Source organism: Citrobacter sp. NCU1 (assembly GCF_010231475.1).
Classification (GTDB): Bacteria; Pseudomonadota; Gammaproteobacteria; order Enterobacterales; family Enterobacteriaceae; genus Citrobacter_D.
This window is the reverse complement of record NZ_NRDO01000017.1, coordinates 57672-115342: the sequence shown is the minus strand read 5'-3', so window position 1 is coordinate 115342 and position 57671 is coordinate 57672. Positions and strand designations below refer to the sequence as shown.

The 57671-nt window shown below is 53.1% G+C and carries 52 protein-coding genes, 1 tRNA gene and 2 pseudogenes (2 of these 55 cut by a window edge); 34 read left to right on the top strand and 21 right to left on the bottom strand.

Features of this window, described 5'->3' with window-relative positions; translation table 11 throughout:
- The 23 genes and pseudogenes from tssB to CJP72_RS07345 all read left to right on the top strand — a co-directional run.
- Positions 1 to 168: pseudogene (gene tssB, locus CJP72_RS07455) on the top strand (type VI secretion system contractile sheath small subunit) (it extends 326 nt beyond the left edge of the window).
- An 18-nt stretch (positions 169 to 186) separates the two neighbouring features.
- A complete protein-coding gene (tssC, locus tag CJP72_RS07450; protein ID WP_162380243.1) occupies positions 187 to 1737 on the top strand; it encodes a type VI secretion system contractile sheath large subunit in 1551 nt (516 codons plus the stop codon).
- A gap of 13 nt (positions 1738 to 1750) precedes the next feature.
- Positions 1751 to 3094: a type VI secretion system baseplate subunit TssK gene (gene tssK, locus CJP72_RS07445; RefSeq protein ID WP_162380242.1), complete on the top strand. Its 1344-nt coding sequence runs from the start codon at positions 1751 to 1753 to the stop codon at positions 3092 to 3094.
- Positions 3091 to 3744, top strand: a complete 654-nt coding sequence (gene tssL / locus CJP72_RS07440; RefSeq protein WP_162380241.1) for a type VI secretion system protein TssL, short form — start codon at positions 3091 to 3093, stop codon at positions 3742 to 3744. Before tssK ends, tssL begins: the two co-directional genes overlap by 4 nt.
- Positions 3745 to 3747: 3 nt before the next feature.
- Complete coding sequence (locus CJP72_RS07435) at positions 3748 to 5472, top strand: OmpA family protein (RefSeq protein ID WP_162380240.1); 1725 nt, start codon at positions 3748 to 3750, stop codon at positions 5470 to 5472.
- A 1-nt stretch (position 5473) separates the two neighbouring features.
- Positions 5474 to 5965: an Hcp family type VI secretion system effector gene (locus CJP72_RS07430; protein WP_162380239.1), complete on the top strand. Its 492-nt coding sequence runs from the start codon at positions 5474 to 5476 to the stop codon at positions 5963 to 5965.
- Positions 5966 to 6021: 56 nt separating this feature from the next.
- Positions 6022 to 6429 carry a hypothetical protein gene (locus CJP72_RS07425; protein ID WP_162380238.1) on the top strand — a complete coding sequence of 136 codons (408 nt, stop codon included), beginning with the start codon at positions 6022 to 6024 and terminating at the stop codon, positions 6427 to 6429.
- A gap of 177 nt (positions 6430 to 6606) precedes the next feature.
- Positions 6607 to 9246, top strand: coding sequence for a type VI secretion system ATPase TssH (tssH, locus tag CJP72_RS07420; protein ID WP_162380237.1), 2640 nt, complete (start codon positions 6607 to 6609; stop codon positions 9244 to 9246).
- The gene (locus CJP72_RS07415) at positions 9239 to 9793 is read left to right on the top strand and encodes a type IV secretion protein Rhs (RefSeq protein ID WP_162380236.1); all 555 of its coding nucleotides are present in this window, start codon (positions 9239 to 9241) and stop codon (positions 9791 to 9793) included. The genes tssH and CJP72_RS07415 overlap by 8 nt, the downstream gene beginning before the upstream one ends.
- A complete protein-coding gene (locus tag CJP72_RS07410) occupies positions 9787 to 10275 on the top strand; it encodes a putative T6SS immunity periplasmic lipoprotein (protein ID WP_238340013.1) in 489 nt (162 codons plus the stop codon). Before CJP72_RS07415 ends, CJP72_RS07410 begins: the two co-directional genes overlap by 7 nt.
- 38 nt (positions 10276 to 10313) lie before the next feature.
- Positions 10314 to 12830 carry a type VI secretion system Vgr family protein gene (locus CJP72_RS07405; RefSeq protein ID WP_162380235.1) on the top strand — a complete coding sequence of 839 codons (2517 nt, stop codon included), beginning with the start codon at positions 10314 to 10316 and terminating at the stop codon, positions 12828 to 12830.
- Positions 12831 to 12844: 14 nt separating this feature from the next.
- The gene (locus CJP72_RS07400) at positions 12845 to 15235 is read left to right on the top strand and encodes a hypothetical protein (RefSeq protein ID WP_162380234.1); all 2391 of its coding nucleotides are present in this window, start codon (positions 12845 to 12847) and stop codon (positions 15233 to 15235) included.
- Between the two features lie 11 nt (positions 15236 to 15246).
- Positions 15247 to 16215, top strand: coding sequence for an SUMF1/EgtB/PvdO family nonheme iron enzyme (locus CJP72_RS07395; protein ID WP_162380233.1), 969 nt, complete (start codon positions 15247 to 15249; stop codon positions 16213 to 16215).
- A 116-nt stretch (positions 16216 to 16331) separates the two neighbouring features.
- Entirely contained in the window at positions 16332 to 16589 is a 258-nt protein-coding gene (locus tag CJP72_RS07390; protein ID WP_162380232.1) for a PAAR domain-containing protein, read from the top strand.
- Positions 16590 to 16592: 3 nt separating this feature from the next.
- Positions 16593 to 17774, top strand: a complete 1182-nt coding sequence (locus CJP72_RS07385) for a hypothetical protein (protein WP_162380231.1) — start codon at positions 16593 to 16595, stop codon at positions 17772 to 17774.
- A 21-nt stretch (positions 17775 to 17795) separates the two neighbouring features.
- A complete protein-coding gene (locus CJP72_RS07380) occupies positions 17796 to 21227 on the top strand; it encodes an ImcF-related family protein (RefSeq protein WP_162380230.1) in 3432 nt (1143 codons plus the stop codon).
- Positions 21227 to 22795: pseudogene (gene tssA / locus CJP72_RS07375) on the top strand (type VI secretion system protein TssA). The gene CJP72_RS07380 and the pseudogene tssA overlap by 1 nt, the downstream one beginning before the upstream one ends.
- Positions 22796 to 23430: 635 nt before the next feature.
- A complete protein-coding gene (gene tssF / locus CJP72_RS07370; RefSeq protein ID WP_162380229.1) occupies positions 23431 to 25194 on the top strand; it encodes a type VI secretion system baseplate subunit TssF in 1764 nt (587 codons plus the stop codon).
- Positions 25194 to 26243 (top strand): type VI secretion system baseplate subunit TssG, encoded by a 1050-nt coding sequence (tssG, locus tag CJP72_RS07365; RefSeq protein ID WP_193568634.1) that lies wholly within the window; start codon positions 25194 to 25196, stop codon positions 26241 to 26243. The genes tssF and tssG overlap by 1 nt, the downstream gene beginning before the upstream one ends.
- Positions 26224 to 26763, top strand: a complete 540-nt coding sequence (gene tssJ, locus CJP72_RS07360) for a type VI secretion system lipoprotein TssJ (RefSeq protein WP_193568627.1) — start codon at positions 26224 to 26226, stop codon at positions 26761 to 26763. The genes tssG and tssJ overlap by 20 nt, the downstream gene beginning before the upstream one ends.
- Position 26764: 1 nt before the next feature.
- Positions 26765 to 27220 (top strand): type VI secretion system baseplate subunit TssE, encoded by a 456-nt coding sequence (gene tssE, locus CJP72_RS07355; RefSeq protein WP_162380226.1) that lies wholly within the window; start codon positions 26765 to 26767, stop codon positions 27218 to 27220.
- Positions 27221 to 27543: 323 nt separating this feature from the next.
- Positions 27544 to 27948 carry a DUF2541 family protein gene (locus CJP72_RS07350; protein WP_162380225.1) on the top strand — a complete coding sequence of 135 codons (405 nt, stop codon included), beginning with the start codon at positions 27544 to 27546 and terminating at the stop codon, positions 27946 to 27948.
- Positions 27949 to 27965: 17 nt separating this feature from the next.
- Positions 27966 to 29369, top strand: a complete 1404-nt coding sequence (locus CJP72_RS07345; protein ID WP_162380224.1) for a VasL domain-containing protein — start codon at positions 27966 to 27968, stop codon at positions 29367 to 29369.
- A 41-nt stretch (positions 29370 to 29410) separates the two neighbouring features.
- On the opposite strand, the gene CJP72_RS07340 is transcribed toward CJP72_RS07345, so the two are convergent.
- From CJP72_RS07340 to CJP72_RS07330, 3 genes are all read right to left on the bottom strand, one after another.
- Positions 29411 to 29653 (bottom strand): Arm DNA-binding domain-containing protein, encoded by a 243-nt coding sequence (locus CJP72_RS07340; protein ID WP_162380223.1) that lies wholly within the window; start codon positions 29651 to 29653, stop codon positions 29411 to 29413.
- A gap of 211 nt (positions 29654 to 29864) precedes the next feature.
- Positions 29865 to 29940, bottom strand: a tRNA-Phe gene (locus CJP72_RS07335).
- 105 nt (positions 29941 to 30045) lie between these two features.
- Positions 30046 to 30753 carry a DUF554 domain-containing protein gene (locus CJP72_RS07330; RefSeq protein WP_162380222.1) on the bottom strand — a complete coding sequence of 236 codons (708 nt, stop codon included), beginning with the start codon at positions 30751 to 30753 and terminating at the stop codon, positions 30046 to 30048.
- Positions 30754 to 31178: 425 nt separating this feature from the next.
- On the opposite strand from CJP72_RS07330, the gene CJP72_RS07325 reads away from it, so the two are divergent.
- On the top strand, positions 31179 to 33314 hold the full coding sequence (locus tag CJP72_RS07325; protein ID WP_162380221.1) for an ornithine decarboxylase: 2136 nt from the start codon (positions 31179 to 31181) through the stop codon (positions 33312 to 33314).
- A 52-nt stretch (positions 33315 to 33366) separates the two neighbouring features.
- On the opposite strand, the gene CJP72_RS07320 is transcribed toward CJP72_RS07325, so the two are convergent.
- The 4 genes from CJP72_RS07320 to mutY form a co-directional block, all read right to left on the bottom strand.
- Positions 33367 to 34623, bottom strand: a complete 1257-nt coding sequence (locus tag CJP72_RS07320) for a nucleoside permease (protein WP_162380220.1) — start codon at positions 34621 to 34623, stop codon at positions 33367 to 33369.
- 216 nt (positions 34624 to 34839) lie between these two features.
- The gene (mltC, locus tag CJP72_RS07315) at positions 34840 to 35925 is read right to left on the bottom strand and encodes a membrane-bound lytic murein transglycosylase MltC (RefSeq protein WP_162380219.1); all 1086 of its coding nucleotides are present in this window, start codon (positions 35923 to 35925) and stop codon (positions 34840 to 34842) included.
- Positions 35926 to 35978: 53 nt separating this feature from the next.
- The gene (locus CJP72_RS07310) at positions 35979 to 36254 is read right to left on the bottom strand and encodes an oxidative damage protection protein (protein ID WP_162380218.1); all 276 of its coding nucleotides are present in this window, start codon (positions 36252 to 36254) and stop codon (positions 35979 to 35981) included.
- 27 nt (positions 36255 to 36281) lie between these two features.
- The gene (gene mutY / locus CJP72_RS07305; protein ID WP_162380217.1) at positions 36282 to 37334 is read right to left on the bottom strand and encodes an A/G-specific adenine glycosylase; all 1053 of its coding nucleotides are present in this window, start codon (positions 37332 to 37334) and stop codon (positions 36282 to 36284) included.
- A 165-nt stretch (positions 37335 to 37499) separates the two neighbouring features.
- Here mutY and trmB point away from each other — a divergent pair, with 165 nt between their 5' ends.
- The 4 genes from trmB (at position 37500) to ansB (ending at position 40553) form a co-directional block, all read left to right on the top strand.
- A complete protein-coding gene (gene trmB, locus CJP72_RS07300; protein ID WP_162380216.1) occupies positions 37500 to 38219 on the top strand; it encodes a tRNA (guanosine(46)-N7)-methyltransferase TrmB in 720 nt (239 codons plus the stop codon).
- On the top strand, positions 38219 to 38545 hold the full coding sequence (locus CJP72_RS07295; protein ID WP_061076322.1) for a YggL family protein: 327 nt from the start codon (positions 38219 to 38221) through the stop codon (positions 38543 to 38545). Before trmB ends, CJP72_RS07295 begins: the two co-directional genes overlap by 1 nt.
- Positions 38546 to 38597: 52 nt before the next feature.
- The gene (locus CJP72_RS07290; RefSeq protein WP_162380215.1) at positions 38598 to 39317 is read left to right on the top strand and encodes a DUF2884 domain-containing protein; all 720 of its coding nucleotides are present in this window, start codon (positions 38598 to 38600) and stop codon (positions 39315 to 39317) included.
- Positions 39318 to 39506: 189 nt separating this feature from the next.
- Complete coding sequence (ansB, locus tag CJP72_RS07285) at positions 39507 to 40553, top strand: L-asparaginase 2 (RefSeq protein WP_162380214.1); 1047 nt, start codon at positions 39507 to 39509, stop codon at positions 40551 to 40553.
- Positions 40554 to 40669: 116 nt separating this feature from the next.
- On the opposite strand, the gene hemW is transcribed toward ansB, so the two are convergent.
- Genes hemW through CJP72_RS07260 form a run of 5 tightly spaced genes read right to left on the bottom strand, consistent with a single transcriptional unit; the run spans position 40670 to position 43977 of the window.
- Positions 40670 to 41806: a radical SAM family heme chaperone HemW gene (gene hemW / locus CJP72_RS07280; protein WP_162380213.1), complete on the bottom strand. Its 1137-nt coding sequence runs from the start codon at positions 41804 to 41806 to the stop codon at positions 40670 to 40672.
- Positions 41799 to 42392 (bottom strand): XTP/dITP diphosphatase, encoded by a 594-nt coding sequence (locus tag CJP72_RS07275; RefSeq protein WP_162380212.1) that lies wholly within the window; start codon positions 42390 to 42392, stop codon positions 41799 to 41801. The genes hemW and CJP72_RS07275 overlap by 8 nt, the downstream gene beginning before the upstream one ends.
- Positions 42393 to 42400: 8 nt before the next feature.
- Positions 42401 to 42691: a DUF167 family protein YggU gene (yggU, locus tag CJP72_RS07270; protein WP_162380211.1), complete on the bottom strand. Its 291-nt coding sequence runs from the start codon at positions 42689 to 42691 to the stop codon at positions 42401 to 42403.
- Positions 42688 to 43254, bottom strand: a complete 567-nt coding sequence (locus CJP72_RS07265) for a YggT family protein (RefSeq protein ID WP_162380210.1) — start codon at positions 43252 to 43254, stop codon at positions 42688 to 42690. The genes yggU and CJP72_RS07265 overlap by 4 nt, the downstream gene beginning before the upstream one ends.
- An 18-nt stretch (positions 43255 to 43272) precedes the next feature.
- On the bottom strand, positions 43273 to 43977 hold the full coding sequence (locus tag CJP72_RS07260) for a YggS family pyridoxal phosphate-dependent enzyme (RefSeq protein ID WP_162380209.1): 705 nt from the start codon (positions 43975 to 43977) through the stop codon (positions 43273 to 43275).
- A 17-nt stretch (positions 43978 to 43994) separates the two neighbouring features.
- Here CJP72_RS07260 and CJP72_RS07255 point away from each other — a divergent pair, with 17 nt between their 5' ends.
- Positions 43995 to 44975: a type IV pilus twitching motility protein PilT gene (locus CJP72_RS07255; protein ID WP_162380208.1), complete on the top strand. Its 981-nt coding sequence runs from the start codon at positions 43995 to 43997 to the stop codon at positions 44973 to 44975.
- A 47-nt stretch (positions 44976 to 45022) separates the two neighbouring features.
- On the opposite strand, the gene ruvX is transcribed toward CJP72_RS07255, so the two are convergent.
- The 8 genes from ruvX to metK all read right to left on the bottom strand — a co-directional run bounded on the left by ruvX (position 45023) and on the right by metK (position 52279).
- Positions 45023 to 45439: a Holliday junction resolvase RuvX gene (ruvX, locus tag CJP72_RS07250; protein ID WP_162380207.1), complete on the bottom strand. Its 417-nt coding sequence runs from the start codon at positions 45437 to 45439 to the stop codon at positions 45023 to 45025.
- Entirely contained in the window at positions 45439 to 46002 is a 564-nt protein-coding gene (locus CJP72_RS07245; RefSeq protein WP_193568626.1) for a YqgE/AlgH family protein, read from the bottom strand. The genes ruvX and CJP72_RS07245 overlap by 1 nt, the downstream gene beginning before the upstream one ends.
- Positions 46003 to 46190: 188 nt before the next feature.
- Entirely contained in the window at positions 46191 to 47138 is a 948-nt protein-coding gene (gene gshB, locus CJP72_RS07240; protein WP_162380206.1) for a glutathione synthase, read from the bottom strand.
- A gap of 12 nt (positions 47139 to 47150) precedes the next feature.
- On the bottom strand, positions 47151 to 47882 hold the full coding sequence (rsmE, locus tag CJP72_RS07235; RefSeq protein ID WP_162380205.1) for a 16S rRNA (uracil(1498)-N(3))-methyltransferase: 732 nt from the start codon (positions 47880 to 47882) through the stop codon (positions 47151 to 47153).
- Between the two features lie 76 nt (positions 47883 to 47958).
- Complete coding sequence (gene endA / locus CJP72_RS07230; RefSeq protein WP_162380204.1) at positions 47959 to 48666, bottom strand: deoxyribonuclease I; 708 nt, start codon at positions 48664 to 48666, stop codon at positions 47959 to 47961.
- 94 nt (positions 48667 to 48760) lie between these two features.
- On the bottom strand, positions 48761 to 49258 hold the full coding sequence (locus tag CJP72_RS07225) for a SprT family zinc-dependent metalloprotease (protein ID WP_162380203.1): 498 nt from the start codon (positions 49256 to 49258) through the stop codon (positions 48761 to 48763).
- Between the two features lie 79 nt (positions 49259 to 49337).
- On the bottom strand, positions 49338 to 50732 hold the full coding sequence (galP, locus tag CJP72_RS07220) for a galactose/proton symporter (RefSeq protein ID WP_162380202.1): 1395 nt from the start codon (positions 50730 to 50732) through the stop codon (positions 49338 to 49340).
- Between the two features lie 392 nt (positions 50733 to 51124).
- On the bottom strand, positions 51125 to 52279 hold the full coding sequence (metK, locus tag CJP72_RS07215; RefSeq protein WP_162380201.1) for a methionine adenosyltransferase: 1155 nt from the start codon (positions 52277 to 52279) through the stop codon (positions 51125 to 51127).
- Positions 52280 to 52757: 478 nt separating this feature from the next.
- Between metK and CJP72_RS25990 the strand changes: the two genes are divergently transcribed.
- From CJP72_RS25990 to speB, 4 genes are all read left to right on the top strand, one after another.
- On the top strand, positions 52758 to 52901 hold the full coding sequence (locus CJP72_RS25990) for a hypothetical protein (protein ID WP_271443933.1): 144 nt from the start codon (positions 52758 to 52760) through the stop codon (positions 52899 to 52901).
- Between the two features lie 93 nt (positions 52902 to 52994).
- Positions 52995 to 53126 carry an acid stress response protein YqgB gene (gene yqgB, locus CJP72_RS07205; protein ID WP_162380248.1) on the top strand — a complete coding sequence of 44 codons (132 nt, stop codon included), beginning with the start codon at positions 52995 to 52997 and terminating at the stop codon, positions 53124 to 53126.
- Between the two features lie 8 nt (positions 53127 to 53134).
- On the top strand, positions 53135 to 55111 hold the full coding sequence (gene speA, locus CJP72_RS07200; protein ID WP_162380199.1) for a biosynthetic arginine decarboxylase: 1977 nt from the start codon (positions 53135 to 53137) through the stop codon (positions 55109 to 55111).
- Positions 55112 to 55255: 144 nt separating this feature from the next.
- Complete coding sequence (gene speB / locus CJP72_RS07195) at positions 55256 to 56176, top strand: agmatinase (RefSeq protein ID WP_162380198.1); 921 nt, start codon at positions 55256 to 55258, stop codon at positions 56174 to 56176.
- Between the two features lie 105 nt (positions 56177 to 56281).
- On the opposite strand, the gene loiP is transcribed toward speB, so the two are convergent.
- Positions 56282 to 57040 carry a metalloprotease LoiP gene (loiP, locus tag CJP72_RS07190; protein WP_162380197.1) on the bottom strand — a complete coding sequence of 253 codons (759 nt, stop codon included), beginning with the start codon at positions 57038 to 57040 and terminating at the stop codon, positions 56282 to 56284.
- A gap of 281 nt (positions 57041 to 57321) precedes the next feature.
- Between loiP and tkt the strand changes: the two genes are divergently transcribed.
- On the top strand, positions 57322 to 57671 hold the beginning of the coding sequence (gene tkt, locus CJP72_RS07185) for a transketolase (protein ID WP_162380196.1). The gene runs 1642 nt beyond the window's last position; 350 of the gene's 1992 nt are visible here — the first part of the coding sequence; the start codon lies at positions 57322 to 57324; its stop codon lies beyond the right edge, outside the window.

Below are 57671 nucleotides of genomic sequence, written 5' to 3'. Positions count from 1 at the left end.
ATCCCGCAACTGAAGGCGATGCTCGCCATGAGAAGCCTTCTGCGCGACCTAAAATCCAACCTTCTGGATAACGCCACGTTCCGTAAGGAGCTGGAGGTCATTCTGTGTGACCCGGCGCTCAGTAATGAACTGCGCACTGAACTTAATGCCCTTGTCCCGAAAGCCTGACGGAAAAAATTAAGGAAAATGCTGATGTCTGTACAGAATGAAACTACTGTATCTGCGGGTGAGATGCTTGTCCGGGAACGTTCCGCAACTGACGGTGTATACGCCTCGCTGTTTGAAAAAATCAACCTTAAACCGGCTTCCCGCTTGAGTGACTTGTCAGTCTGGCAGGACGAAGCCGCCATGGCAGAAGCTGGCGCTAACGAACGTATTACTGCTGGTGTGCAGGTATTCCTGGAGCGTCTGCGTCAGTCCGGTCAGAAAGTAGAAAAACTCGACAAAACCCTGATTGACCACCATATCGCGGAGCTGGACCACCAGATTAGCCGCCAACTGGATGTGGTCATGCACCACGTTGAGTTTCAAAAGGTTGAGTCACTGTGGCGCGGGCTGAAGCATCTGGTTGATAACACCGATTATCGTCAGAATGTGAAGACTGAAATTCTGGATGTGTCCAAAGATGCCCTGCGTCAGGATTTTGAGGACGCGCCGGAAGTTATCCAGACCGGTCTTTACTGGCACACATATGTGAGTGAGTACGATCAGCCTGGTGGCGAGCCGATTGCTGCCATCATTTCAGCGTTCGAGTTCGATGCCTCTGCGCAGGACGTGGCGTTGATGCGCAATATCTCAAAAGTGTCCGCCGCCGCCCATATGCCGTTTATTGGCTCTGCGGGTCCGAAGTTCTTTTTAAAAGAAAATATGGAGCAGGTCGCCGCCATCAAGGACATCGGCAACTACTTCGACCGTGCCGAATACATCAAATGGAAATCTTTCCGCGACACCGATGATTCTCGCTATCTCGGTCTGGTGATGCCTCGCGTGCTGGGGCGTCTACCGTATGGCCCGGATACCGTGCCGGTGCGTAGCTTTAACTACATCGAAGAAGTGAAGGGCCCGGATCACGACAAATATCTGTGGACTAACGCCTCTTTCGCCTTTGCCGCCAACATGGTGAAGAGCTTCATCAACAATGGCTGGTGCGTGCAGATCCGTGGTCCGCAGGCCGGTGGTGCGGTACAGGATCTGCCCATTCACCTGTATGACCTCGGCACCGGTAATCAGGTGAAAATCCCGTCGGAAGTGATGATCCCCGAAACCCGCGAATTTGAATTCGCCAACCTCGGATTCATCCCGCTGTCGTACTACAAAAACCGCGACTATGCGTGCTTCTTCTCGGCGAACTCCACTCAAAAACCGGCGCTGTACGATACCGCCGATGCGACGGCCAACAGCCGTATCAACGCCCGTCTGCCGTACATCTTCCTGCTGTCACGTATTGCCCATTACCTGAAGCTGATTCAGCGTGAAAACATAGGGACTACCAAAGACCGCCGTCTGCTGGAACTGGAACTCAACACCTGGGTTCGCGGCCTGGTCACCGAAATGACCGATCCGGGCGATGAGCTGCAGGCCTCCCACCCGCTGCGTGATGCGAAAGTGGTGGTTCAGGACATTGAGGACAACCCAGGCTTCTTCCGCGTGCAGTTGTTTGCCGTGCCGCACTTCCAGGTCGAAGGGATGGACGTCAACCTGTCTTTGGTGAGCCAGATGCCGAAAGCGAAAGCCTGAGGCCGGGGGCACGATGAAGATATATCGTCCGTTATGGGATGACGGGGCTTTTCTGTTCCCTCAGCAGTTCCAGCAGCAGTCTCGCTGGGATGCGCATGTGGCCGACACCGTAGTCCGGATGGCACTGGCACACCCCTGGGGTGTGTTGTGTGCGGAGTTTGATGAGGGGGCGCTGGCTCTCTCCCGACTGAACGCGACCCGCCTTGTGGTGCGCTTTCCTGATGGGACGCTGACGGATTCGGAGCTGGCCGATAATCTGCCGCCAGCCTGTGAATTACCGACAACCCGTGGGCAGGATCGCCTGGACGTCGTACTGGCTCTGCCGTTGCTCAGCGCAAACGGAGGTAACCTGGATGACGGACACGACAGCACTCGTCCGCGCCGCTGGCTGGCGGAAAGAGTAACAGTTCAGGAACTGGCAGGTCATGAGCGCAGTGAACTGGCAGTATTGCGTCATGCCCTGACGCTTCGCCTGTCTTCACAGGAAAATAGCGCATATCTGACCTGTCCGGTCGCGCGTCTGGTGCGTAACGCTCAGGGGGCGTGGAGTCTGGACCCGGGCTTTATCCCACCACTGTTATCGCTGTCAGCCAGTCCTTTACTGCTGAGTGAACTAAAAGATCTGTTGCACCGTTTGCAGGCGCGTCGCACGCGTCTGATGGCGATGCGCCGTGAAAGCAATGAGCGGATGGCGGATTTCGCGGTTGCGGATGTGTCGTTGTTCTGGCTGCTCAATGCGCTGAACAGTGCAGAACCAGTACTGGCAGAACTGTATCAGTCGCCATGTCGCCATCCGGAACTGCTGTACCGTGAACTGGCACGGCTGGCGGGCAGCCTGCTGACTTTTTCGCTGGAGTGTAAAAGCGAAGACATTCCCCTGTATCAGCACGAGACACCGGAAAGCGTGTTTCCGCCGCTATTCACTCTGCTGGACACCCTGCTGGAAGCCAGTCTGCCATCCCGCGTTATTGCCATTGAACTGAAACAGGGCGATGACCGGGAAATCTGGCGCGGGAAACTGCACGATGCACGCCTGCGAGAGGGGGCTGATTTTTATCTCTCAGTGCGTTCCACCATGCCGAACCATGAACTACAGACCCGTTTCCCGCAACTGTGTAAAGCCGGCAGTTTCGATGAGGTTTCCGATGTGGTCAACGTCGCCCTGAGCGGTATGGCCCTCAAGCCCCTGTCCCATGTTCCGGCAGCCATTCCGCTGCGGCTGGAGAACCAGTATTTTGCGCTGGATTTATCCTCAGAGGCGGCCCGCGCCATGCTGGAGGCCGGGAACTGCACCTTCTACACACCGCAATCTCTTGGCGATGTGAAACTGGAACTGTTTGCGGTGCTGCGCTCATGAACACAATCAATTGCAAGCTGATTAACAAAACGTTTTACCCGGGTTGGCTGATGGTCAGCCAGTTACATATCGGGCAGGAGATAAAGGACGGCGATGCCCTTTACCGCAGGGCCTGTCAGTGGGTGAACGGTGCCCGCAGCGCGCTGGAGGACGCCGGATTCAGTACCGCGTCCTGCGACGCCATGCTGTATGCCTACTGCGCGCTGCTCGACGAGAGCGTGATGAACCGAAACAAACAGGATGATGGTTACCGGAAATGGCGTCAGGACCCGCTGCAAGCTCGTTTTTTCAGCACCCTGAATGCTGGTGAAGAGTTGTGGGAGCGTATCCGTACGCTACTGCGCGAGCCTGCGCCGGATATCGCTGTCCTGACTTGTTTGTACCGCACCCTGCAACTGGGCTTCGTCGGCCAGTATCGGGCGCAGGATGATGAACGGCGTGAGGATGTGGTGAAGGCGCTCAGTGAGCGGGTGCCACCGTTTTCCCTGACCCAGGATGCACCGGTGGTGGTCCGCGCCGCCCGCTTGCGTTCAGGGCGGCGGGCATACTGGTTTTCCTGGATTGTGGGCGTCGTAATACTGGCTGCGCTGTGGTTTACGCTGTCATCCACTCTGGCACACCAGATTTCGCAGATTGCCGGGAAGGGGTAAGGGATGCGTGACTCTTCCCGCACCATACTCACTGCCCTTGCGACTTTTCTTACCCTGTGGCTGATGCTGGGGTTCTGGCCGCTGGCACGGGGAAGCCAACTGGTGCTCAGCCTGGGCGTTGTACTCCTTAGCAGTTCGATATTCTGGTTTCAGTGGCGGCAATATCGCCAGCGCAGGGCGGTCAGCCAACAGATAACCGACCATATCCTTCCTCCGGAAGATTTTCAGGGGGCGGTGGTACTGGTCTGTGGTGACACGGCTCCGTTATTTTCAGACTTTGTGCATTTTCGTGAAACCCGCTCAGGCTGGTATCTGCAGGTGCAAAACGCAGAGCAATTGCCGCTACTGGCACAGCGCCTGGCGACCGTGCGTCCTGCACTGGTATCGCAGGTCTCCGTGCTGCTGGCGTTTATCCCGGAACAGCACGCCGCAGAGGAGGATCTTATCCAGTCTCAGCGGGGCTGGCACCGGAGCCTCGTGCAGTGCCGGACCTGGCTTGCCGGTATCCCGCCAGTGTGGAGTGTTGTCTGGGCATCGCCACCGGGGAGCAGTGCAACAGAAGATAACGATGCACAGTGGTTTACCGTCACGCCAGATTTACCCGGGGTGCGGGTACGACAGCACGGTCACGTTGCGCTGCCTGTGACAGACTGGCAGTGGGAAACAGACACGCCTTCACGTTTCAGACTCGCCCTGTGGCTGGACAGTATTCTGGTCCTGAATGAACGTTACCTATCCCGGCCGCTAAGTCTGAGGCAGGGGGAGCTTCCTTCGCTGAAATTCTGTGCCGCTGGCATTTGTCTTACTCCCGTCAGTGCGCTGACCGGTAATCTCTTGCAGCAGCAGATCAGTGGTATCACCACGCTCAGACCGCAGAGCGAAGCCTCATCCGGAATGCTGCCGTTGCCCGACATGTTGTTGCCGCACCTGCCGCGTCGTCATGGCATCAGTCGCCGGATGCAGGATGTCCGTCTGGCCGGGGCCCTGTGTTTCACCTTTCTGGCACTGGCGTGCCTGGCTTCATTCGTCAATAACCAGCGACTGGTGCGCAGTGTGAGCGACCATCTGGCGCAGTATCACCAACTTAGCGGTACCCCTCCGGCCCCGAAAGAACAGGCGCAACGGCGGCTGCGGGCAGACAGTCGTCTACTGGATACGTGGCTGCGACAGAGTGAGCCGCTGCGTTACGGGCTGGGTTTGTACCAGGGGCTGCGGCTGATACCCCCGGTGGAAGCCGCTATCAGCAACTGGACGCCACCTCCACCGCCTCGCCCGGTGATTAAGAAAATCATCACGGGCCCGCGGACAATTCGCCTCGACAGCATGTCGTTGTTCGACGTGGGCAAATGGCAGCTTAAATCCGGTTCGACAAAAGTCCTGATTAACGCCCTTGTCGGTATTAAGGCGAAACCGGGCTGGCTGATCGTGGTCGCAGGGCACACGGACAATACCGGTGATGATGCATCCAATCAGGTGCTTTCACTGAAGCGCGCGGAGTCTGTGCGCGACTGGATGCGTGACACCGGAGATGTGCCGGAACGCTGTTTTGCGGTCCAGGGTTATGGCGAATCACGTCCTCTGAAAATTAACGATACGGACGTTGGCCGTGCGGCTAATCGCCGTGTCGAAATCAGTCTGGTACCTCAGGTCAATGCCTGTATGGCTTCCGGCACACACAGCGTCGTCACAACGGCGACGATACAAGTACAAAGCAATAAGGAGTATTGAAATGGCAATTCCGGCGTATTTATGGCTGAAAGACGATGGTGGCGCGGATATCAAAGGATCTGTTGATGTTAAAAACCGTGAGGGCAGCATCGAAGTCATTGAATTTGTACATTCTCTGACCATTCCAACCGACAGCAACAGCGGCAAGCTGACAGGAACCCGCATTCACACCCCAGTGGTACTGGTGAAGGAATTCGATTCCTCCTCTCCGTATCTGTATAAGGCCGTGACATCCGGGCAGACGCTGAAATCCGCTGAATTCAAGTGGTATCGCATTAATGATGCCGGACAGGAAGAGGAATATTTCAACACAAAACTGGAAAACGTAAAGGTGGTGTCTGTCGCGCCGGTGATGCACAACGTCAAAAACCCTGCGACGGAGAAATTCAATCACATGGAAAGTATTCAGTTGCGTTACGAAAAAATCACCTGGACCTACAAAGACGGCAACATCATTCATTCCGACTCCTGGAATGAACGTGCTACAGCCTGACAGGGTGTCTGGCCGGAAATGTCCGGCCAGACCACACATTAATCAAGGAGTGGATTATGCCTGTATCTGATAACCCAGGGCTTGCCCGCCGGGATGAACTGGCGTCAGTGGTGAGCCATCATTACACCCCCGGCTCAGTCTATATCCCAGCGGTTGGCTGCATCAATCAGACGCTGAAACAGTTCGGTGTCGGCCTCAGCTCACGCGCTCTGAGCAGTATTTCTGACAATGTCCGCCAGGTTCATGCCGGTACACGAACCGAAACAGCCTCATCTCTGCGCGAAAGTGCCGTGTTTACCCGCGATACGCTGGATGCCCTGAAAGCAGGGCGTTTTGGAGAGACGCTGGCTAACGCAACGGGCGTACTGATGAATGCGACCGGTAGCGCACTTTACTTTGCAAATTATGACCGGGAGCGTCTGTCGCCACAGCAACGGGCGTTATATGACGCCATGCATCCCTGAACTATCACCTCCACGGACAGAATTTTCTGTCCGTGTTTTTTGCTGAGTGTCTGCCCTGCGGGCGCTGTGCAAAGAATCACACAATTTGCCTGCCTGACCTGATGCGCTTTGGCTCCTTATCGAAGGAAACAGCGAAGGGCGGTAGCGTGCCGAAAACCGAACAGAGAGAATTGAGAAATGGACAATCCAGCCATCCTGTTACGTCGCCTGAATCCTTACTGTGCCCGCGCCCTGGAAGGGGCCGCGTCGCTGTGCCAGACCCGCGCGCATGCGGAAATTTTGCCGGAGCACTGGCTGCTGAAACTGCTGGAGCAGGGCGAGGGCGATTTCACTGTGCTGGCGCGCCGCTACGAGTGGAATATGGACAGCATCTGGCAGAGATTGCTCGACTGTCTGGACAAACAACCGCGTTCAGTGCGCAGCCGCCCGGAACTGTCGGATGCGCTGGAGTCGCTGCTGAAACAGGCCTGGATGTTTGCCTCGCTCGAAGGCAGCGAGCATATTCGCGGCGTACACTTGCTGGCGGCGATAATCGAGATGCCCAAATTACTCCGCTGCGACGGCCTGTGGCCGCTGCTGACCCTCGGCCAGAGTCAACTGGAGCGCCTGCGCCCGCTGCTGGACGCCCAGTCTGACGAACGTGCCGAAGTACAGCAGGAAGTGGAGCTGGCGCAAAGCCACGGCGGCGATGTTGAGTTCGTAGGCCGTCCGATGGGCGCCGACGTTAAACCGGGTGAACTCTCCCCGGCACTCCAGAACGCACTGGATAAGTTCACCCTCGACGTCACCGCCAAAGCGAAGGAAGGCAAAATCGACCCGGTGTTCGGGCGCGATACTGAAATCCGCCAGATGGTGGACATTCTCTCCCGTCGTCGAAAGAACAACCCGATTCTGGTGGGTGAGCCGGGTGTCGGCAAAACTGCGCTAGTGGAAGGGTTGGCGCTGAGGATCGCTGAAGGTAACGTGCCGGAAAGCCTGAAACCGGTAGTTCTGCGAACCCTTGACCTTGGCCTGTTACAGGCGGGGGCTGGCGTGAAGGGGGAATTCGAACAGCGCCTGAAAAACGTCATTGATGCGGTGCAGCAGTCGCCGAATCCGGTTCTTCTCTTTATTGACGAAGCCCACACCATTATTGGTGCAGGCAACCAGGCGGGCGGCGCGGATGCGGCCAATCTGCTGAAACCGGCATTAGCCCGCGGCGAACTGCGCACCATTGCCGCCACCACCTGGTCTGAATACAAACAGTATTTTGAGCGTGACGCCGCCCTGGAACGCCGCTTCCAGATGGTCAAAGTCGACGAGCCGGATGACGATACCGCCTGCCTGATGCTCCGTGGCCTGAAGTCCCGCTACGCCGAACACCACAATGTGCACATCACTGACGACGCGGTCAAAGCAGCGGTCACACTTTCGCGCCGGTACCTGACGGGCCGCCAGCTACCGGATAAAGCGGTGGATCTGCTCGATACCGCCAGCGCTCGCGTGCGCATGAGCCTTGATATCGTACCGGAGCAGCTCAGCCGTTACCGCGCGCAAATTACCGCGCTGGAAATGGAAAAACAGGCTCTGCTCGAAGACATTGCGCTGGGTAGCCGCACCTACGGTGATCGGCTGGCCGCGATTGAGCAGGAAGAGAGTCGTCTGCTTGTCAAACTCGACGAACGGGAAACGCAGTACGGCGAAGAACTTAAACTGACCGGGCTGTTGCTGGAATGTAGAAAAGACATCTCCCGCCAGAGTGAAACTCAGGCACTGCAACAGCAACTGAATGCTATGCAGAACAGCGGTTCGTTGCTTTCCGTGGACGTGGACGTGCGCACAGTGGCCAACGTGATAGCCGACTGGACCGGCGTGCCGCTCTCTTCGTTAATGAAGGACGAACAGACCGACCTGCTGACTCTGGAAACGCAGATGGAAAAACGCGTGGTTGGCCAGGACGTGTCGCTTATCGCCATCGCCCAGCGCCTGCGGGCGGTGAAAACTGGATTGACTTCTGAAAATGGTCCGCAGGGCGTATTTCTGCTGGTCGGCCCAAGCGGGGTTGGTAAAACCGAAACCGCACTGGCGATGGCGGATGCACTGTACGGCGGTGAGAAATCGCTCATCACCATCAATTTGTCTGAATACCAGGAGCCGCACACCGTTTCCCAACTGAAAGGCTCCCCTCCAGGCTACGTTGGTTACGGTCAGGGCGGCATTCTAACTGAAGCGGTACGCAAGCGACCGTACAGCATTGTGTTACTCGATGAAGTGGAAAAAGCACATCGCGACGTAATGAATCTGTTTTATCAGGTCTTTGACCGCGGCTTTATGCGCGACGGTGAAGGGCGTGAAATCGACTTCCGCAACACGGTTATCCTGATGACGTCGAACCTCGGCAGCGACCATTTAATGCAGTTACTGGCTGAACAACCGGAAGCCACTGAAGCTGAGCTGCATGAACTGCTGCGCCCGATTCTGCGCGACCACTTCCAGCCTGCGCTGCTCGCCCGCTTCCAGACGGTGATTTACCGTCCGCTGAGTGAGCCCGCCATGCGCACCATCGTGGAGATGAAACTGGCGCAGGTCAGCAAGCGTTTACATCGTCACTACGGCCTGACCACCCATATCGACGAGAGCCTGTATGACGCGCTGACCAGCGCCTGCCTACTGCCTGACACTGGTGCGCGCAACGTCGACAGTCTGCTCAACCAACAGATTTTGCCGGTGCTGAGCCAGCAGCTTTTAACGCATATGGCGACGAAGCGGAAGCCACGGTCCTTGATGCTGGGCTGGAGTGAGGAAGAGGGAATCGCGATTGAGTTTACCCATGGCTAATGCAAAGCAGAATAAGGGGACATTAAAGGAAAGCGGCCTCAGGCTACTCACTGCGGGTGAAATACTGCTGGCACGCTCTGTTTTTGCTTCCACCATTGAATACCCGAAGGTCTGGCTCCACAGAGAGAGCTTTCTGCCTTTTAATTTACAGGGGGAAGATACGGCAATGACACCGAATGGCGATATCTACTTCCGTAACCAATATCTGGATGATTTCTCACAGACGACAGATGATTTTCAGCATCTGTTCATTCATGAAATGAGTCACGTCTGGCAACGGTTTAGGGGGATGAATGTTGTGGGACGAGGGCTGGTTAGCTGGTTGGTGAGCTATCGTTACACGCTTGATGGTCGCCTGTTAAGTGAATATTCCATGGAGCAGCAGGCGCAAATTATTGCAGATAATTTTGTTCTCCAGACATTCGGATATTCGGCATGGAAACATCTCGAGATCAAAAAACATCCCGACATTACTCTTGATGGTGACACTTCTAAGCCGGTACTACGAGTCGGATATAAAAATGCATTGCCGGGTTTTCCATGGTGAAAACGGCTGATTTTCACGTTTGGTGGTCTGTTCTTTTACCTGGTGTGTGTTTATTAATGCTGACGGGATGTCCGGGACCCGGTGACAGGATGCGTTTTGATGAAACTGCGCAGGTTAGCCAGCAGGGAGACAGTGTGTGTTTTAACGTCATTGATGCTCAGGATTATCAACCTGTGGATATAGGAATTAATCCCCGTGGAACACCTCCTAAAGATAAGCAATTTAATTTTTCTCCGGGCCTTAAGGTCGCTGATGGAAAATTATGTATTCCACCCTCTTATTACCTCTTTCCGGATAAAGGGCAATTTATTGTTGAGTATATATTAATTTCAAAAAAAGATAAGAATGAATCAAGAAGTGTGGTCGTTACCTTCGAAATTAATCAGGGGCGTATTTATAACGTAACGCCAACACAAAAGGAAATATCTCTGCCATATTGCCGCTATATGGTAGGTACCTCAGTCGGAGACTGCCAACTGTAGATCTTACAGGTGCTGAATATTTGCATGGAGTAAAAATCATGAGTCTGACTGATACACTGAACAGTATCAATAAAACTACCCTGAATCGTTATCAACTGAATATTCCTTCCTGTACTTCTCCACTGGATGTTGAAGAGTTCAGTGGTAAGGAAAAACTAAGCGAGCTTTATTATTACAATATTAATTTCACCAGTACCGGGAAAGATATTGATGCCACACAGGTAATCAGCAAGCCTGCCACACTGACAATGAGTGGCGGCATATTGCAGAGTCTGACCGAGTGCAAACGGGTGCATGGTGTGGTGACGGCCTTCCGGCGTATCAGCAGCTCGGAAGATCAGTCAACGTACCAGATAACCCTCGAACCTTTCCTCTCCTTACTGGATAAGCAGTTTCGTTCGCACCGTTTTTTCGTCAATAAATCCGTGCCGGAAGTGGTGACGCAGGTATTGCAGGATCACGCGCTGCAAGGCTGGGAATATGAATTTAATCTCAAGCAGAGCTACCCGAAACGCGAGCAGATAAATCAATACCAGGAAAGCGACCTGGCGTTTATTCAGCGTCTGCTGGCGGAAGTAGGGATCTTTTATTTCTTCACCTTACAGAAAGATGCGCAGACCGAGGTCGTGCATTTTATTGATGCCCGGCGCGGATTAATGTTTGATAAAAAACTGGCGATAAACAGCCCGTCGGGGATGAGCGACAACGGCGCAGAGTCGGTGTGGGGGCTGAACGTTTCCCACCACGTCGTGGAAGCGAACGTCACCACCCGGGACTACAATCACCGTGAGGCTCAAAGCGTACTGCAATCTGTTCCGGCGGACATGACCCGGGGTGATGGTGAAGGGAATACTTACGGTGAGGTATATCACTACAGGCTGCGTCACCTTGAACGTGGCGACAAAATTGCCCCCAGTGCTGAAACCGCCAACTTTTACGCCCGTCTCGACCATGAGCGCTTTCTGGCAAATCAGACCCGGATAACCGGCACCAGTACTGATGCGTCACTGGCACCCGCTCAGGTCGTCACCATTACCGACAGTTTGCCGCCAACCTTACCGGCTGTACTACAAAACCCGGTTCTTATTACGGGAACAGGGTTTACCGGCAGCCGAAAAAATGCGCTACAGGTGGCCCTGCTGGCCGTTCCCTACAGCGAAACAATCTGCTGGCGGCCTCCATTGCTGCCACGGCCGACGGTCAGTGGGACGCTGACCGCACGCGTCACCAGCGCGAAGGCGAACGACATTTACGCCTGGCAGGATGCGTCCGGACTGTACCGGGTGAAATTTGATGCTGACCGCGATGATAAGCAGCAGGGTAAAGAGAGTATGCCGGTCCGTCTCGCCAAACCCTACGGCGGTGACGTATACGGCTTTCATTTCCCGTTGATTCAGGGGACCGAAGTCGCTATCGCCTTCCACGAAGGTGACCCGGACAGGCCGTATATTGCTCACGCGCTACACGACTCCCGCCACGTTGATCACGTTACCGAGAAGAACAGCACCCGCAACATCATTCGCACTGCTGGCCTGAACAAACTGAGGATGGAGGATAAGCGTGGCGAAGAGCATATCAAGCTCAGCACCGAGTATGGTGGTAAGACGCAACTGAACCTGGGGCACAATGTGGATGCGTCCAGGGCGTTGCGGGGCGAAGGGGCAGAACTGCGTACGGATGACTGGGTAAGCATCCGGGGAGGCAAGGGGATTTTCATTAGCGCCGATAACCAGTCGAAAGCACAGGGACAAATGCTGGACATGAATGCCGCTATTGCACAGCTACAGGGGGCGCTGCAATTGGTGACGACCCTCGCACAAAGTGCCAGTGTATCCGGAGCGTCAGAAGCCGACACAGGGTCCCAGCAACAGCTTGGCAGCATTCTTGCGCAGTTAAAAGGGGCAGGATTGTTGGCTTCTGCACCTGAGGGTATTGGTCTGGTGACACCGCAAAATATCCAGCTCTCTGCCGGCCATACTCTGACCGCCACTGCGGGAGAGAATGTGGATATGGGCATCATGAAGAAACTCACGGTCGCAGCGGGTGAAGCCATCAGCCTGTTTGCTCAGAAGATGGGAGTGAAGCTATTTGCAGCCAGAGGCATGGTGGATATTCAGGCACAAACTGATGCCATGCGCCTCCAGTCAGATAAAGCCATCAACATCAACAGCATCAGTGGTGAGATAGTACTGAATGCGGCTCAGGGGATCACGCTCACCAGTAAAGGCGGCGCGTATATCAAAATCAAAGACGGTGCCGTGGAAATTGGTGCTCCCGGAAAAATAGACATGAAAAGTGCCAGTATTCTCTGGGGCGGAAATGCTTCGCTTGAGCAAGTACTCTCCCCCATGTCAGTGAGCGATCCCGAATTTCATAACCCAATGAATGGTGGATTTCAGGTACTGGACCAGTCCAGTAATCAACCAAAGCCGTATATTCCTTACCGAATCGAAACAGAAGATGGGCAGATTATTCGTGGTGCAACAGATGAAAATGGCTATACGCAATCGCATTACGGTATTGACCCGAAATCAATCAAAATGTTTTTTGAATAATCAGGGAGGACAGGATGAATGAACAAGAGAAACCAGTGGCAGAGCATAAATTAAGCAAAAACAATAATAATACCGCTGTTGTTTATCATAAAGGCTGTACTGCTTATTTCCGGCCAGACACAGAAGAAGTTATCTTTCTTGATGATTCGGTTGCAGGCGAATTCGACAAAGCGGGCTCAGCGCTAATGAAGCTGGTGGATGAACACCATAATGCTAAAAAGGCTTACTCAGACGCCATTGAAGCATATGGGAAACAAATGCCTGATATCGCCAATCAGGAGAAAAACGCCCCGTTGCTGGAGGACGTAACAACAAAAGAAACTAAGTTCCGGGATGCAGCAAAAAAACTCCAGACTGAGTTGGGTGAATTTGATGAGCAAACAGGCTACAAAGAACCTGTTGTTGAATTGATTCCACTGGAACCTAATAAAAAATCCACCTATGGCAGGCGTTATTCTTATGTAAAAAATGGCACCTTTACGCTTTATAAGGATAAAATCACACCGGTTAAATTAAAGGATGTTGATGGTGGGTCTATTTATGTTGAAGATAAAAAGAGTAACACTAAAGTAATTGATGAAAAAAATCTTAAAGATAAATTGGGTAAGCTGAAAAAAATAGCTGAGGAAAAATTAGGAACTAAAATAACGTCTCAGCTGGAAACGGATTACCAGACATCGCTGACAGACTGGGCTGGTTCCTGGAATAAGCAACCCGATTACAGTAAAGAAGGACGGTATATTGATGTCTCGGCGGGTGCCCAGTTTTTACGACTTACTGCCAATGCAGGTTGCAATACTGAATGGGATTCTCTGACAGGTGAAACAAAAATAAAAGGCGAGGCGAAGGTCGAATTAACAGTCTTCTCCGGTCATCTTGATACAACTTTCTATATGCCGGACAGGATAGGCTGGCAACTAAAGTTTATTATTAATGATGCAAAAAAGACGGCTGATTTGGGTGTACTTCGGGCAAAATTATGCGCGGGGTTGACGGGGTATGTGGGGGCGTCTGCTCAGGTTGAAGGGAATCTACAGTGTGTCACCATGGGAGGAAAGCAATTGCTCATGGGACGGCGTAAGGACAGCTCGACGTTTCAGGAGCGACAAAAAGGGATTGAACTCGAAGAAAGCAAAGAGAAAGAAAAACAGGTGGGTAGCGATGCTGAACAGCAAAGCCTGGAAGTGAGCGCAGGGGCTTTCGGTGGTGCCAGAGTCGGGGCGAGCATTGGGGGGGCGCTACAGTGGCTTAAGCCATTTGATTCATTGGTTAATAAACTGCCTGATATTGTACAAACATTTGGTGGCGATCCGGCATTGATGAACTCAGTGCTTTCAAAAGATCTCACTGACAAGGACAAGGCGACAGGTCCGGCCAAAGGAGAGTTTGTTGATTTCGCGTCATTTACCTGGAGTGGAGATGTTGAGATAGCGGCCGCGCTTGGTGGTTCTTTTAAGATAGCTTTCTCTAAAGGACGGTTTATTTACCATATTGAAGCGAATGTGGCTCTGGGGCCTGGCGCTAAAGGTGATTTAAAAGGGGAGATCACACCGGAATTATTTGGTGAGTTTGCTATCTGGGCAATTTATCAGCTTTATGGCATGGATTTTCATCACTTCGAGATGTTTTCTGAAGAAGCATTTATGACTCTCACCTATGTAATGATTATGGGCGGAATGGAGAAATATAAAAATTATTATGAGGGTTTAAAGGCTGGGTTTGTTGATGTGTATCTTGAATTTTCTGGTTTTATGAAAAAATTATCATCGGAAATACAATCTGAAATTCAAGACTCAACAAAAAGAAATAGTTTAGCCACCTCAATAAAAGATAATCATGATTATGTTTATACCTTAACTCCAGAAGGTAAAGGCATACTGTTATTCCTGCTTTCTCAGGAGATGGCTTATGATTCTCTGGATACTGATAATATAGTCAACCCTGTTGATGGATGGGATTATACAAAAAATTATGTATCTATGGGGCTTTATCCTGTTGTTCCTGTTTTGGTCGACCCTTTTCATGACAGGAAGTCGGCAATACTGTTTATATTGCACAGTATTCAGACATTGCGTGAGTGGGAGATGGTGCTAACTCATATGACCGAAGATGGTTATAAAGTCGACTCCTCTGGGACGACAGAACAGATTATGCTGGAACGAATGGACGTCTTACGGCGTACACTCCAACACGGTATTAATCAGGATAGTAAAATGGATCAGCATTATAAAGCGCTTGCCGATGCTGAGTTTCAGGCATGGATGCAAAACCTCAAAAAAGAACCTACATTTGGCTACCCTTTTGCTCCAAACTTTCGACAAGATTACTTGTTATGCAATAAGAGCAATGAACATTATTCAAAGTTATTGGATTTGAACCCTCTGAATGAACACGATAACTATTAAAGGATTTTATTGTGAGATATAAATTTACTTTTGCCGCAATATGCATACTACTACTTTCTGCCTGCGATAATAAAAAAACGGATACCAAACCGGACTCTCACTCACCAAATGAGCAGGAGGAACTACGAGCGTTTATCACACAGGTAAAATCAAATCTTGTTTTTGTTCAGGGTGGAACATTCTGGATGGGGGATTTTTGCAAAAAAATGCGTAACGGTGGGGCATTTTGTACAGGAGGCAAAGACAATAAACCTGCGCATGAGGTTGAGTTAACCAGTTACTCGATAAGTAAAATTAAAACCACAAATCAGGAGTATGATTTTTATTTGGATTATACAAAACAATCTAAAAAAACAAATTCTAATGCACTACTGCAAAAAGATATTAATTTGATGGGAAAATATCCGACTCATCCAGCGCATGCTAACTGGGATGACGCCAGTAAATATTGCCATTGGTTAGCTACAGTGACCAATCTGCCATTTTCATTACCAACGGAAGCTCAGTGGGAATATGCTGCCCGAAGCCGTGGGCAATACAGAATTGTAGCGACTGATGATAACACGCTGCGTGCGGGGAAATCGGGGCGAGGAGAGAATATCGCAACAGATTATGATCGGCAAGATGCTGAAGATAATGAGGGTGTTAATAGCCTCTTTGTCGCGTTCCCTGGGGACAAATATCCCCCCAACCCGTTAGGGGTGTATGATATGGCCGGAAATGGTTTTGAGTGGACTAATGACTGGTATGATCCTGATTATTATTCAAAATCACCACGCAAAGACCCGCAAGGACCGGATAAGTCTGTTGTTAAGGATGATGACAAAGGCGGTTACATGAAAGTCCTACGAGGAAAGGATTATTCTAATATAGGTGTGGGGGGGATCACTATCGATAGACACCAAAAAACAAATAATAGTGATTTTCCTTTGGATTCGACCATTCGCTGCGCCGTAAATTCACCTTTGCCAATAAAATAACTGTGAAAATAGCGTCTCTCTCTTTATTCTTTTTTTAATGATTTTTCGATAAAAAATCAAATCACTCCATAACTATCAATGATCGTGGCTCGCTATTTATAATTAAGGATCGCTATATGCAGAGTGTTATTCGTATTAATGATAAAACCACTCATGGTGGCACAGTGCTTGAAGGTAGCTCTGGCGTAAAATTTATGGGGCTAGAAATTGCCTGCCAGATGGATAAAGTGTCCTGTCCCGTTCATGGTGAAACGTTTATTGCTGAGGGTGATGAAGGTTCAAAAATTAATGGCAAGCCCGTGGCTCTGCATAATCATCGTTGTGGCTGCGGCTGCACGTTGATTTCTTCATTACCCAACGCCGGAAAACGTTAATTTATGCCAGTTGACCTTAAACAAATCCCGAAAGCAGAGCCTTTACCCGTTCCTCCAGATAAATCCCGCTGGTTTCTGGTGATTGTTCTGTTCATGGTTGTGGGCGCTGTGCTGCTGCTTACGCTCAGGCCTGAGGGATCATCCACCCATTCTGCCTGGTTCTGGTTTTGCACACTAATGGTCTCTTTTGCCGCAGGGCTGGCAAGCTTTATTGCCAGGCTGCGACACTATGAGAATAAACGTGACCGCGTTCTGTGGTGGAACCATTTGCACCAAAAGCAGTATGACGAGCAGGTTTTACTGGGGCAGCAGGCTGTGGGCGTGCTGGGGATGAGTTACGTCACGCCGGTAGCCAGCAACAAACTTGCTGTGGCGCTTTTACAGGGAGGGAATGTGCTTCAGACACAATACTCCACAGCCCTTCAGTCTGTACTGACCACGGCCTCGCTTTCTCCGGCATTAAAAAATTTCAGTGAAGAAGAATATCAGTCGCGGCTGGGACTGGTGCTGGTCCGAGTCATGCAACAACTTCGCTCCGGGCTGGTGGGCTTTACCGGGGAGCTTGAGGTTCACCTCCATCACGATGGTGTGTTGAAAAATGAGCAGATTGCCACAGCCTGGCAGGCGGTTTTTCCTGCATCACAAGCTGTCAGTAATGTCAGCGTCAGCACGGAAAATGACGGGCTGATGTGGATTGATGAGTGGCTCGACAGACAGGATGACACACTGCTTCTTTCCGTTGAAATCAATTTATTCCTGCAGCCACGGGACCAGCAGGCTGAGTCAGTCTCCGCCCTGTTGCTGGCTTCTCCTGTCTGGCTGGATCGGCAACGCATCACGCCGCAAATGTGGATACATCGGCCGGTTGAGGTCAAAAATGCCGGAGAAGCCGTGGCAGACGTGGCGAACTGGGGAAAGGTCACGCCTGGACTGCCCTGGTATTTCTGGCGTGCGCAGGTGAAAAGCGAGGCACTGACACCTCTTCTTCAGGCGATGGACCAGTTGGGCTATATATCCGCTAAAAAAGGGGAACTGGTTCTGGATGATGCTTTTGGCAGGCCAGGTGCGGCAGTGAGTCATATTGCCCTGGTTTGTGCCGGTGAACACGCTGTTGCCTCAGGTATGGCTCAGTGGCTGGTCGTGGGCGATAAAACTACGCAAATGGTTGTTGTTCGCCCGGCATAATGTGACGCAAAGGATAGTGACGTGAAAAAGAAAAAACGCCTCAGTACGTGGTTAATCATTTTACTGATTGTGGCGGTGGGCGGATCTCTTATCTGGACTGAAAATCCTCTTGTCCATCTGCATACGACAGAGAAAAAGCTGACAGCGTCGCTGGCGGTGGCGGGACTGTGCTTATTCATCCTGCTTTGTGACGATATCTTTGTCCGGTTGCGGCAGTGGCTTATTTCCCTGAGTTTTATTCAACGGCTTCGGGAGTTATCAGGTAACAATCATCCGCAGGAAGATATAACGCGTGCTGACAAAGAAAAATACAGCGAAACGCTTAAGAATATAAGCTTGTATCTTCGTCATACCTACGGCCGTGGCTGGTCCCGCAAAGTACGCATCCTGCTGGTTACTGGCAGTATTGCCGATGTTGAGCAACTCACCCCTAAACTGACCCAGGAGTTTTGGCAGGAAGATCAGGGTACATTGCTACTGTGGGGCGGGGACCCGGCAACACCTGTCGATACCAGCTGGCTGAACGCTCTGCGTAAACTGCGCTTTCGTCCTGTGGATGGCATGGTGTGGGTAACATCGGCCTTCGACCGCCTCTCCGGGGCTGAAAGGGAACCGGTCTCGTCGCCTTCCCCTGCAACAATGGACAGCCTGGTGCATGCCCTTAACGCACGCTCTGGCGCACTGGGCTGGCAGATTCCGCTGTACGTCTGGTCACTGCATTTGCGCGCCGGACAGCAGCCCGGGCGCGTCACTCAGTCGGTCGGCTGCTTGCTGCCCGCAGGATGCACCTCTGAGACACTGGCCGGTCAGTTAAATGCGCTGGTGCCGGTTCTGACTGCGCAGGGTATTCAGCAGGTTTCTGGCGAGTCACGTCATCACTTTTTACTCGCGCTGGCCGACCAGCTCACCCGTGAACCGGACAGCGTGATTGCGCCGTTATCCGTACTGCTTAACCCGTATCGTCCTTTGCCGCTGGCCGGGGTCGTATTCAGTGCGCCCTCTGTCGGGGCAGATCGCAGCGTGGCTCACCACTGGGGAAAGGATAACCGCTGGAATATTCTGACTGATTCCGTCCTGGCGTTACCGACAGACCTACGGCCGCGTAAACCTGGTGTCCGCTGGCAACAGGTGGTGAGTGTGAGCGTTGTTGCCCTGATGGCGCTGTGGGTCGTCTCAATGGCTGTCTCTTTTATCAGCAACCGTAATCTGGCGGCCGATGTCAGGGAGCAGATTCAGCAACTTTCCACCGACAAACCGCCACTGGCGGCGCGTCTGCATGCCCTGTCGGAGCTTCAGAAAACAATAGCCCGTTTACAGTACCGGTCACAGCACGGCGTACCCTGGTATTTTCGGGGCGGCCTGAGTCAGAACGATGCGCTGCTGGCGGCGGCGTTTCCACGCTACGCCGGGGCTGCGTTACCGTTGCTGCGCGATGCTGCGGCTACGCACCTGCAACAGCAACTCCGTACGTTTGTACAATTACCTCCCGACAGTTCGCTTCGCGAACAGATAGCGAAAACCGCCTACGACCAGTTAAAACTGTATCTGATGCTGGCTCGCCCGAAGAGAATGGATGCGGCCTGGTTCAGCAGGCAATTGCTGCGTGACTGGCCGAAACGCCTGGGGGTGTCGGATGCTGCATGGCAGGGTATTGCGCCTTCATTGCTCGCCTTCTACGGGGCGCAATTACCCTCACATCCACAGTGGCATCTTAGCGCTGACGAATCACTGGTAATCCAGGCCCGCACCCTGCTGGTACGCCAGATGGGGATGCGCAACAGTGAGTCCACGCTGTATCAAAAAATGCTGACACAGGTGGCTAACCAGTATGCTGATATGCGTCTGGCCGACATGACCGGGGAGACCGATGCGTCGCGATTGTTTACGACGGATGAAGTGGTGCCCGGGATGTTTACCCGCCAGGCATGGGAGGACGCAGTGCAGCCAGCTATCGAGAACGTGGTGAGCGAGCGCCGTGAGGAGATGGATTGGGTACTGAGTGACAGCAAACAGCCCGCAGCGCAGCAGACGTCGCCGGAAGCCCTGAAGCAACGCCTGACAGCGCGTTACTTTGCTGATTTTGGCGGGGCATGGCTTGATTTTCTCAACAGCCTGCGCTGGCAAAATTCTGCCACATTGTCGGATGCCATCGATCAACTCACCCTGATGGCCGATGTGCGCCAGTCACCGCTGGTGGCACTGATGAATACCCTGAATATCCAGGGCCGAACCGGGCAGGCCGGTGAGGCCATCTCCGACTCGCTGGTCAAATCGGCGAAAAATTTGTTTGGCAGTGATAAATCACCGGCTATTGACCAGAGTGGCGGTGCGCATGGACCGCTGGATGCGACCTTTGGTCCGGTGCTGGCGTTGATGGACAATCAGGCGAAAGCCGTCGGCAACACAGACCTGAGTTTGCAGACCTTCCTTACCCGCGTCACCCAGGTGCGTCTGCGTCTTCAGCAGGTGACCAATGCCGCAGATCCACAGGAGATGACGCAGACGCTGGCGCAGACGGTGTTCCAGGGAAAGGCGGTGGATTTAACCGAAACCCGCGATTACGGCAGTCTGGTGGCGGCCGGGCTGGGGCAGGAGTGGAGTGGCTTCGGGCAGACGGTGTTTGTCCGTCCGATGGAGCAGGCGTGGCAGCAGGTGCTGCAACCGGCAGCCGATAGCCTCAACGCACAGTGGCGCAGCGCCGTCGTTAATGACTGGAACAGCGCGTTTGGTGGGCGTTATCCATTTAAAGATGTTAACAGTGAGGTCTCCCTGCCGCTGCTGGCGAAATACCTCAACGCCGACTCCGGGCGCATTACCCGGTTCCTGCAGACCCGCCTCAACGGGGTGCTGCATAAAGAGGGCAGCCACTGGGTGCCGGATGGTATCAACGCCCAGGGACTGACCTTCAGTCCGACATTTTTGCAGGCGGTAGATACCTTAAGTCATATTTCGGATGTGGTGTTCACCAATGGTGAGGCGGGCCTGTCCTTCGAACTGCGACCGGGTACGGCCGCCGATGTAATGCAGACCACGCTGATTATTGACAGTCAGAAGCTGGTCTACATGAATCAAATGCCTGCCTGGAAACGGTTTTCCTGGCCCGAGGATACCGAAGCTCCGGGGGCAGCGTTAAGCTGGATAAGTACTCAGGCCGGAACCCGTCAGTATGCCGATATGTCCGGTGCCTGGGGCTGGATACGCCTGCTGGATAAAGCCGCGGTCAGTGCCTATCCCGGCGTCGGGAGCAGCTACAGCCTGAGCTGGCTGGCGCAGGATGGGTTACCGCTCAACTACACCCTGCGCACGGAGGCCGGTGAAGGTCCACTGGCGCTGCTGAAACTGCGTAATTTCATCCTGCCTGATTCGATATTTAGCATTGATACCACGGCAACTGCGCAGGATGCTGCGGATCCGCGTAATGCAACGGATACTGATGACGGAGAGATAAACTGATGGCCTCCCTTCACACCCTGCTGGCGGCATGTCAGGTAGAACAGGACGCGCTGGCGCAGCAGACACAACACAGGCTGGCTTTGTGGGATAAATGGTTGCAGCCTGTTTTCGCAGATAACCCCACCGGGGATGACCCCGGCTATGACGACGACTTTTAGCAGATATGTGAGGAGGTCAATAAGCTCTCCGGCGCCGAAATTGACCTGATCTGCACACTCGCTGAAAAATTGCTGACGACCACAGCAAAGGATATCCGCGTTGCCGCCTGGTACGCCTGGGCGCGGATGTGTCGTGATGGCGAAGCGGGTCTGGCGGATGGTCTGGAGCTGCTGGCCGGGCTTATGCAGCGCTTTAACGCGCAACTGCACCCGCAGCGTGAGCGCAGTCGTCAGGGGGCGCTGGAGTGGCTGGGCAGTTCACGTATGCTCGACAGTCTGTCACGCTACCCGGAAGTGAACAGTACCGACACCCTGCGTATTGCGGGGGCCTTGTTACTCATGGAGCAGAGCGCAGAAGACAGCGTCCCCGCCACATTATTCAGCGCGCTGGAAACGCGTCTGCAAAAATCGGGCGGCGTGGATGCGGTGGTGCCGCAGAACGTTGGTGATGAAACACCCACAACGAACACGCACGCCCCTGTGTTGAGCGATATCCGCTCCGGGCAGGAATTACTTGCTCAGTCGCGCATTCTGGCAGATTACCTGCGTGACCAGCCTGACGGCTGGCTTTCGGCACACCGGTTGATGAAGAGTGTCCGTCACGACACCCTGCATCAGTTGCCGTTGCAGCAGGCTGATGGCAAAACCCGCATCGAGCCACCAAAACCGGACCAGCGGGCGCTGCTCAAACGCCTGTACCTGCAACAGAGCTGGCGAGAATTGCTGGAGGAAGCGGACAGCGTGCTCTCCAGAGGCGCGAATCATTTGTGGCTGGATATCCAGTGGTATCTGCATCAGGCGCTGCTGAAATCGGGACGGGAAACCGAAGCGGCGATTATTCAGAACGACCTGAAAGGGCTACTTTCTCGCCTGCCGGGGCTGGACGTTCTGGCGTTTAACGACGGTACACCGTTTGCCGACGAGGTGACGCTGAACTGGATACAGCGGCAGGTGATGGAGAACGGCACAGGATGGCGGGATGAGACTGCCAGTGCGACTCCCGTTTCTGCTGATGATGGGATTCTGCACCTGGAGGCTGAGGCGCTGTCCATTGCCGACAGCGAGGGCCCGGAGGCGGCGCTGGCCTGGCTACAGAATCGTCCTGGCATCACCACCGTGCGCAGCCACTGGCTGCTGCGCCTGCTGATGGCTCGCATCGCTGAACAGGTCGGCAAAAATGAGCTTGCGTTGCACCTGCTGGGCGAGCTGGACGGTAATGCCACCAATCTCACCTTGATGCAGTGGGAGCCAGACTTGCTGTTTGAAGTGCAGGCCCGCCGTCTGAAACTGTTGCGGATGAAGGCCGGGCGCAGTGAGGCTGACAAGCTCCGGCTATTGCCTGAAATGGAGCAACTGCTGTCGGGATTGATTGCCATCGACCCGGCCAGGGCTGCGGTGTTGTGTGGATAAGACGATTGCAATGGATATGATTAAATGAGTACTTTCTTCTCTCTTCATATTTTTCCTGGATCTACTCGCTGTATATTATCAGAAAATGAAAAACAGGATTATTCGGATCTATGGGAAGTGAGAAATACAAATTAATTATTGACTGGCAGGCACTGAAAAATATCTGTTTATTAATAATAAACCCAGGGTTATTTATGACATGTTCAATTGTGTTCATTCGATTTAGTAGGGCATGGTATTTAATGAAAGCAGGATGGCGTTTGTTATAGGGGGGCTGATTTCGTTATCTGGATAAGTCGCTGAATGCTTTTTTGTGTACGCCCATTTTAAATGTGTAATGGTGTTCAGCATGGGCTGGCAAGAAAGAAAAGACGTATTGCTGTTGTAACACTATTCCCATGTTGTTTTTTTATTTGTTATTTATGCCACTGGCTGGGTTGTCTGCACTCTGTTCAGGCGGGTCGTGATATTCACTCTGACCATGATTGTGGGAGCTGTCAGTTGCGCTACTTTTTGTAATTTTCCTTTGTTTTTGGATTTATTTTATCGCTCAGGTTGAGCGTTAAAAAAATTGCTGGAAAAAACAGTACTGTTATTTGAACCAGGGATGCTAACTATCCCAGAAGAGAACCTTCATGGAAGATTTAACCCTGCGTTATTTTGACGCCGAAATGCGCTACCTGCGCGAGGCGGCCAAAGAGTTTGCCCAGGCCCACCCTGACCGGGCTGCGATGCTCGATCTGGACAAGGCCGGAACACCTGACCCTTATGTTGAGCGCCTGTTCGAAGGTTTTGCCTTCTCTATGGGGCGGCTGCGTGAAAAAATTGATGATGACTTGCCGGAGTTGACGGAAGGGCTGGTGAGCCAGTTGTGGCCGCATTACATGCGTACCATTCCGTCGCTGTCGGTGGTGGGCTTCACACCGGACGTTCCGGCAATGAAAATGGGGGAGAGGGTGCCTGCCGGGCTGGAAGTGATGTCCCGACCTGTGGGGCCGAAAAACACCGTCTGCCACTACCGCACCACGCGTGATATGGCATTGAATCCGCTGGTGATTTCCAGTATCACCATGACTACGGAGCTGGATGGCCGCTCAGCTCTGCGGATGCGCTTTGCGTGCAGTGAGCAGGCAGACTGGTCGCAGACTGACCTTCACCATCTGCCTCTGTACCTTGGAGAGGATGCGGTCACCGGAAGTCATCTGCATCTGATGCTTACAAAGCGTCAGGCGGGGTTGTATATCCGTCTGCCGGGCCAGACTGACCGGATTAAATTTGACGGTTACTTCTCGCCCGGCGGCTTTGGCAGTGAAGATGGGCTGTGGCCGAAAGGGGGAGCCGCCTTCAGCGGTTATCAGTTGTTGCTGGAATATTTCACCTTTCGTGAAAAGTTTATGTTTGTGCATCTCAACGGGTTGGACAGCGCCACGCTTCCCGCTGGTATCGCGCATTTCGATATTGAAGTGGTCTTCAGCCAGGTCTGGCAGAGCGACTTACCTGTCACCATAAATAGTCTGCGTTTGCACTGTGTGCCGGTCATTAACCTGTTCACCCTTGAAGCCGATCCGTTGACCATCAGTGGGCTGGAAAGTGAGTACATGCTGCGCCCGAAACGTTTACAGGACGGGTATACCGAGATTTATTCGGTGGACAGTGTCACTGGTTCCGGGCGGACCGGGGATGCTCGCTACGTGCCGTTCACCAGCTTTCGCCATCAGGGCGGCATGATGCGTCGTCAGTCCCCTGAGCGCTACTACCACACCCGCGTAAAACGAGGAGTGACGGGCATGCACGATACCTGGCTTATTCTCGGCGGTCAGCAGTGGGAGACAGACCGTATTCTGCAGAATGAAACCGTGTCGCTGCGTATCACTGGCACTAATGGTCAGCTACCCCGCAGGGCGCTGCAGAGCACCTTGCTCGACCGCTGCGAACAGGTGTTCGAAACGCCGCCTGTTGTGCGCAATCTGTGTAAACCCACACTGCCGGTTTATCCGCCTGCGGAAGACCGTTTCCACTGGCGGATCATGAGCCATCTGGGGACCCGTTTTCTCAACATGATGAGCAGTGCAGATGTGCTGCGCGGGACGCTCTCACTGTATAACTGGCGGGATGATGAACTGAATAACCGTCGTCTCGATGCCATCCTTGCGGTGCAGCATCACCGTATCCAGCGTTTTGAGGACGGTTTTCTACTGCGTGGTCTGGATGTGGAGGTGACTCTCGACAGCAATGGCTTTACCGGCGAGGGAGATGTTCACCTGTTTGGTGAGATGCTTAACCGCTTTTTCGCGCTGTATGCCGATATGAACCAGTTTAACCAGCTTACGTTGATTGTTCAGCCTGAAGGGAAATGTATCCGGTGGAAAGAAAATCACAGCCCGCGCCTGCCCGGCTGATGGCGCAGTTGCGGCCTCAGTTGCCGTACATGAATTTTTACCGCTTCTGCCAGTTGCTGGAGCACAGCCAGCCCGATGTGCCGGTTTTCGGCAGTCACTGGCAGGTGGGTATGGAACCAGTACGCTTTCGTCCACATGCGGGAATGGGGTTCCCGGCCAGTGAAATTAAGGGGATGGTCGACCCGGAACATCGCCATCTGCCGCCGTCGGTGCAGGTTACCTTTATGGGGCTGTACGGCGTGGAATCGCCACTGCCGACGCACTATATCGATGATATTACCCAGCAGCGGGAAGGGTATGAGGCGACCCGGGACTTCCTCGATATATTCAATCATCGGCTCATCACCCAGTACTACCGTATCTGGCGCAAGTACTCCTGGCCGGCCACGTATGAGCCTGGAGGGTGTGACGACACGTCGCAGTATCTGCTGGGTCTGGCAGGTCTGGGAATACCCGGTTGCGCACAGGCTGCGGGTACGCCATTGTCGCGTTTTCTGGCACTGCTGCCGGTGATGTTGCTGCCGGGGCGTACGGCTGAGGGAGTGGAGGCGCTGGTCAGCCTGCTGGCCCCGGATACCCGCTCAGCGGTGTATCACCATGACCGCCAGCGTATCCCGCTGAAACAACACGTTGCGTTGAGCACCCGGCGACCTGTCTGCCTGAAACACCGTCCGGTGATGGGCCACCACGGCACCGATGCTAACGGACAGGTGCTGCTGCGTATTTCCACGGACAATCCTGATGAGGTCAGAGGCTGGCTACCGGGCGGCGAGTTGCATCAGGACCTGATGGCGTTGCTGCATGTTTATCTTGGTTCGCATCTGGATGTGCGGTTACAGCTCTGCGTTGCCCGTCATCTGCTGGGGGATGCGCAACTGTCCTGCAATGAAAAGAATGCGGTTCAGCTCGGGCGTACGGCAGTACTGCGACCACTTAACCCACAACGGAATACCAAAAACATCATCACCATAAACCTGGGGCGCTATCAGCGCGTGCAGGAAAACACTCACCGAAGGGAGCACGATGAAGATGGCGATTACCGCTGGTAAGCCTTCAGTCATATGGCTGGTATCGTTTCTGATGACGACTGCATTAACCGGTTGTGGACTGACGCAAAGCGTGAAGGACAGCACCGTCTCGGTGACGAAGTCCATTTTTTACAAACAGGTGAAAACATTGCATCTGGATATTCAGGCCCGCGAGGGGGTGAACAACAATGCGAAAGGGGTGGCCCTTACCACCGTGGTGCGTATTTATCAGTTGAAAGACCGTAAGGCGTTTGACAGCACGGACTACCCGTCGCTGTTTGCCGACGACAGCCAGGCGATTAAAGCTGACCTGCTGGCAGAAAAAGATGTCTGTCTGCGTCCGGGCGAGTCCGTGACGCTGGATATACCCCTGGATAAAGCGGCGCAGTTTGTCGCGGTGGTGGGGATGTTTATGACACCGGATCAGGCAAACAATACCTGGCGTATTACCCTGACCCGCGACGACCTCGAGCCGGACAAGCCACGCATTATTGAAGCCAGCAACAACCGGCTGACACTGCAGCCGCTAAAGGATGACTGAGATGCCACATCGCCATAATGCTCCCTCGTTGTACGAAGCACTTTACGGCAACTTCTCCGGCGGCCTTGATTTGCATCAGGTCAGTGAGCAAAACCAGGTCATCCTCTCGGTCCTCGACAACATGCAGCGCATCCTCAACTGCCGGGCTGGGACGCTGGCGTACCTGCCGGACTACGGTCTGCCGGATATGACCAAAATCCTGCAGGGTCTGCCGGGCACTGCACATCAGTTGATGCAAAACCTTTCCGCCGTATTGCTGAAATACGAACCGCGCCTGAAACGTATCGATGTAGTGCTGTTACCACAGACCATGTTGGGCGAACTGCGCTATGCCATTGATGCAGAGCTGAAGGGGGGGGGCCTGGTACGCTATGGCACGGAATTTATGCCTGAGGGGAGAATACTCATAAGGCACCTTAAACAGCAGCAGTATGTCGACATGCGGTCTGCACTTTGAGAATCGGGGGAATCTGATGCAGCGAGGCTGGGATTTACTGCGCCAGCAATTGATTTCTATAGAGGAAGACCGCGATTTATTGGCCGGGTGTTCTGTGAAACCAATCCTCTGGTCGATATCTCCGGCGATACAGCAATGAGATAACCCCGTGGCGCCGGGCATATCGGCGGTTCGAATCCCATGTCTTTGGGCATCTGTAATTGTTGCTTGATAACGACCCAGGCATGAGTCACTGAACTGCTAAATCACTCAACCTTTTTTCCGACCCTTCTGGTGGTCGGGGCTTCGCAATCCTGATTAATCTGTCAAAAAGAGAACCTGAGATGAAAAATTGTCGTCATGCCTTCCCGTGCCTGTTTACCGGCCTGCTACTGAGCCTGTCCGTGCAGGCGAATGGCCATAAAGCGCTGGGTGTCATTGTCATACCGCGCAATGAAACCAACGACCTGGCGCTGAAAATTCCGGTCTGCCGGGTGGTGAAACGACTGCAACTGACGGCCGAACGCGGTGACCTGAACTTAAGCGGGGCGACCGTTTACTTTAAGGCAGCCAAAAGTAGCAGCCAGACGCTGAATGTTCCTTCAGAGATAAAAGAGGGCATCACCACCAACTGGATTAACATCAACAGCGATAACGACAACAAACGCTGCGTGTCAAAAATCATCTTCTCTGGTCATACCGTGAATTCGTCCGACATGGCCACGTTGAAGGTCTTCGGTGATGACTGAGTGAGAGAGGGACAATGATGTCTTACGGAACTTCACGACAACTAGGCCCTGGTGGAGACCCGCGAGCCCTGCCGGGTTATGCGAAACTGCGTGACGAAATTGGCAAGCTGACCCACCCGGCTCGCCCGGATGTGGACTGGCAACGGGTGGAAACGCTTTGTCTTAACCTATTCAGTCAGAACGGGGTGGAGATGCAGACTGCTGGCTGGTATACGCTGGCCCGCACGCAACGTGCCGGACTGGACGGCCTGTGTGAGGGGCTTGCGATACTGGATGCGCTGCTCTCACATCAGTGGGGCAGCCTCTGGCCGCAGCCGGTACACGCACGGATGGAAATCCTGGCAAACCTGAGCCAGCGCCTGCAGCAGGTGATGCGTACGCTGACATTCACGTATGCCGACCTGGGTAAGCTTTATCAGGCAGAGCAGCATCTGTCCGGCATGGGGGAAATCCTGCAAAGACTGGAGTTGAAGCACGTCAGCCAGATTGATGTTCTGCGGGGGCAGTTGCATAACGTAGCGGTACGACTGGAAAACAGCACCAGCCAGGTCAGAGCGCATGAGGGTATTACACTGCCAGAAAATGCAACGGATAACACACCGGAGCTGAGGGCATCCGCGTCTGCCAAAGAGCCGCAGTGGATATTTGTAGTGCAGCCAGAGCCTTCGGCAAATATCAGCGTCGTGAAATCACTCCCGCCCTCCGTCAGGTCATGGAAAGCCTTTGCTGTTGGTGCAGCCGCCATGCTGGTGGCTGGAAGCGCGGTGCTGTGGGGCTGGCAGCTATACCATCGCCCGGACCCGCAAACGGTTCAGCTAGAAGCATCCCTTGCTCCTTTACCTGAAGCGCTGAAGGAACAACAACTGATTGAACTAAAACAACACGCGGACCTGCCGGGAGACCTTATTTCCCGAACCCAACAGCAGCTTCTTCGTCTCTCGCATCAGTCGCCCGTATGGTCGCTGGAGTACGGCAACCAGTTGGTCCGCCAGGCGCAGACGTTATGGCCAGCGCAGGGCCAGAAGCTGGCACAGCAGTGGTATGAACGGCTCAACGCCACCGCACTCCCTGCTGATAACCTTAATGGCTGGCATCAGGGGATGACACAACTGCAACAACTGACAGACCGCCTCAACGGGCTGGATGAACAGCGCGGGAAATACATGACGGTGAGTGAATTAAAGTCACAGGTCTTCAGTATCACCCAGGCCTTTAACCACACCGTGCCGGTGGAAGAGCAGTTACGTCAGTTGGCGCAGACACCGTCAGGACAACCACGGTCAGCGTCCCTTCAGAGCCAGACCGAAATGTCGCTGAACGCCTTATTGCATCGCTACGGGCTGATAGTTCTGTCACCGGGCTTTGCGGATGATGATGTCCGGGATACCCGCAAGTCTGATGGTGTTATCAGTCACGAATAAATCTGGCTGTGTTTCACGACATAACCGAATCCAATGGAGCTTCAGTGATCTGCGATATCTGGAATAGCACTGTTGTCCCCGGCCGCTGGCGAGCAGTTTAAGAACATCATCGCGTTTTGAATGGATTTAGGATAATGACCAATACTGAAGGTCTGATCTTTGTTTTCGAAACGATAACGAAAACGCCACAGCTTTGAGCCTGTGGGTGAGATGAAGAGAAAAAGCCCGTTGCTGTCGGTAAGCTTGTATACCTTGTCCTTGAATTTAGCATTACGGACAGTCATATCAGCCAGTGCTAGAAAATACGCCGTCTTTGACGATCTTTTGAGGTGGCGATTTTTATCGAACAGCGAATACCCGCAGTCGTACCCTCAAAAAGGTGTTGGTGCTGATGGAAAATGATTTATGTGTATTGATGATCAGGGAAGGAAATGGTTCGAAATACGGGGGCTCAGAAAAGCAAAAACCCGCCTTGTGGGCGGGTTCTTTAAATAGTGGTGCCCGGACTCGGAATCGAACCAAGGACACGGGGATTTTCAATCCCCTGCTCTACCGACTGAGCTATCCGGGCAACGGGGCGCATTAAAACCGATCCGCCTCGTTTCGTCAACGAAATTTCTTCAAATTAACGCAGGCTGCACAATCTATCACCACTTTGTTGTTATTGCACGCATCTTCAGGCAAAAAACGCTGTCCATGCGGCAGAGATCGGCATTGCCAGCAGCAGGCCAGGAAGCATATTCACTACGGCAAACATCTTAATTCCACAAATACGTAAACCGGTCGCCAGCAGGAGCAGTCCGCCCACGGCGCTAAAATCCGCCATCATTGCGGGGGTGGTGAGCGGTAGAAGCAACGCAGCGCTGGCGGCCAGAATGAGCTGGATAACAAGCATTGGTGCTGAGATGGCGGAAACCGCGATCCCCAACGAGCAGGCAAAAATCATCGCGGTAAAGAAATCGAGAAAAGACTTGGCGATTAAAATACTCGGATCGCCCGTCATCCCCTCATGCATTGAGCCGAAAATACCGGTACCGCTTGCGCAAAAGAGCACAATAATAGCCACATAATTTTGGATAAAGGTGTCGTGGACCGCCGTTTTTCCGGGCTTCTTAAACAGTTGCTGCGCCCTCGCGACTGCCGAATTGATGCCTCTTTCCAGAAAACAGATTTCACCAATCAGCGCGCCAATCAGGGTAGCCAACACCATCACAGGCAGGTTGGCGCATTTGATGATCAGTAAAATACCGATACCCAGTGAGGCCAGACCGAAAATCGAGGTCATTGAGACGCGAAGACGTTCCGGTAAACGCTGGCTGAGAAGTGAACCAATCACACCGCCAATCAAAACAGCGCTGGCGTTAATAAAAGGACCAATAACCATATTAGCTTCCATAACTATATTGTTGGATTGCATTATTATGCCCTGATTATCGCGTTTTATGGCGGTTTCTTAGCAAGTGAATGCATACGATTTTATCTTGCAGCTCCTGGGGAAAGGTGCCATGATTGCGCGAATTTTCTCCTGTCTGAATGGGGTTGCCTGGGATGAATGTATTGCCCTCACATCACCTTCATCATCGCCATCTCGTGCGAAGCTTGCCCTTTCCTGTGACCTCCCGACATTCACTCGCCATGCGGTGAGGGAAGCGTACGCTCACTGCAGGACAACAGTAAAATCAGATAGTGTCTGCTTTTACTGATGTCTGGCGGTCGGAGCTGGTGACCAGTTTGACCCGACAAATCGTTCGGCAAGGCGATTGTGCTTTGTCCGGGGCTTTTACACTCCCGAAACGGGTTTTTGTGCTTATGAAATCAATGAATATTGCCGCCAGTGGTGAGCTGGTATCCTGCTTGTCTACTCACCGTCATGTGGTGGCGCTGGACAGTACCGACTTTACCGACGTCGCGGCAGTCGTCATTACCGTTGCGGACAGCCGTAGCGGCATTCTTTCCCTGCTCAAGCGTACCGGTTTTCATTTGCCGGTATTTATGTTCTCAGAAGAGACGACAGAGGTGCCTGCGGGCGTCGAAGCTGTGATTGTCGGTAGCGCGCAGGACTGGCTGGAGCTGGAGTCTGCCGCCTGTCGCTATGAAGAGGATCTGCTACCGCCATTTTATGACACGCTGACGCAGTACGTTGAGATGGGTAACAGTACCTTTGCGTGCCCAGGACATCAGCACGGCGAGTTTTTTAAAAAACATCCTGCGGGTCGTCATTTCTACGACTTTTTCGGCGAAAACCTGTTCCGTGCAGATATGTGCAACGCCGATGTGAAGTTAGGCGATCTTTTGATTCATGAAGGTTCGGCGAAACACGCGCAAAAATTTGCAGCCAAAGTATTCCATGCGGATAAAACCTATTTTGTGCTTAATGGGACGTCAGCGGCGAATAAAGTGGTCACCAATGCGCTGCTGACACGCGGCGATCTGGTGCTGTTTGATCGTAACAACCATAAGTCGAATCACCATGGTGCGCTGATTCAGGCGGGCGCCACGCCGGTTTATCTTGAGGCGGCGCGTAACCCGTTTGGTTTTATCGGCGGTATTGATGAACATTGCTTTAACGAAGCGTATCTGCGCGAGCAAATCCGCAATGTCGCGCCAGAAAATGCAGATAAAGCGAGGCCATTTCGTCTGGCCATTATTCAGCTTGGCACTTATGACGGCACTATCTACAACGCGCGCCAGGTGATCGACAAGATAGGTCACCTTTGTGACTACATCCTGTTTGACTCGGCCTGGGTGGGTTATGAGCAATTTATCCCAATGATGGCGGATGGCTCACCGTTGTTGCTGGAACTGAATGAAAACGATCCGGGCATTTTCGTCACCCAGTCTGTTCATAAACAGCAGGCCGGCTTCTCGCAGACTTCGCAGATCCACAAGAAAGATAACCATATTCGTGGTCAGGCGCGTTTCTGCCCGCATAAACGGCTGAATAATGCCTTCATGCTCCATGCATCAACCAGTCCGTTCTATCCGCTGTTTGCGGCGCTGGATGTTAACGCCAAAATTCATGAAGGGGAGAGCGGCCGTCGTCTGTGGGCGGAATGCGTCGCGCTGGGTATTGAAGCGCGTAAAGCCATTCTCGCCAGTTGTAAGATGCTTCTGCCTTTTATTCCTCCCGTCGTCGATGGCAAACCGTGGCAGGAACATCCCACGGCGGTGATTGCCAGTGAGCGCCGCTTCTTCAGTTTTGAACCCGGTGCGAAATGGCACGGTTTTGCGGGGTATGCCGACGATCAGTACTTTGTTGATCCCTGTAAGCTGCTGCTGACGACGCCTGGCATTGATGCCCAGACCGGACGTTATACCGATTTTGGGATTCCAGCCACCATTCTGGCGCACTATCTGCGCGAAAACGGCATCGTGCCGGAGAAGTGCGATCTCAACTCGATTTTATTCCTCCTGACGCCAGCGGAAAGCGCTGACAAAATGGCGCAACTGGTGGCGATGCTGGCGCAGTTTGAACAGCATATTGAAGACGATACGCCGCTTTCAGAGGTGTTGCCGACCATCTTCAATAAATACCCGGTGCGCTATCGCGACTATACCCTGCGCGAACTGTGCCAGGAGATGCACGATCTGTATGTCAGCTTTGATGTTAAAGATCTGCAAAAAGCGATGTTCCGTCAGGAGAGTTTGCCAAAGGTGGCGATGAATCCTCAGGATGCCAACAGCGCGTTTATTCGCGGTGATGTTGAGCTGGTGCGTATTTGCGATGCAGAAGGTCGTATTGCGGCGGAAGGGGCGTTGCCTTATCCTCCAGGCGTTCTGTGTGTGGTTCCCGGTGAAGTGTGGGGCGGTGCGGTCCAGCGTTACTTCCTGGCGCTGGAAGAGGGCGTGAACCTGTTGCCAGGGTTCTCGCCTGAACTACAGGGCGTGTACAGCGAAACAGACGCAGACGGCATTAAGCGTTTGTATGGCTACGTGCTGAAGTAAGCATGAAAAAAAACGGGTCACCCAAAGGCGACCCGTTTTTGTCAGAGAAGAATTAATGTGCCACGGGCTGAGAACCTGTTGGCGTGCGAACGTGTTTGTATTTAAACAGTGCGACGAACGCGAATGCCAGCACCAGAGAGTAGCCTGCGAAAATCAGCCACACGGTTTGCCAGTCGGTAATACCGTTTAGCGTGTAATGCTCAACCACTTTCCCGCTGACCACCCCACCCAGGATACAACCGAAGCCGTTGGTCATCATCAGGAACATACCCTGCGCACTGGCGCGGATTTCAGGGCGGACTTCTTTTTCAACAAACACCGAACCGGAGATGTTGAAGAAGTCGAAGGCGCAGCCGTAAACAATCATCGACAGAACCAGCAGCACTGTACCGAACGGTGTCGGGTCGCCATACGCGAACAGACCGAAGCGCAGCATCCACGCCACAATACTGATAAGCATAACGTTCTTAATGCCGTAGCGGCTCAGGAAGAACGGAATCGTCAGGATAAACAGAGTTTCGGAGATCTGTGAAATCGACATCATCACCGAGGCGTGCTGTACGATGAAGCTGCTGGCAAACAGCGGGTCTTTATCGAAGCTGTGCAGGAAGGTATTCCCGAACATATTGGTGATCTGCAGTTCAGCGCCCAGCATCATTGAGAAGATGAAGAAGATCGCCATCCGCTTGTTTTTAAACAGTGCGAAGGCATCCAGACCCAGCATTGATGTCCAGCTCTGGTTTTTCTGCTGGTTGGCAACCGGAATATGCGGCAGCGTCAGGGTGAACAGCGTCAGAACAACGGAGAGGACGGCACCGATGTACAGTTGCATATGGCTCAATTCGAAGCCGGAGAAGCTCACCCCCCACATGGCAAAAATAAAGCCGATGGTGCCCCAAATACGGATTGGCGGGAAGTCAGTCACAATGTCCATCTCCGCAGATTGCAAACGGTAGTAGGAGATGGTGTTGATCAGGCCCAGCGTCGGCATATAAGCCAGCGAGTTAAGAAGGATCACGAAGAACATTGCGCCTGGCGTGGTCACTTCCGCCGCCATAAACAGCGTTGCAGCGCCGACCATATGGCAAATGGCATACACCCATTTCGCACTTAACCATTTGTCCGCCACAATCCCTAACAGCGTAGGCATCAGGACGGCGGCGATCCCCAGGGAGCTATAAACAGCACCGATGGATGCACCGTCAAACTTAAGGGTGACAAACATATACGAGCCGAGGGTCGTGAGCCAGCTTCCCCACAGGCAGAACTGCAGAAAGGAGAGGACTTTCAGCTGCAGCTTAAGATTCATGTTAATTTCCTCACACCGTAATGCGGATGAATGTTTTAAAAGGCACATTTGCCGTTGCAATATGATGTGATTCTATCAACGACAGACCTTCGTTTTTTGTTACCTGCGACAAATATTTGCAAACATTTTCCTATTGCAAGGTAAAAGGGTGATGGACTTAACACTTTTGTGTCCCGCCCTCGTGGTTTGAGGAGGGCGGGAGGGGATGTAGAGAGGCTATTTACGGCGATACGATTTTTGTGCCGAATTGACCTTATACAAATAACGACGCGATTCTGCAGAAGGGTGTCGAGTGGTCAGCGTCTGGTACACATCTCCTGGCGACATGCTGTTAATAATAGCAGCAGCCTGGATCTTATCGTTGGAGAATACGCGCAACACGCTGCCCGCGCCGCCGTTGTAGGCAGTGATCACCGCATAGCGTCGTGATGTCGGGTTATCGATTCCCCCTAAATACACATTGTTGAGCATGGCCAGATAGGCGGTGCCGGTATCAATGTTACTGGCAGGATCGAACAGGAAACTGCGGCTTGGCGTGCCTGAGCGTCCTTGTGAACGGAAAACGTCTTTTCCGGCGCTATGCTGAACCACCTGCATCAGACCCAGCGCGTCGGCATGACTGACTGCATACGGGTTAAATGACGATTCCGTCTGCATAATCGCCAGAATGAGCGATTCGTCGACGCCATATTTTCGTGATGCCTGGCGCACCATACCGAGGTATTTATGCGCGCGTTTATCAAGGTGGTTAGGGACGAGGTTGATGGTGACGCTGTAAATGATACGCAGACCGTTGCTGCGGCTTTTAAGCCGGGTTTTCAGCAGATAATCGGCGAAATTTGTCGCACGCCCCTCCCAACGAATGGGTTGGCCTGTATGATCCACCACCTGACCATACAGGAACGGCTCTTTGGAGATCTGAATATCATCGACGTCAGAGTAGAGATCGACGGTCGTCGGATCGTCGCCCATTAACAGCGTCTTGATAATGGCCCGACGCAGATGCCCGGCGGGGTCCGTTCCGGCAATGGTTTCAACGGTGATGGTACCGGCATCAAAGTTGATATGGCTGCGGGTCTGAAACTGATCGGTGTACTTCACATAGTCCTTCGGACCTGCGATCAGGACTTCCTTGAATCCCCACAGATTTTCAATGTTATGGGCAAATTGCCCCATCAAAATATCAAAACCGTTGGTATCCTTGACCCAGGCTTCATTGTACGTATCGCCTTTGTTGGTCGAACTGGAACAGGAGATGAGCAACGGCGCAATAAGTGCAAGCGCGAAAAATTTTTTCATCATTCCGGGAGTGCGTGTTGTGTTGTTATGTGATGTGAAAAAGGGCGGTTAAGCCCTTATTTTTTATCTTCCGGCGTATAGCCTTCAATGTGTACCTCTTTGCCTTCAAACAGGAAGTTAATCATCTCCTGTTCCAGCAATTTGCGATGCTCAACGTTCATCATATTGAGTTTCTTTTCGTTGATTAGCATCGTTTGCTTATGTTGCCACTGCCCCCAGGCTTCTTTGGAAATTTCGTTATAGATGCGTTTTCCCAGCTCGCCAGGGTACAACTGAAAATCCTGTCCTTCTGCATCACGTTGCAGGAAAGTACAAAAAATCGTTCTGCTCATAAATTATCCTCTTTATCGACCGGCAGCTTAAACCAAAGCACCGGTACGTAACTGCTGTAACAAACGCTCCACGGGGGCCGCCAGTCCGACCGACGGCGGTTGCGCTAAGTTATACCAGAGCGCGTTGCCTTCATCCATGCATGAGGTGAAGGAAGACACGGGAAGCCACATGGGCACAATATCCAGATGGAAATGGCTGAAGGTATGGCGAAACGCATTCAGTTGGCTAAGATTATCAGCTTTAATATGCTGCTGCGCTAGCCACTTACGCAGGCCATCCTCATCTTCAAACTGAGGAAAACAGTACAATCCTCCCCACAATCCGCTGGGAGGCCGCTGTGTCAGCAGCACGGTGTCTTCGTGCTGCATCAGCAAAAAATAGCCAGTACGTTCCGGTAGCGTCTGTTTCGGTTTTTTGCCGGGGTAGAGTGACCAGCTGCCGTTGGCGGTCGCGATGCAACCGTTTTGTAGTGGGCAAAGGGAACATTTTGGCTTCGACCGCGTACAGACCATCGCGCCTAAATCCATCATCGCCTGATTAAAGCGCTCAACACCGTTGGCGGGAGTAACCGCTTCGCTCAAGGCCCACAGTGCGTTCTCGACCTCTTTTTTGCCCGGCCAGCCGCTCACCGCATAGCAGCGCGCCAGCACGCGTTTGACGTTGCCGTCGAGAATTGGGAAATGTTTGCCCAGTGAGAGAGAGAGAACGGCGCCCGCAGTAGAACGCCCGACGCCAGGCAATGCCGCCACTTCATCGAAGGTTTCTGGAAACTGACCACCATGTAGCGTGACAACCTGTTGGGCCGCTTTGTGCAGATTTCGCGCCCGTGCGTAATAACCTAAACCGGTCCATAAATGAAGCACTTCGTCCAGCGGCGCATTGGCTAAATCCGTCACCGTGGGGAAATGCGACATAAAGCGTTCAAAATAGGGAATGACCGTGGCAACCTGAGTTTGTTGCAACATGACTTCTGAGAGCCATACTTTGTAAGGCGTCTTGTCAATTTGCCAGGGCAGCGTTTTCCGCCCGTATTTGTCGTACCAACCTAACACCTGGGTTGAAAATTGAGACGCTTGCATGGTCACCGCTTAATCTTTGCTGGGGGGCAGATTGCAGCACAGAGGCAACAGGGTGTAAACCGGAACTTTCCGGTGCTGACTTTCTTCCTTCCTTTGCTTGCATCCGCCAACTAACTTTGGATAATGCCCGTTTTCGCAACTCAATCACAAGCAGACTTAACTTTTATGAAGAACGACGTCATTTCACCGGAATTTGATGAAAACGGCCGCCCGTTGCGCCGTATTCGTAGTTTTGTTCGTCGCCAGGGGCGACTGACGAAAGGGCAGGAACACGCGCTGGAAAACTACTGGCCGGTGATGGGCGTTGAATTCAGCGAAGAACCTGTTGATTTTGCGGCGCTGTTTGGCCGTGAAGCGCCAATCACGCTGGAGATAGGCTTTGGGATGGGCGCATCGCTGGTGGCGATGGCAAAAGCGCGTCCTGAACAGAATTTCCTCGGCATTGAAGTGCATTCACCGGGCGTGGGCGCATGCCTGGCCTCTGCCCATGAGGAAGGGGTCGAGAACCTGCGAGTGATGTGCCATGACGCGGTCGAAGTGCTGCATAAAATGATTCCTGACAATTCTTTATCCATGGTTCAGCTCTTTTTCCCTGACCCGTGGCATAAAGCGCGTCATAATAAGCGCCGTATCGTTCAGGTACCGTTCGCTGAGCTTGTGAAGAGCAAGCTGAAGCTGGGCGGTGTTTTCCACATGGCGACCGACTGGGAAGCCTATGCAGAACATATGCTTGAGGTCATGTCTTCCATCGACGGGTATAAAAACCAGTCTGAAACCAACGATTATGTACCGCGCCCGCAATCGCGCCCGGTAACCAAATTTGAACAGCGTGGTCATCGTCTTGGCCACGGCGTATGGGACTTAATGTTCGAGAGGGTGAAATAATGGCAAAGAACCGTAGCCGTCGTTTGCGTAAAAAAATGCACATCGACGAATTCCAGGAATTAGGATTTTCGGTTGCATGGCGTTTTCCGGAAGGTACATCTGAAGAGCAGGTTGATAAAATCGTTGATGATTTTATTAACGACGTCATTGAACCGAACAAACTGGCCTTTGACGGCAGCGGTTATCTGGCCTGGGAAGGTCTGATCTGCATGCAGGAAATCGGTAAATGCACTGAAGAACATCAGGCGATAGTCCGTAAATGGCTGGAAGAGCATAAACTTGAAGAAGTGCGCACCAGCGAACTTTTCGATGTTTGGTGGGACTAACAAAACATACGGGGCCAGCATTTGCTGGCCCGATTTGTCTTGAGGGAAAGTTATGATGCGCAAAACGCTGCTGGCGGCAGTCCTAACGTTCACGGCGATGGCCGCACACGCAGAGTACAAGTGCAGCGTCACGCCGCGTGACGATGTTATTTTGAGCCCGCAAACGGTGCAGGTGAAAGGCGAAAATGGCAACCTGGTCATTACGCCGGACGGCAACGTGACATTCAACGATAAACCATACACTCTGAGTGCTGCACAGCGTGAGCAGGCGAAAGATTACCAGTCTGAATTACGCAGCGCGTTACCGTGGATTGATGAAGGTGCCAGAGAGCGGGTGGAAAAAAGCCGTGTGGCGCTGGACAAAATCATCGCCAAAGAAGTCGGTGAAAGCAGCAGTATGCGCGGTCGTCTGACCAAACTTGATGCGCAACTAAAAGAGCAGATGAACCGTATTATCGAACATCGCACGGACGGCCTGACATTCCACTACAAGGCGATTGATCAGGTACGTGCGGATGGCCAGCAACTGGTGAATCAGGCGATGGGCGGCATTCTGCAGGACAGCATCAATGAGATGGGGGCAAAAGCGGTGCTCAAAGGCGGTGGTAATCCGCTGCAGGGCGTACTGGGAAGCCTGGGAGGGCTGCAAACATCGATTCAAAACGAGTGGAAGAATCAGGAAAAAGACTTCCAGCAGTTTGGCAAAGATGTCTGTAGCCGCGTCGTGACGCTGGAAGAAAACCGCAAAGCGCTAGTCACCAGCCTGAAATAATCCTTTCTGTTTTTTAAGCAACGGCACGGTTTTGTGCCGTTTTGTTTCGTCTCTTTCCTTCATTTTGATATCCATCTCTAAAATCAATACATTGGATGACATATTTATCTGTTTAATTGGAAGACATCACATTATTCATCTCCTGGCTTGCGATAATGCGTCAACTTTTTACGTAACTGGAGAAATAACATGGAGTTTTTCAAGAAAACGGCACTTGCCGCACTGGTTATGGGTTTCAGCGGTGCCGCGCTCGCTTTACCAAATGTCACGATTTTAGCTACTGGTGGGACGATTGCCGGCGGCGGTGACTCAGCAACAAAATCGAACTACACCGCCGGTAAAGTTGGCGTTGAAAACCTGGTGAATGCCGTGCCTCAGCTCAAGGATATTGCTGTGGTGAAAGGCGAACAGGTCGTGAATATCGGTTCGCAGGATATGAACGATGAAGTCTGGCTAACGCTGGCGAAGAAGATCAATTCCGAGTGCGATAAAACCGATGGTTTCGTCATTACTCACGGTACAGATACCATGGAAGAGACCGCCTACTTCCTCGATCTGACTGTGAAGTGCAACAAACCGGTCGTGCTGGTGGGGGCAATGCGTCCTTCTACGGGGATGAGCGCAGACGGTCCGTTCAACCTCTATAATGCGGTGGTCACTGCGGCTGATAAAGCCTCTGCCAACCGTGGCGTGCTGGTGGTGATGAACGACACCGTTCTGGATGGTCGTGACGTCACGAAAACCAACACCACAGATGTCGCTACCTTCAAGTCCGTTAACTACGGACCGTTGGGTTACATCCACAACGGCAAAATTGACTATCAACGCACACCGGCGCGTAAACACACTTCCTCCACGCCGTTTGATGTCTCTAAGCTGAACGAATTGCCGAAGGTAGGAATTATCTATAACTATGCGAATGCATCTGACCTGCCGGCAAAAGCGCTGGTCGATGCGGGTTATGAAGGGATTGTGAGTGCGGGTGTGGGTAACGGCAACCTGTACAAAACAGTCTTTGATACCCTGGCGACTGCCGCGAGTAAAGGAACCGCCGTTGTCCGTTCTTCCCGCGTACCGACTGGTGCCACGACTCAGGATGCTGAAATCGATGATGCGAAGTACGGTTTTGTCGCATCTGGTTCGCTGAACCCGCAGAAAGCGCGTGTGCTGTTGCAACTGGCACTCACGCAAACCAAGGATCCAAAACAGATCCAGACGATGTTTAATCAGTATTAATGGATGAAGGCGGCTGCGCTTATCGCCCTAACCCTGTAGGCCTGATAAGCGCAGCGCCATCAGGCAATTTTCCGGATGGCGGCTCAAGGCCTTATCCGGCCTACATCGTTACCGTATTATTCCACCAGGAATAACTCCAGCAGAGAATTCAAAAACAGTTTACCGTGCTGGGTAATTTGCCAGTAATCCTCGCTCTCGGTCAGATATCCTTGAGCAATGGCTTCATCGATCTGTGTACGAATAACCTCTTCAGTCAACCCGGTATACTGCGTAAATTCAGCGCGCGGTGCGGCTTCCAGTAGACGAAAGCGGTTCATAAAGAACTCAAACGGCTTATCAGCCTCTGCTACATCACGCTGACTTTCGAGATAACGCCCCTGCATATAGCCACGTGGATGACGTGTTTTGGTGGTGCGCAGAATGCGCCCATCCGGAAACGTCACTTTGCCGTGTGCGCCACAACCAATGCCTAAGTAATCGCCAAAGCGCCAATAGTTCAGGTTGTGCTGACACTGATATCCGGGTTTCGCATACGCTGAGGTTTCATACTGCTGATAACCTGCGGCAGTTAATAACCGATGCCCCTGCTCGAAGATATCCCACAGGGCATCGTCGTCGGGTAGCACCGGAGGGCGCGAGCCGAACAGCGTATTGGGTTCGATGGTGAGCTGATACCAGGAAAGATGTGGCGGATTAAGCGCAATGGCTTGCTGTAAGTCGCTCAGCGCTTCTTCCAGCGTTTGATCCGGCAGACCGTGCATCAGATCGAGATTGAAGCTACGCAGCCCCAGCCCGCTTGCCAGATTCGCGGCGCGTTTGGCTTCTTGCGGACCATGAATGCGCCCCAGACGCTGTAGCTTGGGTTCGCTAAAACTCTGCACGCCAATCGAGATACGGTTCACTCCGGCGCGCTGATAGTCAACAAAGCGATCCGCTTCGACCGTGCCCGGATTCGCTTCCATCGTGATCTCCGCAACTGCTGCCAGATTCAGGCGCGCCCGCACGCCATCCAACAACGTTTGCATCGCCGGGCCGGAAAGCAGGCTCGGCGTACCGCCGCCGATAAAAATGGTCTTTACTTCACGTCCTTGCGCGTAAGCCACTTCAGTATCCAAATCGCTCAGCAGATGTTGCACATAATCGTCGTGCGGCACCTCGCCTTTTAGCGCATGCGAGTTGAAATCGCAGTACGGGCATTTCTGCACGCACCACGGGATGTGAATATAGAGACTTAGCGGTGGCAGCTTAACCATGTCGTAAGGCGTCCAGCAGCAGCTTCAATGCTTGTCCACGATGCGAAATGGCGCTTTTCTCTTCACGGCTCAGCTCAGCGGCGGTTTTACCTTCAGACGGCACAAAGAAGATCGGATCGTAACCAAAGCCACCGTTACCAGCAGCCTCACGGGTAATGACACCCTGCCAGCTACCGTGACACACCAGCGGCGTAGGATCTTCCGCGTGGCGCATATAGACCAGCACGCAGTGAAAGCGAGCCTGACGTTGATCGTCCGGTACATCCTGTAGGGTATCCAGCAGTTTTTCCAGGTTCTGCTGGTCGGTCGCATCTTCACCGGAATAACGTGCGGAATAGATACCCGGCGCGCCGCCCAGCACGTCAACGGCCAGGCCGGAGTCGTCGGCAATGGCGGGCAGACCCGTCACCTGCGCGGCATGGCGAGCCTTCAGAATCGCATTCTCGATAAAGGTCAGGCCGGTCTCTTCGGCTGAGTCGACGCCCAGCTCTGTCTGCGCCACGACATCAAGCCCGAAATCGCTCAAAAGCGAAGCCAGCTCACGCACTTTACCGGCATTGCCGGTAGCGAGGACTACTTTTTGCATAGGGATACCTAATCAGTTAGCGCCGCAATTTCTGGCGGGATCTGTTGCGGATGAATGATTTTAACTTGCTTGTGGCGGCCGAGTTCGCCCTTTTCTATCACGATCTGGCTTTTGGCCACGCGAAACTGTTTGCTGAGAAACTTCACCAGATGGCTGTTTGCCTGGCCATCGACTGGCGGTGCGGTAATGGCGACTTTAACTTCGTCGCCATGTAAACCCACAATACTGTCACGGCTGGCTTTCGGCTGAATATAGAGCCGTAAAACCAGACCGTCATCGCAGGGTGTCACGGCACTCATAGCGCCATCCACAACCCCGGCAGCAGCATGTTACCTGTCGCCTGTAAGATCTCCGCGATGCCCATGTTGATGACATACAGCAACAGCACGAGGATCATCGGAGAGAAATCGATACCGCCCATCGAAGGCAGTAATCGACGAATCGGGCGCAACAGCGGATCGGCAAGCTGAATGAGCACGTATTCAACCGGGCTGCGACCCTGACTTACCCAACTCATGATCGCCATCAGCAACAGCACCCAGAAAATCAGCAAACCGATGGTTTTCAGTACGATAAGTACGGCAGCAATCCAGATGATCGGCTGGAAAGTGACCACTTTAAACAGCACTATCGCCTTGATAAAACTGAGAATGAATGCCACCACGACCGATGCGCTGTCGATCGGACCCATCGGCGGAATGATACGGCGCAGCGGCCCGATAACAGGCTGAGTGACTTTCACCACAAACTGCGAAAACGGGTTATAAAAATCACAGCGAGCCCACTGCATCCACACGCGCAGCAACAGCACCATGGTATACAGCTCAATAACGGTCGAGAGCAGGAAGGTCAACGTGTTCATGGCGTTCCTTAGTTTTCCTTAATTTTTTGTGTAATCACGTGCACCAAAAATAGCAGTGCCGATGCGCACCATCGTACTACCTGCCGCGATCGCGGCATCCATATCGTCTGACATACCCAGAGACAGCGTATCGACATCAGGGTAACGGGTCTTTAGACCGGCAAATGCTACAGCCATTTGCCGTGCAACTTCAAACTGCCTTACATAATCTGACTCAGGCGCCGGGATCGCCATCAGTCCGCGAAGACGAAGATGCGGCATTCCTGCCACCTGTGCAGCGAGCGCGTCCAGTTCTGTCAGCGGAATTCCTGACTTGCTGTTCTCATCGCTGATATTGATTTGAATGAGTACGTTCAGCGGCGGCAGCGTTGCCGGGCGTTGTTCGTTCAGACGAGCAGCAATACGCAGACGGTCGATCGTATGACACCAGTCGAAATGTTCCGCGACCAGGCGGCTTTTATTGGACTGCAACGGACCAATAAAGTGCCATTGCAACCCGTCGACGCCACTCTCCTGGAAATGGCGAATTTTTTCTACACCTTCCTGAACGTAATTTTCGCCAAATGCGCGTTGCCCGGCGGTAATCGCTTCTGCGATGGCGCTCGCAGGCTTGGTTTTACTCACTGCAAGCAATGTAACGTCTTCTGAAGACCGCCCGCAACGCGTCGCAGCGGCTGAGATTTTGTCCCGGATCTGTGCCAGGTTATGCGCGATATCGTTCATTTTCCGAGGATGTTCATATGAATATGGAAGAAATTGTGGCCCTTAGTGTAAAGCATAACGTCTCGGATCTACACCTGTGTAATGCCTGGTCTGCGCGTTGGCGAAAACGGGGGCGAGTGGAAATGGCTCCCTTTACATCGCCGGATATTAAAGCGCTCTTAGCGCAGTGGCTTAATGACGCTCAGCAAGAACAGTTGCGGATAAACGGCCAGCTTGATTTTGCCGTGTCGCTGGCGGGGAATTTGCGACTACGCGCCAGCGCGTTTGCTCACCAGCAGGGGACATCGCTGGCGCTGCGGTTACTGCCAGCCAACTGCCCGATACTGGCGGAACTCCAGGCACCGCCCGTCTTAACGAGTCTTTTGAGCTGCGAGAATGGACTTATTCTGGTGACCGGGGCCACAGGTAGTGGGAAATCGACCACCCTGGCGGCGATGGTTGAGTATCTCAACCAGCATACAGAGGCTCATATACTGACCCTCGAAGACCCCATTGAGTATTGCTACGCCAGTCAGCGTTGTTTGATTCAGCAACGCGAGGTCGGCGTACATTGTACTTCGTTTGCCTCCGGGTTGCGGGCGGCATTGCGGGAAGATCCTGACGTCATTTTGCTGGGTGAGCTGCGTGACAGCGAAACGATCCGCCTGGCGTTGACCGCAGCAGAAACGGGGCATCTGGTACTGGCGACGCTGCACACGCGTGGCGCGGCGCAAGCCATTGAGCGACTGATCGACTCTTTTCCGGCACAGGAGAAAGATCCGGTACGCAGTCAACTGGCGGGCAGTCTGCGTGCGGTATTGTCGCAAAAACTGGAGAAAGACAAACAGGACGGGCGCGTGGCGCTGTTTGAGCTACTCATCAATACACCCGCGGCAGGAAACCTGATCCGGGAAGGGAAGAGCCACCAGTTGCCTGGCATCATCCAAACCGGGCAGCAGATGGGAATGCAGACCTTCGCCCAAAGCCTGCAACAGCGACAGGCACAAGGGCGGCTTTAGGACTCGTCAGGGCGATGCGCACTGCCATGACAACGGACGAAGGGCGGTCAGTACCCTTGCTCGAAATAACTTTCGAGAATGATGACGGCAGAAGCAGAGTCGATCTTACCCTTATTTAGCGCCCGGTATCCGCCGTGTTCAAACAGGCCGGAGCGCGCTTCAACCGTGCTGAGCCGCTCGTCATGCAGGGTCACCGTCACGCCAAATCGACCGTGAATACGGTTGGCAAATTTACGCGCCCTGGCAGTCAGAGGTTGCTCGGTGCCATCCATGTTGAGCGGCAGCCCCACAATCACTTCATCGGGTTGCCACTCTTTGAGCAGGCGTTCAATGAGGTTCCAGTCAGGGGTTCCATCCTGTGCTTTAATCGCAGGCAGCGGGCGGGCAGTTCCCGTGATCCGCTGGCCAATCGCGACGCCAATACTTTTCGTGCCAAAATCGAAGGCCAGTAAGGTTTCGCTCATCAGGCGTGCCCCGCCACACCCGGCATGGTCAGGATATCAATCCCAATCAGTCTGGCTGCTTCGCGCCAACGATCGGCAATCGGGGTTTTAAATAAAATATTGAGATCCGCAGGCGCCGTCAGCCAGGCATTATCCAGTAACTCTTGTTCCAACTGGCCTTTTTCCCATGAGGAGTATCCCAGAGCTACCAGCACCTCGGAAGGTTGTTCTTGTGTCCCCAGGGTTTCCAGCACGTCACGGGATGTGGTGATCACCGTGTTATCTGAAATCCGAATACTGGACGAAAAACGCGATGGCGGGGTATGCAGAATAAACCCACGATCTTCCGCCAACGGGCCGCCCAGCATCACGGCTTTATCCAGGCGAATGGCTGGGTCACGGGGTTCCGGCGCTATCTTCAGCTTTTCCAGAATCCCTTCAATCTGCAGATTTTCCAGTGGCTTATTGATGATGATCCCCATTGCGCCATCTTCATTATGTTCGCAAATATAGACCACAGAACGGCGGAAAATAGGATCCTGAAGAGCAGGCATGGCAATAAGAAAGTGATGCTGTAAATTCATTGTCAGAGGTTCTGTTCCTGGTTTCAAAAGCAACAGGGGTCAGTATGTGGGTAAAGAGCACGGATGTCACTACCGTAGGCCGGATAAGACGCTCGTGTCGCCATCCGGCATCGGTGTTTTAATACCTGATGGCGCTGCGCTTATCAGGCCTACAAAGACATTCTGGATGTCGTCATCCTGCAGACGGCTTACTTCTGCAGGCGCGCTTCAATTGCGTCCATCAGCATACCGGTAATCGAGACCGGGAATTCAGCTTCAATCTCGCGAATACAGGTTGGGCTGGTGACGTTAATCTCCGTCAGACGATCGCCAATGATGTCCAGACCGACGAAAATAAGCCCTTTTGCTTTCAACGTTGGCCCAATACGACGGGCAATATCCCAGTCGCTTTCCGTTAACGGACGCGGCTCGCCACGACCGCCCGCGGCCAGATTACCGCGGGTTTCGCCACCCTGCGGAATACGCGCCAGGCAGTACGGCACCGGTTCGCCATCGACCACCAGTACGCGCTTATCACCGTCTTTAATCGCCGGCAGATAGTTCTGCGCCATACAGTAGCGGGTGCCGTGTTCGGTCAGCGTTTCGGCAATCACGCCGAGGTTCGGATCACCTTCTTTCACGCGGAAGATCGACGCGCCGCCCATACCGTCCAACGGTTTGAGAATGATATCGCTGTGTTTTTGCCAGAAGGCTTTCAACTGCGCTTTGTTGCGAGTGACCAACGTGTCTGGCGTCAGATCAGAGAACCAGGCGGTGAACAGTTTTTCATTACAGTCGCGCAGGCTCTGCGGCTTGTTCACAATCAGCGTGCCTTTCTCTTCTGCGCGTTCCAGAATATAGGTGGCGTAGATAAACTCAGTGTCAAACGGTGGATCTTTACGCATCAGAATGACGTCCAGATCCGCCAGCGGCAGATCCTGTTCGCCGGTAAAGTCGTACCAATTGTCGTAATTCTGCTCGACGCTCAAAGTACGCGTGCGGGCGCGGGCTTCACCGTTTTCCAGATAAAGATCGGCCATCTCCATATAATGAAGTTCGTAACCGCGGCGTTGTGCTTCCAGCAGCATAGCGAAGCTGGAATCTTTCTTGATGTTGATGCTTGCGATGGGATCCATCACGATGCCGAGCTTGATCATTGTTCTTCTCCGTTAGCCCAGATCGCCAAATCGCACCTGAAGCGCGGTAATGGCGGTGAGCGCAGTTGTCTCAGTACGCAGAACGCGAGGTCCTAACAGGATATCAGTAAACTGGTAGCGTGCGGTCATGGCAATTTCCTCTGCCGATAGCCCGCCTTCCGGACCAATCAACAAACGAATACGTTCAACCGGCAGCGGCAACGTGTTGATACTGGCACTGGCACGCGGGTGAAGATTCAGCTTCAGCCCTTCGTCCTGCTCAGCGCACCAGGCTTCCAGATCCATGGCCGGGCGAATTTCCGGCACCCGGTTACGACCGCACTGTTCGCAAGCGGCAATGGCGATTTTTTGCCATTGCTGGAGCTTCTTATTCAGACGTTCGCTGTCCAGTTTAACGCCGCAGCGTTCAGAAAAAAGTGGCGTAATGAGGCTTACACCCAGTTCTATTGATTTCTGGATAGTGAATTCCATTTTTTCACCGCGCGACATCACTTGTCCGAGGTGAATATGCAGCGGGGACTCACGGTCGTCGAATTCACCGCTGAGTATCTTCACCTCCACGCTTTTTTTGCTGGCGCTGGTGATCTCGGCATCGAAGACCTGGTTGCTGCCGTCAAACAGTTGCAAGGCTTGGCCTGGTCCCATGCGCAGCACGCGACCGATGTGGTTGGCGGCATCTTCGCACAGTGAAATCTGGCTGCCAGACGTGAGGGGTTCAGGGTGGTAAATGCGGGGAATGCGCATGGTTAAAAATCCGCGTATCTTCCCACGCAAGCGAGTCGCGTGGGGTAGGGTTAACAATTATTCCCGCTAGTGTAGGTTAGCTCTTTTGCGCCTGGCAAGCGCGTTGCACGTACGGGTTGTGGTTCCCTTGTACTCTGGCGATGCGTTCGTCGCGTTTGCATTCCCAGTCGGTGACCGGATATTGCTTATCCCAGGCGTTGAAAAGTTGCGTCTGCTGGCGGGAGAGGTTCAGGTTGTATTGATCACGCATATAAAAGTAGGTACGGGCAATCGAACCCCGTGCGCGCGCAGGCGGTTCAGCCACTTTTTCTTTGAAATCGACCTTCATTGCGCATTGTCCATACTGGCCCTCACCGCCATTCCACTGGCTGTACATAAAGTTGCCGCGATCGCCGTTGACTTCACCGACCGCCGGTTGCAGGTTATGCATGTCGCTTTCCATCTTGCGGTATTCCGGGTCTTTGGCGCAGTTTTTTCGCCCTCCCTCCTGCCAGCACTGCCGCTGGTGGCCAAATTGCCAGGCCGGCACCACGTGTTCCCATTCGATTCTGCTGGCACGGTTTTCATTTTTGCGTACTTTATAACCGCAGGAGTTCAGGTCTACGACGCCTTTTTTACCCTGCCAGTCAATTTTACATCCGCAGTAAAAGTCACCAGGTACGTCAGCATTGACCTTGACGCCTGCGGCTTTTGCCTGAGAAAAACTGTTAATGCCTTCAGCCAGCGCCTGGCCTGAGAGAGCAGTCGTTAGAAACGCCACTGCAAAAGTGAGATTACGGTACATCACGAACTCCGTGTTAAATCGAGTTCGCAACGTAACGAAAGTTGTTCCTGTATGCAATCAGGCAGATCAGGAAAGTTCCTGATAATTCTGAGTGTTATTGCGCGACGAGCGGTTCGCCGCAATGGACACAGCGGTAAGTCGCTTCGCCGCGCACAATTCGGTTATGGCGACGCACCGTGAGTTGGTGTTCCTGGCATTTGCAGCGGTAGGTAAACGTGTTGCGACGAACGGATTGCAACTCAAATTGGTGAGTACGTCTGGCGGGCACGCCAAGTACGTTCTCCATCATCCATTTCCACTCTTTGCCGTGCGGCGCAACACGGCCAAAGTGCTTCCACACCAGTAAATGCGCCAGTTCGTGTGGGACAACTTCATCCACAAAAGCATCGACATTTTCGGTTAATAGCACCGGATTCAGGCGAATTTCATAACTTTCCAGCCAGGCGGTTCCGGCTGCGGTACCGCGCTGTTGATACACCAGTTTGGGTTCCGGATAGTCACGCCCCAGTTTTTGGTTAGCCTGGGCGAGCTTTTCCCGCAGGCTGCGCATGACGGCTTGCTGGATGGCGATAGGGAGACGGACGGTTTTCATAACGGCAGAGAATAGTGCGAGGGGGCGGGGACTGCAAGGGGGAAGCTTCCTCCCGATTGTGGGAGGAAGCGAGAGCGGATTAATCGTGAGCGCCGATTTCGCGCAGTCGACGACCTTTCATCAGGTTACGTTCGATGTGTTCCAGGGAGACGTGCTTGGTTTCCGGAACCAGCCAGAGAGTCAGCACGATGAAGAACAGGTTCAGACCGGCGTACACCCAGAACGTGTTTGCGTTGCCCAGCGTGTTGAGCATGGTCAGGAATGTCGCGCCAACAATCATGTTGGCTATCCAGTTGGTTGCCGTAGAGCAGGTGATACCAAAATCGCGCCCTTTCAGCGGCTGAATTTCAGAACACAGTACCCAGATCAACGGACCGGCGCTCATTGCGAAACCGATGATAAACATCAACAGCATGGCAATGGCAAAGTATTGCGCGGAGGCTGAATGGATACCGATATGCATCATGGTGCCCAGTACGCCCATCCCGACCGCCATTACCAAAAAGCCCAGCGTCAGCGTAGGCTTACGACCCCAGCGGTCTACCAGACCAATGGCGATAAAGGTCGCCAGAACGTTGGTCAGACCGACAATAACGGTCCCCCACATCTGCTCAGTGGTGTTGGTATAACCCGCCAGTTCAAAGATTTTCGGCGCGTAGTACATGATGACGTTCATGCCGGTGAACTGCTGCATCACCTGTAACAACACACCGAGGAAGACAGCACGGCGGAAGTTGCTGTTCTCTTTAAACAGCGCCCAGCCGCTCTGTTTCACCTGCAGGCTTTCGCGGATTTCGTCCAGCTCGCGTTTGGCTTCTGCGCTGGTATCACGTAGGCGCAGCAGAACACGTTCTGCATCCACGAAGCGACGTTTGGCGGCAAACCAACGTGGGCTATCGGGTAGGAAGAACACGCCAATCAACAGCAGAATGGCGGGAATAATGATAACGCCCAACATCCAGCGCCATGCACCGCTGTAGCTGAAAGCGGTATCAGAAAGATACGCCCCCAGAATGCCAATGGTGATCATCAACTGATACATCGAGATCATGCTGCCGCGAATTTTCTCCGGCGCAATTTCGGATAAGTACAGCGGCGCGGTATAGGAGGCGACACCGACAGCCAGACCCAACAGCACGCGTGAGATGATCAGAACATCAACGTTAGGTGCCGCAGCAGAACACAACGAACCTGCTACAAACAAAATCGCCCCGATCATCAGGCTTTTCTTACGGCCCAGTTTGAAAGAGAGCCAACCGCTGCCGACAGCACCGACAGCAGCACCGAACATCATCGAGCTGACTACCCATTCCTGAGTGTGCGGGCTTATCTGAAATTCGTCAGTAATGAAGGGTAACGCACCGGCGATAACACCGATATCCAGGCCAAAAAGTAATCCAGCCAGGGCGGCAAGAAAGCAGACAAAAAATGTCATTGTCTTGTTAGAACGCCCCTGTTTTTGAGTGTCAGGCATGAAGCCCTCCGATTGGGTTGCCAGTTTTGTTGAGAGTAAGGGTAGGGGAGTATGCCGTAAAAATATGTGAAGCTAATCACGTTAGTGTAATCGATTACACTGACATTCATGGAGTGTATTGGTTAATAACATGAAAAATAATGAATTTAATAATCATGCAACCTGGGTTGTTACCCATGATTAAGATAATGCTGAAAAGCAATGTAACAACAAATCGTGTCTGACTTCAGTGAAGTATTTATCCTGTTTTAATCACGTAAAATAAAGTGTAATCGCTTTCATTTTTTTGTCTGTGGAAGGATAAATGGAATGTGTCACAGCGGAGGGAAGGCGGTGTGAGAAACGCAAAAGGCCAGCACGAGGCTGGCCTTTGAGCGCGTTCAGTCAGAGGATTATTTCAGACCGGCGGCATCACGCAGCAGTTGCGCTTTGTCGGTTTTTTCCCAAGGGAAATGTTCGCGACCAAAGTGACCATAGGCTGCGGTCTCTTTGTAGATTGGGTGCAGCAGATCCAGCATCTGAATCAGGCCGTACGGACGCAGGTCAAAGAACTCGCGTACCAGCAGAGTCAGTTGCTCTGAAGGGACTTTCTCAGTACCGAACGTTTCAACCATGATGGAGGTGGGTTCCGCCACGCCGATAGCGTAGGAAACCTGAATTTCACAACGGTCAGCCAGGCCCGCAGCCACGATGTTTTTTGCCACATAACGCGCTGCATAGGCCGCAGAACGGTCAACTTTAGACGGATCTTTACCGGAGAAAGCACCGCCGCCGTGACGCGCCATACCGCCGTAAGTATCAACGATAATTTTACGCCCTGTCAGACCACAGTCGCCCATTGGACCGCCGATAACGAAACGGCCGGTTGGGTTGATGAAGAACTTGGTGGAAGCGCTCAGCCATTCGGTCGGCAGAACCGGTTTGATGATCTCTTCCATCACCGCTTCTTGCAGGGATTTCTGGTCGATATCTTCGGAATGCTGAGTGGACAGAACCACAGCATCAATCCCGACGATTTTGCCGTCGTCATACTGGAAGGTCACCTGGCTTTTTGCGTCCGGACGTAACCACGGCAGAGTGCCGTTTTTACGCACTTCAGCCTGGCGCTGCACCAGACGGTGCGCGTAGGTGATCGGCGCTGGCATTAGCACTTCGGTTTCATTGGTAGCGTAGCCAAACATCAGGCCCTGGTCGCCAGCGCCCTGTTCCAGCGGGTCGGCACGGTCAACGCCCTGATTGATATCCGGGGATTGTTTACCGATGGCGCTCAGTACCGCGCAGGAGTTTGCGTCGAAACCCATGTCGGAATGCACATAGCCAATCTCGCGCACCGTATTACGGGTGATCTCTTCGATATCAACCCAGGCGCTGGTGGTTATTTCACCGCCAACTAAAACCATACCGGTTTTAACGTAGGTTTCGCATGCGACACGTGCTTTGGGATCCTGTTCCAGGATGGCGTCCAGCACGGCGTCAGAGATTTGGTCAGCGATTTTGTCAGGATGCCCTTCTGAAACGGACTCAGACGTAAAAAGGTGTTTTGCCATGTTTAATTTCACCTAAGGAGAATTTGTTTAGCTCAAACTGCTGTGTAGGGTAGGCATAGCCGAAGGATCTACCAAGGCCTGCAGGTTAGTGACACTGGCAGTCTGAGTGTTAATCAGTATGGATGGATTAACATCTGGATGGCTATTTTAGGTTACTTGTTCACCTGATTTCCAGCTTTTTTTGAGTAAAGCCTCATTGTGTTGAAAACACAGCTGGAAATTTTTCCTGACGGTGATGGCAATGTGCGCATTTATGTTTTGCTTTTTACCTCTCATGTCGGTATAAAACGCGGCGCGCGGCTCATATCCGTCATCGTTCACGTTGCATGTACATTGGCTTCCTGCAACTCGAACTATTGAGGATAGACAAACAGCACACGACGTTTTCATCGTGTTGCCACTTCCAGCCGGGCTCAAACTTTTGCTTTGGCTTGTGGGTTCGTTCCGTGCGGAGCGGCCGTGGAGGTGATACGAGATAATGAACCGTTGTATTCTGCTGAATCAGTCGCACCGTTCTGGTGTACGCATGTCCCCCGCATACTGCATCTCTGCTTTGCATACCTGCCGATGTTATACCCATCTCGGCGCTTCTCAGGACTCCAGGGCCGGTTACGGCAACTAAGGACTGAACAAGGGCGCTCTTGGTTAAACAAGAGTTTTCTCGTGGTTTCGCCGAACCGTCATGCTTAAGTTCGGTTACGTGTTTTACAATGATATGAAAAAGAAACCGGTCGCGCAGTCGGAGCGTCAGCACTATCCGCTGGAAAATCCGCCTGTTTATGGGTTGTTATCGCGTCTTCGGACTGCGATAGTAGTCAACTGTTTTACACTTGTTAATAAAATCTGAGGTTCGCTATGTCTGACGACATTTCTATGGGTTCGCTTTCGTCAGCAGGCGGACAGGGTGTACTACGCTCCATGCAGGAGGTTGCAATGAGTTCCCAGGAAGCCAGCAAGATGCTGCGTACTTACAATATTGCCTGGTGGGGCAATAACTATTACGACGTCAATGAACTGGGACACATTAGCGTGTGTCCGGACCCGGACGTACCCGAAGCGCGCGTCGATCTCGCCAAACTGGTAAAAGCGCGTGAAGCGCAAGGCCAGCGTCTGCCTGCATTGTTCTGCTTCCCGCAGATCCTGCAACACCGTCTGCGTTCGATTAACGCTGCGTTCAAACGTGCGCGTGAATCCTACGGCTACAACGGCGACTATTTCCTCGTTTACCCGATTAAAGTTAACCAGCACCGCCGCGTGATTGAATCACTGATCCATTCTGGCGAGCCGCTGGGGCTGGAAGCGGGTTCTAAAGCGGAGCTGATGGCGGTTCTGGCACATGCCGGAATGACCCGCAGCGTGATTGTCTGTAACGGCTACAAAGACCGTGAATATATCCGTCTGGCGCTGATTGGCGAGAAGCTGGGCCACAAGGTGTATCTGGTCATTGAGAAGATGTCGGAAATCGCCATCGTTCTGGATGAAGCGGAGCGTCTGAACGTGATCCCGCGTCTGGGCGTGCGTGCGCGTCTTGCATCACAAGGCTCCGGTAAATGGCAGTCTTCAGGCGGTGAAAAATCCAAATTCGGTCTGGCGGCGACCCAGGTATTGCAACTGGTTGAAACCCTGCGTGAGGCCGGGCGTCTGGACAGCCTGCAACTGCTGCACTTCCATCTTGGTTCCCAGATGGCGAACATCCGCGACATCGCGACCGGCGTGCGCGAATCTGCGCGTTTCTACGTTGAACTGCATAAGCTGGGCGTTAATATTCAGTGCTTCGACGTTGGCGGCGGCCTGGGCGTGGATTACGAAGGGACTCGCTCGCAGTCTGACTGTTCCGTCAACTATGGCCTGAATGAGTACGCGAACAACATCATCTGGGCGATTGGCGATGCGTGTGAAGAGAATGGCCTGCCGCATCCTACGGTGATCACCGAATCCGGACGTGCGGTGACGGCACACCACACCGTGCTGGTCTCCAACATCATCGGCGTTGAGCGTAACGAATATACCGAACCTACGGCGCCTGGCGAAGATGCTCAGCGCGCGCTGCAAAGCATGTGGGAAACCTGGCAGGAGATGCATGAGCCGGGCACCCGTCGCTCATTGCGTGAATGGCTGCATGATAGCCAGATGGACCTGCACGATATCCACGTCGGTTACTCTTCTGGCACTTTTAGCCTGCAAGAGCGCGCGTGGGCGGAACAGCTTTACCTCAGCATGTGTCACGAAGTGCAGAAACAGCTGGACCCGCAGAACCGCGCGCATCGCCCGATCATCGACGAACTGCAAGAACGTATGGCGGACAAAGTGTACGTCAACTTCTCGCTGTTCCAGTCAATGCCGGATGCCTGGGGTATCGACCAGTTGTTCCCGGTTCTGCCGCTGGAAGGGCTGGATCAGGTTCCAGAACGTCGTGCGGTGTTGCTGGACATTACCTGTGATTCCGACGGTGCTATTGATCATTACATCGACGGTGACGGTATTGCCACCACCATGCCGATGCCGGAATACGATCCTGAGAATCCGCCAATGCTCGGCTTCTTTATGGTCGGTGCGTATCAGGAGATCCTCGGCAACATGCATAACCTGTTCGGTGATACCGAAGCGGTCGATGTGTTTGTCTTCCCGGACGGCAGCGTAGAGGTTGAGCTGTCTGATGAGGGCGATACCGTGGCGGACATGCTGCAATACGTACAGCTGGATCCGAACACGCTGCTGACGCATTTCCGTGATCAGGTAAAACAGACCGATCTGGATGATGGGTTGCAACAGCAGTTCCTTGAAGAGTTCGAAGCAGGGCTCTACGGATATACTTACCTCGAAGACGAGTAAGGCTGCTGTCGGGTTCACTTGAACCTGAGCAATTTAACGGCGATAATTACGCTCAATACGTGATATGCAAATCAATCCCTTCCTCGTCGGGCCTAACGACGCGGAGGGGATTTTTTTTACAGTGATTTTATAAGAGGTCAGGACATGAGCACTTTAGGTCATCAGTACGATAACTCTCTGGTATCTAACGCGTTTGGTTTTTTACGCCTTCCGATGAACTTCCAGCCGTACGACAGCGATGCCGACTGGGTCATTACCGGCGTTCCGTTTGACATGGCTACGTCAGGTCGTGCCGGCGGTCGTCACGGCCCGGCGGCTATTCGTCAGGTATCGACCAACCTGGCCTGGGAGCACAACCGCTTCCCGTGGAACTTCGACATGCGCGAACGTCTGAACGTCGTCGACTGCGGCGATCTGGTGTATGCGTTTGGTGATGCCCGCGAAATGAGTGAGAAATTACAGGCGCACGCAGAAAAGCTGCTTTCTGCCGGTAAACGCATGCTCTCCTTCGGTGGCGACCACTTCGTGACGCTGCCGCTGCTGCGCGCGCACGCGAAGCACTTCGGTAAAATGGCGCTGGTGCATTTTGATGCGCATACCGACACCTACGCTAACGGCTGTGAGTTTGACCACGGCACCATGTTCTTTACCGCACCGAACGAAGGCCTGATCGATCCGAATCACTCCGTGCAGATCGGTATTCGCACCGAGTTCGACAAAGACAATGGTTTTACGGTGCTGGATGCCTGCCAGGTCAACGATCGTGGCGTAGACGACATCATTGCTCAGGTGAAACAGATTGTGGGTGATATGCCGGTTTATCTGACTTTCGATATCGATGCGCTGGATCCGGCGTTTGCGCCTGGTACCGGCACACCGGTGATCGGCGGTCTGACCACCGATCGCGCCATTAAGCTGGTGCGCGGTCTGAAAGATCTGAATATCGTCGGTATGGATGTGGTCGAAGTGGCTCCGGCTTACGATCAGTCTGAGATCACCGCGCTGGCTGCGGCGACCCTGGCGTTAGAGATGCTTTATATTCAGGCGGCGAAGAAAGGCGAATAATCGCTTGTAGCGCCGGATGGCGCTGACGCTTATCCGGCCTACAGACAGTGTGTTTTGTAGGCCGGATAAGGCGTTGTTAGGCCGCCATCCGGCATGGTTCAAGAGTTATTTAATCCCGTCCGTCGACATACGATCGCGAATATGTTGTGCACGTTCGGCAGACGCAGGGTGATCGTCGAACATTGAGCTTTGACGGCCCGCTTCTAACTTCGCCAGTTTCTCAAAGCTGGTGGCCAGCCCCAATGGATCAATCCCGCGTTTACGCAACAGATCGTACGAATAGTCATCCGCTTCGGACTCCTGGCGCTGGGAGAACTGCGAGTTCACCAGTTTTTCGCCAAGATCGCCCAATTGCGATTGTGACAGGCTACCGACGATCCCGCCCGCAGATGCTGCGGCGACGCGCACGGCGTTAGTGCCCAGCGCAACCTGCATCCCTTTCTTCACGTGACCGAGCGCAACGTGTCCCATTTCGTGGCCGATGACCGCCTCGACTTCGTTGTCGGTCATCATATCCATCAGCCCGCTATAAACACGAATACAGCCGTTGGCCATCGCAAACGCATTCACGTCTTTCGCCATGTACACTTTGTAGTTCACTGGCTGCCCGTTGATGTTGTCACCGAGCGCGGACGCAATTTTGGTCAAACGTTTAGCGTATTCACTGCTGGCCGGGGCGATGGTGGCTTTACCGTCCATCTCCTGACAGGCCTGGTCGCTCAGTGTCTTGATCTGCGCATCACTCAGGCTATAAGCCTGTAAGGCTTCACTACCGGACGTCATCAGCCCGCCTGAATCCATGTTCTGACAACCGGTCAGAGCGAATGCAATTCCACAGGCTAGTAATGCAGAACGAATTTTCATTGTGATTATTCCACGTTAATGATTATTGCCATCATCTGAAATTACCTGCCGTTGAAGAGCAGGGAATTTAGACAAAGTATAAAGAGAATTCATATAAATGAGCGAGTAGATTGCGCAACATACGCACGTGTTCAGGAGATTTCCGAAACGGCAAAAGGATGCTCCATGTACATGGCACGCGGCTTGGGTTACATTGTTGGCACTTTTTTCCGGCGTAGCCCAAAACGCGCGGTCGTCAAGTCGTTTAGGGTATGGCCTTCATCATCCGATCTGGAGTCAAAATGTCCTCACGTAAAGAGCTTGCCAATGCTATTCGTGCGCTGAGCATGGACGCAGTACAGAAAGCCAAATCCGGTCATCCGGGTGCCCCAATGGGTATGGCTGACATTGCCGAAGTCCTGTGGCGTGATTTCCTGAATCACAACCCGCAGAACCCGGCCTGGGCTGACCGTGACCGCTTCGTGCTGTCTAACGGCCACGGCTCCATGCTGATTTACAGCCTGCTGCACCTCACCGGCTATGATCTGCCGATGTCTGAGCTGCAGAACTTCCGTCAACTGCATTCCAAAACCCCGGGCCACCCGGAAGTGGGTTACACCGCAGGTGTTGAAACCACCACGGGCCCGCTGGG

Coding starts and splice junctions, on each gene's coding strand:
- tssC (WP_162380243.1), top strand. CDS start 187: ATGCTGATGTCTGTACAGAATGAAACTACTGTATCTGCGGGTGAGATG.
- CJP72_RS07310 (WP_162380218.1), bottom strand. CDS start 36,254: ATGAGCAGAACGATTTTTTGTACTTTCCTGCAACGTGATGCAGAAGGA.
- CJP72_RS07405 (WP_162380235.1), top strand. CDS start 10,314: ATGAGTCTGACTGATACACTGAACAGTATCAATAAAACTACCCTGAAT.
- CJP72_RS25990 (WP_271443933.1), top strand. CDS start 52,758: ATGAACCGTTGTATTCTGCTGAATCAGTCGCACCGTTCTGGTGTACGC.
- CJP72_RS07320 (WP_162380220.1), bottom strand. CDS start 34,623: ATGAATCTTAAGCTGCAGCTGAAAGTCCTCTCCTTTCTGCAGTTCTGC.
- speB (WP_162380198.1), top strand. CDS start 55,256: ATGAGCACTTTAGGTCATCAGTACGATAACTCTCTGGTATCTAACGCG.
- rsmE (WP_162380205.1), bottom strand. CDS start 47,882: ATGCGCATTCCCCGCATTTACCACCCTGAACCCCTCACGTCTGGCAGC.
- CJP72_RS07290 (WP_162380215.1), top strand. CDS start 38,598: ATGATGCGCAAAACGCTGCTGGCGGCAGTCCTAACGTTCACGGCGATG.
- mltC (WP_162380219.1), bottom strand. CDS start 35,925: ATGATGAAAAAATTTTTCGCGCTTGCACTTATTGCGCCGTTGCTCATC.
- tssG (WP_193568634.1), top strand. CDS start 25,194: ATGGCGCAGTTGCGGCCTCAGTTGCCGTACATGAATTTTTACCGCTTC.
- CJP72_RS07425 (WP_162380238.1), top strand. CDS start 6,022: ATGCCTGTATCTGATAACCCAGGGCTTGCCCGCCGGGATGAACTGGCG.
- CJP72_RS07245 (WP_193568626.1), bottom strand. CDS start 46,002: ATGAATTTACAGCATCACTTTCTTATTGCCATGCCTGCTCTTCAGGAT.
- tssJ (WP_193568627.1), top strand. CDS start 26,224: ATGGCGATTACCGCTGGTAAGCCTTCAGTCATATGGCTGGTATCGTTT.
- tssE (WP_162380226.1), top strand. CDS start 26,765: ATGCCACATCGCCATAATGCTCCCTCGTTGTACGAAGCACTTTACGGC.
- CJP72_RS07400 (WP_162380234.1), top strand. CDS start 12,845: ATGAATGAACAAGAGAAACCAGTGGCAGAGCATAAATTAAGCAAAAAC.
- CJP72_RS07390 (WP_162380232.1), top strand. CDS start 16,332: ATGCAGAGTGTTATTCGTATTAATGATAAAACCACTCATGGTGGCACA.
- CJP72_RS07410 (WP_238340013.1), top strand. CDS start 9,787: ATGGTGAAAACGGCTGATTTTCACGTTTGGTGGTCTGTTCTTTTACCT.
- CJP72_RS07325 (WP_162380221.1), top strand. CDS start 31,179: ATGAAATCAATGAATATTGCCGCCAGTGGTGAGCTGGTATCCTGCTTG.
- CJP72_RS07330 (WP_162380222.1), bottom strand. CDS start 30,753: ATGGTTATTGGTCCTTTTATTAACGCCAGCGCTGTTTTGATTGGCGGT.
- CJP72_RS07260 (WP_162380209.1), bottom strand. CDS start 43,977: ATGAACGATATCGCGCATAACCTGGCACAGATCCGGGACAAAATCTCA.
- CJP72_RS07430 (WP_162380239.1), top strand. CDS start 5,474: ATGGCAATTCCGGCGTATTTATGGCTGAAAGACGATGGTGGCGCGGAT.
- yqgB (WP_162380248.1), top strand. CDS start 52,995: ATGAAAAAGAAACCGGTCGCGCAGTCGGAGCGTCAGCACTATCCGCTG.
- trmB (WP_162380216.1), top strand. CDS start 37,500: ATGAAGAACGACGTCATTTCACCGGAATTTGATGAAAACGGCCGCCCG.
- tssF (WP_162380229.1), top strand. CDS start 23,431: ATGGAAGATTTAACCCTGCGTTATTTTGACGCCGAAATGCGCTACCTG.
- ruvX (WP_162380207.1), bottom strand. CDS start 45,439: ATGAGCGAAACCTTACTGGCCTTCGATTTTGGCACGAAAAGTATTGGC.
- tssL (WP_162380241.1), top strand. CDS start 3,091: ATGAACACAATCAATTGCAAGCTGATTAACAAAACGTTTTACCCGGGT.
- CJP72_RS07345 (WP_162380224.1), top strand. CDS start 27,966: ATGTCTTACGGAACTTCACGACAACTAGGCCCTGGTGGAGACCCGCGA.
- speA (WP_162380199.1), top strand. CDS start 53,135: ATGTCTGACGACATTTCTATGGGTTCGCTTTCGTCAGCAGGCGGACAG.
- yggU (WP_162380211.1), bottom strand. CDS start 42,691: ATGAGTGCCGTGACACCCTGCGATGACGGTCTGGTTTTACGGCTCTAT.
- CJP72_RS07415 (WP_162380236.1), top strand. CDS start 9,239: ATGGCTAATGCAAAGCAGAATAAGGGGACATTAAAGGAAAGCGGCCTC.
- CJP72_RS07295 (WP_061076322.1), top strand. CDS start 38,219: ATGGCAAAGAACCGTAGCCGTCGTTTGCGTAAAAAAATGCACATCGAC.
- CJP72_RS07385 (WP_162380231.1), top strand. CDS start 16,593: ATGCCAGTTGACCTTAAACAAATCCCGAAAGCAGAGCCTTTACCCGTT.
- CJP72_RS07435 (WP_162380240.1), top strand. CDS start 3,748: ATGCGTGACTCTTCCCGCACCATACTCACTGCCCTTGCGACTTTTCTT.
- CJP72_RS07275 (WP_162380212.1), bottom strand. CDS start 42,392: ATGCAAAAAGTAGTCCTCGCTACCGGCAATGCCGGTAAAGTGCGTGAG.
- CJP72_RS07225 (WP_162380203.1), bottom strand. CDS start 49,258: ATGAAAACCGTCCGTCTCCCTATCGCCATCCAGCAAGCCGTCATGCGC.
- mutY (WP_162380217.1), bottom strand. CDS start 37,334: ATGCAAGCGTCTCAATTTTCAACCCAGGTGTTAGGTTGGTACGACAAA.
- endA (WP_162380204.1), bottom strand. CDS start 48,666: ATGTACCGTAATCTCACTTTTGCAGTGGCGTTTCTAACGACTGCTCTC.
- CJP72_RS07255 (WP_162380208.1), top strand. CDS start 43,995: ATGAATATGGAAGAAATTGTGGCCCTTAGTGTAAAGCATAACGTCTCG.
- CJP72_RS07265 (WP_162380210.1), bottom strand. CDS start 43,254: ATGAACACGTTGACCTTCCTGCTCTCGACCGTTATTGAGCTGTATACC.
- galP (WP_162380202.1), bottom strand. CDS start 50,732: ATGCCTGACACTCAAAAACAGGGGCGTTCTAACAAGACAATGACATTT.
- tssK (WP_162380242.1), top strand. CDS start 1,751: ATGAAGATATATCGTCCGTTATGGGATGACGGGGCTTTTCTGTTCCCT.
- tssH (WP_162380237.1), top strand. CDS start 6,607: ATGGACAATCCAGCCATCCTGTTACGTCGCCTGAATCCTTACTGTGCC.
- gshB (WP_162380206.1), bottom strand. CDS start 47,138: ATGATCAAGCTCGGCATCGTGATGGATCCCATCGCAAGCATCAACATC.
- metK (WP_162380201.1), bottom strand. CDS start 52,279: ATGGCAAAACACCTTTTTACGTCTGAGTCCGTTTCAGAAGGGCATCCT.
- loiP (WP_162380197.1), bottom strand. CDS start 57,040: ATGAAAATTCGTTCTGCATTACTAGCCTGTGGAATTGCATTCGCTCTG.
- CJP72_RS07340 (WP_162380223.1), bottom strand. CDS start 29,653: ATGACTGTCCGTAATGCTAAATTCAAGGACAAGGTATACAAGCTTACC.
- CJP72_RS07350 (WP_162380225.1), top strand. CDS start 27,544: ATGAAAAATTGTCGTCATGCCTTCCCGTGCCTGTTTACCGGCCTGCTA.
- ansB (WP_162380214.1), top strand. CDS start 39,507: ATGGAGTTTTTCAAGAAAACGGCACTTGCCGCACTGGTTATGGGTTTC.
- hemW (WP_162380213.1), bottom strand. CDS start 41,806: ATGGTTAAGCTGCCACCGCTAAGTCTCTATATTCACATCCCGTGGTGC.